This is a genomic window from Streptomyces sp. NPDC000410, assembly GCF_040300305.1.
Lineage (GTDB): Bacteria > Actinomycetota > Actinomycetes > Streptomycetales > Streptomycetaceae > Streptomyces.
Map to the genome: position 1 here is coordinate 1 of NZ_JBEPDM010000041.1, position 56,114 is coordinate 56,114.

General features: G+C 71.8%; 50 protein-coding genes and 1 pseudogene (1 of these 51 running past the window's edge). 22 read left to right on the forward strand and 29 right to left on the reverse strand.

Annotated features, from left to right (window positions below):
• Positions 1-91: 91 nt before the first annotated feature.
• Together ABT342_RS29365 and ABT342_RS29370 are read right to left on the reverse strand one after the other, a co-directional pair.
• Positions 92-916 (reverse strand): MBL fold metallo-hydrolase, encoded by an 825-nt coding sequence (locus ABT342_RS29365; protein WP_351580432.1) that lies wholly within the window; start codon positions 914-916, stop codon positions 92-94.
• Positions 913-1,362 carry an ester cyclase gene (locus ABT342_RS29370; protein WP_351580435.1) on the reverse strand — a complete coding sequence of 150 codons (450 nt, stop codon included), beginning with the start codon at positions 1,360-1,362 and terminating at the stop codon, positions 913-915. The genes ABT342_RS29365 and ABT342_RS29370 overlap by 4 nt, the downstream gene beginning before the upstream one ends.
• Before the next feature lie 162 nt (positions 1,363-1,524).
• Between ABT342_RS29370 and ABT342_RS29375 the strand changes: the two genes are divergently transcribed.
• The 3 genes and pseudogenes from ABT342_RS29375 to ABT342_RS29385 all read left to right on the forward strand — a co-directional run bounded on the left by ABT342_RS29375 (position 1,525) and on the right by ABT342_RS29385 (position 5,196).
• Entirely contained in the window at positions 1,525-1,983 is a 459-nt protein-coding gene (locus tag ABT342_RS29375) for a hypothetical protein (RefSeq protein ID WP_351580438.1), read from the forward strand.
• Positions 1,984-1,991: 8 nt separating this feature from the next.
• The gene (locus ABT342_RS29380; protein WP_351580441.1) at positions 1,992-3,263 is read left to right on the forward strand and encodes an endonuclease/exonuclease/phosphatase family protein; all 1,272 of its coding nucleotides are present in this window, start codon (positions 1,992-1,994) and stop codon (positions 3,261-3,263) included.
• 5 nt (positions 3,264-3,268) lie between these two features.
• Positions 3,269-5,196 (forward strand): annotated as a pseudogene (locus ABT342_RS29385) (FUSC family protein).
• 266 nt (positions 5,197-5,462) lie between these two features.
• Here ABT342_RS29385 and ABT342_RS29390 read toward each other — a convergent pair.
• Positions 5,463-5,846 carry an RNA-binding S4 domain-containing protein gene (locus tag ABT342_RS29390; RefSeq protein ID WP_502965635.1) on the reverse strand — a complete coding sequence of 128 codons (384 nt, stop codon included), beginning with the start codon at positions 5,844-5,846 and terminating at the stop codon, positions 5,463-5,465.
• Positions 5,847-5,915: 69 nt separating this feature from the next.
• On the opposite strand from ABT342_RS29390, the gene ABT342_RS29395 reads away from it, so the two are divergent.
• Both ABT342_RS29395 and ABT342_RS29400 read left to right on the forward strand, forming a co-directional pair.
• Positions 5,916-7,391, forward strand: a complete 1,476-nt coding sequence (locus ABT342_RS29395; RefSeq protein WP_351580447.1) for an APC family permease — start codon at positions 5,916-5,918, stop codon at positions 7,389-7,391.
• 65 nt (positions 7,392-7,456) lie between these two features.
• On the forward strand, positions 7,457-8,419 hold the full coding sequence (locus ABT342_RS29400; protein WP_351580450.1) for a hypothetical protein: 963 nt from the start codon (positions 7,457-7,459) through the stop codon (positions 8,417-8,419).
• On the opposite strand, the gene ABT342_RS29405 is transcribed toward ABT342_RS29400, so the two are convergent.
• The 3 genes from ABT342_RS29405 to ABT342_RS29415 form a co-directional block, all read right to left on the reverse strand.
• A complete protein-coding gene (locus ABT342_RS29405) occupies positions 8,412-10,058 on the reverse strand; it encodes an IS200/IS605 family accessory protein TnpB-related protein (RefSeq protein WP_351580452.1) in 1,647 nt (548 codons plus the stop codon). The two genes, ABT342_RS29400 and ABT342_RS29405, sit on opposite strands and share 8 nt — an antisense overlap.
• Positions 10,051-10,626: an IS607 family transposase gene (locus ABT342_RS29410; RefSeq protein WP_351580455.1), complete on the reverse strand. Its 576-nt coding sequence runs from the start codon at positions 10,624-10,626 to the stop codon at positions 10,051-10,053. The genes ABT342_RS29405 and ABT342_RS29410 overlap by 8 nt, the downstream gene beginning before the upstream one ends.
• A gap of 117 nt (positions 10,627-10,743) precedes the next feature.
• Entirely contained in the window at positions 10,744-12,810 is a 2,067-nt protein-coding gene (locus ABT342_RS29415) for a PhoX family protein (RefSeq protein ID WP_351580599.1), read from the reverse strand.
• A 282-nt stretch (positions 12,811-13,092) separates the two neighbouring features.
• Between ABT342_RS29415 and ABT342_RS29420 the strand changes: the two genes are divergently transcribed.
• Positions 13,093-14,913, forward strand: a complete 1,821-nt coding sequence (locus ABT342_RS29420) for a VWA domain-containing protein (RefSeq protein WP_351580458.1) — start codon at positions 13,093-13,095, stop codon at positions 14,911-14,913.
• Positions 14,914-14,997: 84 nt separating this feature from the next.
• Here ABT342_RS29420 and ABT342_RS29425 read toward each other — a convergent pair whose 3' ends face one another.
• Together ABT342_RS29425 and ABT342_RS29430 are read right to left on the reverse strand one after the other, a co-directional pair.
• Positions 14,998-16,086 (reverse strand): sensor histidine kinase, encoded by a 1,089-nt coding sequence (locus ABT342_RS29425; protein ID WP_351580461.1) that lies wholly within the window; start codon positions 16,084-16,086, stop codon positions 14,998-15,000.
• A complete protein-coding gene (locus ABT342_RS29430; protein ID WP_351580464.1) occupies positions 16,083-16,739 on the reverse strand; it encodes a response regulator transcription factor in 657 nt (218 codons plus the stop codon). Before ABT342_RS29430 ends, ABT342_RS29425 begins: the two co-directional genes overlap by 4 nt.
• Positions 16,740-16,793: 54 nt before the next feature.
• Between ABT342_RS29430 and metG the strand changes: the two genes are divergently transcribed.
• Entirely contained in the window at positions 16,794-18,428 is a 1,635-nt protein-coding gene (gene metG / locus ABT342_RS29435) for a methionine--tRNA ligase (RefSeq protein WP_351580467.1), read from the forward strand.
• Between the two features lie 450 nt (positions 18,429-18,878).
• Here the strand turns inward: metG and ABT342_RS29440 are convergent, their stop codons facing one another.
• Together ABT342_RS29440 and aspS are read right to left on the reverse strand one after the other, a co-directional pair.
• The gene (locus ABT342_RS29440) at positions 18,879-19,613 is read right to left on the reverse strand and encodes a hypothetical protein (protein ID WP_351580471.1); all 735 of its coding nucleotides are present in this window, start codon (positions 19,611-19,613) and stop codon (positions 18,879-18,881) included.
• A 155-nt stretch (positions 19,614-19,768) separates the two neighbouring features.
• Complete coding sequence (gene aspS / locus ABT342_RS29445; protein WP_351580474.1) at positions 19,769-21,556, reverse strand: aspartate--tRNA ligase; 1,788 nt, start codon at positions 21,554-21,556, stop codon at positions 19,769-19,771.
• Between the two features lie 192 nt (positions 21,557-21,748).
• On the opposite strand from aspS, the gene ABT342_RS29450 reads away from it, so the two are divergent.
• Positions 21,749-23,929 carry an ATP-binding SpoIIE family protein phosphatase gene (locus tag ABT342_RS29450; protein ID WP_351580477.1) on the forward strand — a complete coding sequence of 727 codons (2,181 nt, stop codon included), beginning with the start codon at positions 21,749-21,751 and terminating at the stop codon, positions 23,927-23,929.
• On the opposite strand, the gene ABT342_RS29455 is transcribed toward ABT342_RS29450, so the two are convergent.
• From ABT342_RS29455 to ABT342_RS29480, 6 genes are all read right to left on the reverse strand, one after another.
• Complete coding sequence (locus ABT342_RS29455; RefSeq protein ID WP_351580480.1) at positions 23,851-24,924, reverse strand: AI-2E family transporter; 1,074 nt, start codon at positions 24,922-24,924, stop codon at positions 23,851-23,853. The genes ABT342_RS29450 and ABT342_RS29455 overlap by 79 nt on opposite strands.
• Positions 24,925-25,103: 179 nt before the next feature.
• Complete coding sequence (locus ABT342_RS29460) at positions 25,104-26,063, reverse strand: pirin family protein (RefSeq protein WP_351580483.1); 960 nt, start codon at positions 26,061-26,063, stop codon at positions 25,104-25,106.
• A 105-nt stretch (positions 26,064-26,168) separates the two neighbouring features.
• A complete protein-coding gene (locus ABT342_RS29465) occupies positions 26,169-27,281 on the reverse strand; it encodes a terpene synthase family protein (protein ID WP_351580486.1) in 1,113 nt (370 codons plus the stop codon).
• Positions 27,278-28,675 (reverse strand): cytochrome P450, encoded by a 1,398-nt coding sequence (locus ABT342_RS29470; protein WP_351580490.1) that lies wholly within the window; start codon positions 28,673-28,675, stop codon positions 27,278-27,280. The genes ABT342_RS29465 and ABT342_RS29470 overlap by 4 nt, the downstream gene beginning before the upstream one ends.
• Positions 28,676-28,734: 59 nt before the next feature.
• Positions 28,735-29,877: a polyprenyl synthetase family protein gene (locus ABT342_RS29475; protein WP_351580493.1), complete on the reverse strand. Its 1,143-nt coding sequence runs from the start codon at positions 29,875-29,877 to the stop codon at positions 28,735-28,737.
• Positions 29,878-29,948: 71 nt separating this feature from the next.
• On the reverse strand, positions 29,949-30,530 hold the full coding sequence (locus ABT342_RS29480; protein WP_351580496.1) for an LURP-one-related family protein: 582 nt from the start codon (positions 30,528-30,530) through the stop codon (positions 29,949-29,951).
• A 112-nt stretch (positions 30,531-30,642) separates the two neighbouring features.
• On the opposite strand from ABT342_RS29480, the gene ABT342_RS29485 reads away from it, so the two are divergent.
• On the forward strand, positions 30,643-31,458 hold the full coding sequence (locus ABT342_RS29485) for an alpha/beta fold hydrolase (protein WP_351580499.1): 816 nt from the start codon (positions 30,643-30,645) through the stop codon (positions 31,456-31,458).
• Between the two features lie 24 nt (positions 31,459-31,482).
• Here the strand turns inward: ABT342_RS29485 and ABT342_RS29490 are convergent, their stop codons facing one another.
• The 5 genes from ABT342_RS29490 to ABT342_RS29510 all read right to left on the reverse strand — a co-directional run bounded on the left by ABT342_RS29490 (position 31,483) and on the right by ABT342_RS29510 (position 34,505).
• Positions 31,483-32,148, reverse strand: coding sequence for a hypothetical protein (locus ABT342_RS29490; protein ID WP_351580502.1), 666 nt, complete (start codon positions 32,146-32,148; stop codon positions 31,483-31,485).
• Positions 32,149-32,239: 91 nt separating this feature from the next.
• Positions 32,240-32,707 (reverse strand): SseB family protein, encoded by a 468-nt coding sequence (locus ABT342_RS29495; RefSeq protein ID WP_351580505.1) that lies wholly within the window; start codon positions 32,705-32,707, stop codon positions 32,240-32,242.
• 34 nt (positions 32,708-32,741) lie between these two features.
• Positions 32,742-33,398, reverse strand: a complete 657-nt coding sequence (locus ABT342_RS29500) for a hypothetical protein (protein WP_351580508.1) — start codon at positions 33,396-33,398, stop codon at positions 32,742-32,744.
• Positions 33,395-33,673 (reverse strand): DUF397 domain-containing protein, encoded by a 279-nt coding sequence (locus tag ABT342_RS29505; RefSeq protein ID WP_351580511.1) that lies wholly within the window; start codon positions 33,671-33,673, stop codon positions 33,395-33,397. The genes ABT342_RS29500 and ABT342_RS29505 overlap by 4 nt, the downstream gene beginning before the upstream one ends.
• Positions 33,648-34,505, reverse strand: coding sequence for a helix-turn-helix domain-containing protein (locus ABT342_RS29510; protein ID WP_351580514.1), 858 nt, complete (start codon positions 34,503-34,505; stop codon positions 33,648-33,650). Before ABT342_RS29510 ends, ABT342_RS29505 begins: the two co-directional genes overlap by 26 nt.
• Positions 34,506-34,617: 112 nt before the next feature.
• Here ABT342_RS29510 and ABT342_RS29515 point away from each other — a divergent pair, with 112 nt between their 5' ends.
• Positions 34,618-34,848: a hypothetical protein gene (locus tag ABT342_RS29515; protein ID WP_351580517.1), complete on the forward strand. Its 231-nt coding sequence runs from the start codon at positions 34,618-34,620 to the stop codon at positions 34,846-34,848.
• Here the strand turns inward: ABT342_RS29515 and ABT342_RS29520 are convergent.
• Complete coding sequence (locus ABT342_RS29520; protein WP_351580520.1) at positions 34,803-36,200, reverse strand: DUF2079 domain-containing protein; 1,398 nt, start codon at positions 36,198-36,200, stop codon at positions 34,803-34,805. The two genes, ABT342_RS29515 and ABT342_RS29520, sit on opposite strands and share 46 nt — an antisense overlap.
• A 94-nt stretch (positions 36,201-36,294) precedes the next feature.
• On the opposite strand from ABT342_RS29520, the gene ABT342_RS29525 reads away from it, so the two are divergent.
• The 5 genes from ABT342_RS29525 (at position 36,295) to ABT342_RS29545 (ending at position 42,554) form a co-directional block, all read left to right on the forward strand.
• Positions 36,295-36,984 (forward strand): response regulator transcription factor, encoded by a 690-nt coding sequence (locus ABT342_RS29525; protein ID WP_351580523.1) that lies wholly within the window; start codon positions 36,295-36,297, stop codon positions 36,982-36,984.
• The gene (locus ABT342_RS29530; protein ID WP_351580526.1) at positions 36,977-38,485 is read left to right on the forward strand and encodes a sensor histidine kinase; all 1,509 of its coding nucleotides are present in this window, start codon (positions 36,977-36,979) and stop codon (positions 38,483-38,485) included. Before ABT342_RS29525 ends, ABT342_RS29530 begins: the two co-directional genes overlap by 8 nt.
• A 158-nt stretch (positions 38,486-38,643) precedes the next feature.
• The gene (locus ABT342_RS29535) at positions 38,644-40,470 is read left to right on the forward strand and encodes an acyl-CoA dehydrogenase (RefSeq protein WP_351580529.1); all 1,827 of its coding nucleotides are present in this window, start codon (positions 38,644-38,646) and stop codon (positions 40,468-40,470) included.
• A 112-nt stretch (positions 40,471-40,582) separates the two neighbouring features.
• Entirely contained in the window at positions 40,583-41,212 is a 630-nt protein-coding gene (locus ABT342_RS29540) for a Uma2 family endonuclease (RefSeq protein ID WP_351580531.1), read from the forward strand.
• A 22-nt stretch (positions 41,213-41,234) separates the two neighbouring features.
• Positions 41,235-42,554 (forward strand): M18 family aminopeptidase, encoded by a 1,320-nt coding sequence (locus ABT342_RS29545; RefSeq protein WP_351580533.1) that lies wholly within the window; start codon positions 41,235-41,237, stop codon positions 42,552-42,554.
• A gap of 62 nt (positions 42,555-42,616) precedes the next feature.
• Here ABT342_RS29545 and ABT342_RS29550 read toward each other — a convergent pair whose 3' ends face one another.
• A complete protein-coding gene (locus tag ABT342_RS29550; protein ID WP_351580536.1) occupies positions 42,617-43,252 on the reverse strand; it encodes a hypothetical protein in 636 nt (211 codons plus the stop codon).
• A gap of 41 nt (positions 43,253-43,293) precedes the next feature.
• Positions 43,294-43,755 carry a hypothetical protein gene (locus tag ABT342_RS29555; RefSeq protein WP_351580539.1) on the reverse strand — a complete coding sequence of 154 codons (462 nt, stop codon included), beginning with the start codon at positions 43,753-43,755 and terminating at the stop codon, positions 43,294-43,296.
• 339 nt (positions 43,756-44,094) lie between these two features.
• Between ABT342_RS29555 and ABT342_RS29560 the strand changes: the two genes are divergently transcribed.
• Together ABT342_RS29560 and ABT342_RS29565 are read left to right on the forward strand one after the other, a co-directional pair.
• Positions 44,095-45,483 (forward strand): helix-turn-helix domain-containing protein, encoded by a 1,389-nt coding sequence (locus ABT342_RS29560; protein ID WP_351580542.1) that lies wholly within the window; start codon positions 44,095-44,097, stop codon positions 45,481-45,483.
• A gap of 74 nt (positions 45,484-45,557) precedes the next feature.
• Complete coding sequence (locus tag ABT342_RS29565; protein ID WP_351580545.1) at positions 45,558-45,908, forward strand: hypothetical protein; 351 nt, start codon at positions 45,558-45,560, stop codon at positions 45,906-45,908.
• 44 nt (positions 45,909-45,952) lie between these two features.
• Here ABT342_RS29565 and ABT342_RS29570 read toward each other — a convergent pair whose 3' ends face one another.
• On the reverse strand, positions 45,953-46,483 hold the full coding sequence (locus tag ABT342_RS29570; protein WP_351580548.1) for a hypothetical protein: 531 nt from the start codon (positions 46,481-46,483) through the stop codon (positions 45,953-45,955).
• A 396-nt stretch (positions 46,484-46,879) separates the two neighbouring features.
• Between ABT342_RS29570 and ABT342_RS29575 the strand changes: the two genes are divergently transcribed.
• A complete protein-coding gene (locus tag ABT342_RS29575) occupies positions 46,880-47,851 on the forward strand; it encodes a C40 family peptidase (protein ID WP_351580552.1) in 972 nt (323 codons plus the stop codon).
• 14 nt (positions 47,852-47,865) lie between these two features.
• Positions 47,866-48,738, forward strand: a complete 873-nt coding sequence (locus tag ABT342_RS29580; protein ID WP_351580555.1) for an XRE family transcriptional regulator — start codon at positions 47,866-47,868, stop codon at positions 48,736-48,738.
• A 13-nt stretch (positions 48,739-48,751) separates the two neighbouring features.
• On the opposite strand, the gene ABT342_RS29585 is transcribed toward ABT342_RS29580, so the two are convergent.
• Both ABT342_RS29585 and ABT342_RS29590 read right to left on the reverse strand, forming a co-directional pair.
• Positions 48,752-50,560, reverse strand: coding sequence for an NHL domain-containing thioredoxin family protein (locus tag ABT342_RS29585; protein WP_351580558.1), 1,809 nt, complete (start codon positions 50,558-50,560; stop codon positions 48,752-48,754).
• A gap of 95 nt (positions 50,561-50,655) precedes the next feature.
• Positions 50,656-51,192: a DUF4240 domain-containing protein gene (locus tag ABT342_RS29590; protein ID WP_351580561.1), complete on the reverse strand. Its 537-nt coding sequence runs from the start codon at positions 51,190-51,192 to the stop codon at positions 50,656-50,658.
• Between the two features lie 106 nt (positions 51,193-51,298).
• Here ABT342_RS29590 and ABT342_RS29595 point away from each other — a divergent pair, with 106 nt between their 5' ends.
• Positions 51,299-51,793, forward strand: coding sequence for an LURP-one-related/scramblase family protein (locus ABT342_RS29595; protein WP_351580564.1), 495 nt, complete (start codon positions 51,299-51,301; stop codon positions 51,791-51,793).
• 68 nt (positions 51,794-51,861) lie between these two features.
• On the opposite strand, the gene ABT342_RS29600 is transcribed toward ABT342_RS29595, so the two are convergent.
• Entirely contained in the window at positions 51,862-53,049 is a 1,188-nt protein-coding gene (locus tag ABT342_RS29600; protein ID WP_351580567.1) for a trans-sulfuration enzyme family protein, read from the reverse strand.
• Positions 53,050-53,181: 132 nt separating this feature from the next.
• On the opposite strand from ABT342_RS29600, the gene ABT342_RS29605 reads away from it, so the two are divergent.
• Entirely contained in the window at positions 53,182-54,639 is a 1,458-nt protein-coding gene (locus ABT342_RS29605; protein WP_351580570.1) for an aminotransferase-like domain-containing protein, read from the forward strand.
• Between the two features lie 147 nt (positions 54,640-54,786).
• Here ABT342_RS29605 and ABT342_RS29610 read toward each other — a convergent pair whose 3' ends face one another.
• Positions 54,787-55,581, reverse strand: coding sequence for a carbon-nitrogen family hydrolase (locus ABT342_RS29610; RefSeq protein ID WP_351580573.1), 795 nt, complete (start codon positions 55,579-55,581; stop codon positions 54,787-54,789).
• 134 nt (positions 55,582-55,715) lie between these two features.
• Here ABT342_RS29610 and ABT342_RS29615 point away from each other — a divergent pair, with 134 nt between their 5' ends.
• Positions 55,716-56,114: the start of a maleylpyruvate isomerase family mycothiol-dependent enzyme gene (locus ABT342_RS29615; RefSeq protein WP_351580576.1), read on the forward strand. 426 nt of this gene lie beyond the right edge of the window; the window shows 399 of its 825 coding nt (coding positions 1-399); the start codon lies at positions 55,716-55,718; the stop codon falls past the right edge of the window.

Genomic DNA, 56,114 nt, shown 5'->3' on the forward strand with positions numbered 1-56,114 from the left:
CAGCGCCCGGACACCGGCAACCGCAGGCAAACACCGCAATCTGAAACAGGGAGCGACTCATGTGGCGGCCCACGGACTCAAAACCAGGTCACTAGCCCCCCGCAGCCAGCAGCGCGAACTCCCGCGCGTCGTGGGCCGAGAAGACGCGGATCAGCTGGGGATGCGCCCGGCGCAGCTCGCGCAGCCGCTCCAGCTGGATCAGGCGCAGCTCGTGGTCGTCGGCGACCAGCCGCTGGTGGAGAGCGACCGCGCGGGGGCAGCGCGGCCGGCGCGGGTCCATCTCGCCGTGGAAGAAGTACGCGTCGCCCGCGTGCAGCAGCCAGCGGTCCGGCTCCTGGACGGCGACCGCGCTGTGGCCCCGGGTATGGCCGGGCAGCGGCACCAGGAGGATGCCGGGGTCGCGCAGCACCCGGGAGGCGGGCAGGCCCAGCCAGTCCGAGTCGGCGGTGTCGTGGACGGCCCAGTCCACGGCGTGCGCCCACTGAGCGGGCCGATAGCGGTTCGCTTCGAGCCGGGTGTCGCGGCGCATCGCCGCGCGGTACTCGTCCGCCATCACATGGACCCGTGCCTGCGCGAAGTCGGCGAGACCACCGGCATGGTCCAGGTCCAGATGGGTGAGAACGATGTCCCGGACGTCGCGCGGGTCGTATCCGAGCGCCCTGACCTGGTGGACCGCCGTACGCGCCAGGTCCAGCCGCGGCCGCATCGTACGGCGGAACACCCCGCCGAGGCGGCGCGGGTCGGAGACGTCCGCCACGCCCAGGCCGGTGTCGACGAGGACGAGTCCGTCGCCGGTCACCACCAGCAGGCAGTGCCCGACGAGCGGGGCGCCGCCGAGGGGGCGCATGGGCGCGCAGTCGAGGTGGTGGACGGTGGTGGCGGGGCGCCGCCCAGGGGTGCCGGGGGTCGTGCTCACAGGGGGAGACCCGGCATCAGGCCGAGCTGGGTGAGGACGGTCGCGGTGTCGAAGTACACGCGTTCGCAGACGAGTCGCTCTTCCTCTCGCCCCGCCTCTCGTTCCTCCTCGAAGAGGAACACCGCGAGCATCCGGCAGCGGAACGAGCGCCCGGTGGGCGGGAACCCGTACAGCTCACCGAGGTGGGTGCCGAGCAGGTCGAACTCGACGAAGACCGCGTCGTCGGCGTGGCGCAGCGAGACGAGCTCGTTGCGCTGGTCCGGGAAGGCCGTGCGGGTGGCCCGGTAGTACGCCGCGACCTCGGCCGGGCCGTCGTGGACCTGGCCGGTGGCCACGATCTCGTAGCGGGGGTGGCCGAAGGTCTTCAGCGTCGCGTCGAACTCGTGCCGGTTCTCGCTGTCCATGTGTTCCCGCACCAGGGCCTCACGTGCCGCGCGGTCCGTCATCTTCGTTGCCCTCCACACGAGTCGAGGCTTCTTACCCCGTACGTACGGCGCGGGTCGGCAACCGGTTCGACGTACATGAAGGGGAGTGGCGTATGGCGCCGCCGTAGCGCGCATGGGCGCTCTCCGGTCGCCGGGACCGGGGGTGGGGCGCAGGGTGGCCCCATGGGACTGATACGTGGCATACGCAAGGCCGCCGTGTTCGCGGTGGCGGTCATCGCCGTCGCGATCGCGGCGGGAGCGGGGGGCTGCTCGGAGGAGGGTGGCGAGACACCGGAGTCGGTGGTGTCCCGGGCCACGGAGAAGATCAGCGAAGCGGTCGAGTCGCAGATGGCCGAGGTGCGGGACGGCATCAACGCCAAGGGGGACGTACGGGCCGGCCCCACCGAGGTCGACAAGGACGGCCGCACGACCGCCATGATCACCGCGACGAACACCACCGAAAAAGCCGCGGACTACACGATTCAGGTCAACTTCCGGGACCCGGACGGCAACCTCCTCGACGCCGTCGTCCTGACCATCGACGCGGTCCCCTCGGGCGGGTCCCAGGCCGGCACGGCGCGCAGCAACCGTGACCTGTCCGGCACGACGACCGCCGAGATCGCACGGGCCCTGCGCCACTGAGCCGTACGGTGGCCGCCGAACTCTTCGACCGCGCCGGCCGTTCGAGAGTCATGCACCTTCCGCACAGCGGCGACCCCGAGGACCGGGGCACCACTCCCACGGCCCACGCCGGGCCCGCCGACAGCCCCGGGGCGCAGGTCCCGCCCCCGGTCGGATCCACGCCCGCCGGACCCGCCGACAGCCCCGAGGCGACGGCCGGGCCCGCCGACAGCCCTGGGGCGAGCGCCGGGCCGCCCCGGCGCTCCCCCTGGCGGCGGGCCGGCAGCCGGGGCGCCGGCGTCGCGCTCGCCGGAGCGGGGGTCGTCGTCGGGTGCAGGATCGTCGGTGTCGACGGGATCACGCCCGTGCCGCAGCTGCTCGCGTTCCTGCCGTGGATGCTGGTGCCCGCCGGGCTCGGGCTGCTGCTCGCCGCCCTCGCGCGGCACCGCGGGCTCGTGGCGTGCGCCCTGGTCGTCCTGACCGCGACCAGCTGGTACGTACAGCCGTACGACACCGACCCGCGCACGCCGCACGGCCCCGTCGTCGCCCGGCTGCGCGTCCTCACCGCCAACGTGGAGTTCGGGCAGGCGACCGGGGACCTCGTCGCCGCCGTCCGGCGCGAGAAGCCGGACCTGGTGTTCGTCCAGGAGTGCGCCCGCGCCTGCTCCGAGGCCCTCGCCGGCCGGATCCCGCGCGCCGACTACCCGTACCGCACCGTCGTCGAGGGCGAGTTCGCGAGCGGCTCGGCGATCCTCTCCGCCCACCCCCTCACGCCAGCGCCCGGCATCCGGGGCGTACTGGCCATGCCCGGCGCCGAGGCGCGGATCGGCGGCCGCACCGTCCAGCTGCAGCTGGCCCACCCCCTGCCGCCCATCCCGGGCGGCGTCGACGCCTGGCGCGAAGAGCTCGGCCTCGTCAGCGCCTACGCCACCGCGCACAAGGACCGCCCGGCCATCCTCGCGGGCGACTTCAACGCCACCCAGGACCACGCCGCCTTCCGCCGCCTCCTCGACGCCGGCGATCTGCACGACAGCGCCCGCCTCGCGGGGGCGTCGCGCACCCCGACCTGGCCCGCCACCGCCCCCAGGCCGCTCGGGGCACAGATCGACCACGTCCTCGTCAGCGAGGACTTCGGCGTCACGGGCGCCCGGTTCCTCGACCTCGCCGACACCGACCACCGCGCGCTGCTCGTCGCGCTCGAACTGCGCGACGCGGGCGACGCGCGCGACACGGGCGGCGCGCGCGACACCGGCGACGCGCGCGACACCGGCGACGCGCGCGACACGGGCGACGGGGGGTGACGGCGATGGCGCGACTGGCTCCGCCCCCGTGGCTGACGGCGGGCCTGCGGCCGCAGCCCGCGCCCATCCCCTGGGCGGCCGTCGCCCGCGCCGCCATCGCCCTGTCCGCCCCGCTCGCCGTCGGCTTCGCCATGGACGAGCCGGTGTACGGGGCGCTCGTATCGATGGGCGCGCTGTCCGGCGTCATCGGCGACACCGCCGACGCGTACCGGATGCGGCTCTTCAACATCGCCGTCCCGCAGCTCTTCGGCGCCCTCGGCGTCACGCTCGGCACGCTCGTGTACGGCGAGGGCTGGGCCGCGGTCGGCGTCCTCACCGCCGTCGCGCTCGTCTCCGGCATGATCTCGTCGATCGGCGCGGTCGCCTCCGTATCCGGACTGCTGCTCCTGCTCAACGCGGTGGTCGGCGCCGGGCTCCAGATGCCCGCCCCCTGGTGGAAGGCCCCGCTCCTGCTCGGCCTCGGCGGCCTGTTCGTGCTCGCCCTCGCCCTCCTCGGCTGGCCGCTGCGCGGCGGCGTGCCGGAACGGTCGGCGGTCGCGGCCACCTACCGCTCGGTCGCCGATCTGCTGGCAGCGGCGGGCGCGTGACGGCCGCCACCTACGACGAGCGCCGCCAGGCGGTCACCACGTCCCTCAACACCTCCTACGACCTGATCCTCGCCCGCCGCACCCGCGACCACGGCCGCAATCCGTCCCTCGTACGGCTGCTCGCCCAGCTCAACGCCGTCATCCCGATCGTCGAGGCCGCCCCCGCCGCGCATCTGCGGGGGCGTCCGCTCCCCGACGCGATCCCCGCGGCCGTACGCGGCCTCGCGGACGCCGTCGAGGCGGGCCGCACCGGCGCCCCCGACCTTGACCTCCCGGCCCCCCACACCCCCTCGGAACGGGCCGTCGACCAGGCCCTGCGCTACGCCGCCACCGTCGTCCACGACACCGACCCGGACCCGGACAACGTGGACGACCGCCTCGGCCGCCCCGCCGCCCTGCACATCCGGGCCCGCCGCACCGCCCGCAACGTGCTGCTCTCCGAGACCTCCTGGCGGTACGGGCTCCGCCTCGCGCTCTGCATCGGACTGGCCCAGTCGTTCGTCTCCCTGGTCACGGTGGAGCGCTCGTACTGGGTCGCCCTCACCGTCACCTTCGTCCTCAAGCCCGACTTCGGCTCGGTCTTCTCGCGGGCCGTGCTGCGGGCGCTGGGCACGGCGGCGGGTCTCGTCGTCGCGGCGGCCGTCCTCGCGGAGGTGCCGCGCGGCTGGTGGGACGTGCCCGTGATGATGCTGCTCGCCGCGCTGATCCCCGCCTTCTCCGTGAAGGGGTACGCCTTCCAGACCGCGGCGATCACCCCCGTGATCCTGCTGCTGTCCGACCTGATCAACCGCCAGGGCACCGCGCTGCTCGTACCGCGCCTCGTCGACAGCCTGATCGGCTGCGCGATCGCGCTCGTCGCGGGCTATCTGCTCTGGCCGGAGAGCTGGCACAGCCGCATCGGCGACCGCCTCGCGGACTCGGTCGCGGACGCGGCACAGTACGTGGAGCTTTCCTTCGACGGCGACCCGGGGGAACGGGCGCGGGCGCGGCGCCGGCTGTACCGCGAGCTGTCCGCCGTGCGCTCCGAATTCCAGCGCGCCCTGACCGAGCCGCCGCCGACCGGGACGCGGGCGGCGGCGTGGTGGCCGCTGGTCGTCGCGGTCGAGCGCATCGCCGACGTCACGACGGCGGCGCGGGTGCGGGTGACGCACGGGGCCGCGGCCCCGGCCCCCTCCGAGGTCACGGACGTCGTCCGGCACCTGCGTGAGCTGTCGGAGGGGATCCGCTCCAGCGAGGAGCTGTACGAGGTGCGGGCGGATCTGCGGGGTGAGGAGGGCAGCGTGCTGTCGGCGCTGCGCCAGGAGGTGACGGCGGCGAGAGCGATCGCGTCACCGCGGCGGGGGTGATGGCGGGGGCGCGGTGAGGGCGGGGCGCGGTGGGGGGCGAGTGGGCCGGGGGCGCGGCGCCTGCGGCGGGCTCCTTCCCCTACCCGCCCCTTCCCGAACCGGGGCTCCGCCCCAGCCCCCATTGCGGGGGCTCCGCCCCCGAACCCCCGCGCCTCAAACGCCGGCGGGGCTGGTTGTGGGGGTCTGGGGCTTGCCCCCAGTTTTCGGGAAGGGGCGGGGCGGGGAGAAAGGCCCCGCGCAGCGGCCCCCGCTCCGCGCCCCTCGCCCTACCGTCCCTGCAGCCGGTCCATGTCCCGACGCTCGCGCTTCGTCGGGCGGCCCGCGCCGCGGTCGCGTACGCCCATCGGCGCCACGAACTCGCGCGGCGGAGGCGGCGGGCTGTTGTCGACGTAGCACTCGGTCGCCACCGGCGCGCCCACGCGCTTGCGGATCAGGCGGGAGACCACCACCACCCGCTCCCGGCCGGCGTGGAACAGCCGTACCTCGTCGCCCGCCTTCACCGCGTGCGCGGGCTTGACGCGCTCGCCGTTCACGCGGACGTGACCGCCGCGGCAGGCCGCCGCCGCATCCGAGCGGGTCTTGGTCAGCCGCACGGACCAGATCCAGCTGTCGACCCGTACGGTGCCCGCGTTCCCTCCGTCATCCGCCATGGCACCGACTCTACGACGGCGGACTACGATGCGTCCTCCGCCATTTGCCCTGCCGCGCAAGGACATTCGATGAGCAGCAACTCCAGCAGAGGGCTCCAGCCCAATGTCCTCGGCACGTTCGACACCATCGTGATGGCGGTGGCGGGCAGCGCCCCCGCGTACTCGCTCGCCGCGACCACCCCCGTGCTGGCCGGCGCCGTGGGCCTCGCGAGCCCCGCCGCGCTGCTCTTCTGCGCGATACCGATGCTCGGGATCGTGCTGGCCTTCAGCCGCCTCGGCAGGATCGACGTCAACGCCGGGGCCAGCTACTCCTGGGTGGGCCGCACTCTGCACCCCTTCCTCGGGTTCCTCTCCGGCTGGGCTCTGGTGATCTCGGCGACGATCTTCATGGTGGCCGGTTCGCTCCCGGCCGGCGCGATGACCCTCGCCCTCTTCGACCCGGCCCTCGCCTCGAACACCGCGCTCGCCGCGGCCACCGGCGCCTGCTGGTTCCTGGCCATGCTGCTCGTCGTCCTCGGCGGCGCCCGGCTGACCGTACGGGCCCAGCTGCTGATGTCCGGCGTGGAGCTCGCCCTGCTGCTGCTCTTCGTGCTCGCCGCCCTCCTCCACACGGGCTCCGCGCACGCCTTCGACTGGTCCTGGCTGGGCTTCTCGCACTTCGACGGCGCCTCGGGATTCGCCTCCGGCACGCTGATCGCCGCGTTCTACTACTGGGGCTGGGACGTCACGAGCAACCTCAGCGAGGAGACGCGCGACAGCCGCAGGACGGCCGGACTCGCCGCCCTCGTCGGCATCGGCATCGTCTTCCTCCTCTTCGAGGCGTTCACGATCGCCGTCAACGTCATCCTCACCAGCGAGCAGATCGAGGCCGGCGGCGCGGGCGTCCTCAGCGTGCTGGGCGCCGTGATCTGGCCCGGCGTCGGCGGGAAGGTGCTGATCGTGGCGGTGATGCTGTCGACCGTCGCCACCCTGGAGACCACCCTCATCCAGGTCACTCGGTCGCTGTTCGCGATGGGCCGCGACCGTACGATGCCGGCCGCGCTCGGCAGGGTGCACCGCCGCTGGAACACGCCCTGGGTGGCGATCACCGTCGTCGGCGCGGTCGCCCTCGCGATGTTCGTCGCCTCGACCGCGCTCGGCACGGTCGGCGACATCCTCTTCCACGCGGTGAACGCGATCTCCCTCCAGATCGCCGTCTACTACGGCCTCGCGGGGATCGCGGCGGTCGTCGCGTACCGCCGCATGCTGCTGACGTCCGTACGCGACTTCCTCCTCGGCGGCGTCTGGCCGCTGCTCGGTTCGGCCTTCATGTTCTGGACCTTCTTCGCGTCGCTCGGCGAGATGAACGACGCGGCGATCGCCATCGGCGTCGGGGGGCTCGCCGCCGGGGTGGTGCCGATGCTCTGGTACTGGCGGCGGGGAAGCGCGTACTACCGGCCCGCGAGACTGGACGCGGCGCGGGCGATGGAGGCGGCGGCACAGTACGAGATCTCCGCGTCCGGCAGGCGCGCCGGCCACCGCGAGTCGCTGGCCACGGACTTCTGACGGTTCCGACGCTTCTGACGGTTCCGACGCTTCCCTCCAGCAAGTCCAGCAGAAAGCAGACAGCCATGGCCGCCGCCCGTCGCCGCTCCGAGCCCGTCTTCGACCCGGACTTCGGCGACCGCCCGCTCACCGAGGCCCGCCACGACATCGTGATCGGCCGCTGGCAGGGCGTACGGGATCTGCTGTACGCCACCGGCACCGACTGGCCGCGCCGCACGCACCGGATACGCCAGCTCTCCCACGCGGCGGCCGGCAGCTCGGCGGTCGAGGCCTGGCGGGCGGCCGAACCGGACAACCCGGACGCGGCGGTACTGCGGGCGGCGACCGAGGTGGTGCGGGTCTTCGACCAGGCCATCGCGGCTGGCCGGGGCGTCGCGCTGGACCGCGGCCGGCTCGACGGGGCGGTGACGGCCTGCCTGGGCGCGGCGCGGGCGGCGCCCGCCGACCCGATGCCGTGGGTGTCGCTGCTGACCGTGGCGCGGCTGTACGAGCGTGGCGTGGGGCGGCGCGAACTGCGCGGGTGGTGGTCGGAGTTGCGGCGGCGCGACCCCGACAACATCGAGGGTCATGTGCAGCTGATGCGCTACTGGTCGGCGCGGTGGCACGGCACGCACGGCGCGATGTACGACGTCGCGCGCGACGCGGCCGGTGCGGCGCGGCCCGGCTCCCCGCTGCCGGTGCTGGTGCAGATCGCGCGCGTGGAGGAGTTCCGGTGCGCGGCCGAGGGCGCCCGGGGCCGGGCGGTGGTCCGCGACTTCGGCCAGCACTGGAAGCACGAGCTGGCGGTGACGGAGGTCCGGCGCACCTGGGAGCGGTGGATCGGCGGGCGCGCGAACGGCCCGCTGCGGCCGGAGGAGATCCTCGAGCTCAACTATCTGGCCCACGCGGCCTGTTACGCGGGCGAGCGCGAGACCGCCCGCAGGCTGTTCACGATGCTGGGCACGCGGGCGGCCCGGGTGCCGTGGTCGTACACGGGTGATCCGGCGGAGCAGTACGTCCGCTTCCGCCGGTCGACGGGCGTCACGTAGGACACCGTTCCTCATCAGTGAGCAGGAGTGAGTCCTGTACCCATACCTGCTCACTGCGGACATCCCGAACGGTTTTGGATGTCCTGGTCACCCGCGTACTCGCCGCGTCCGGCGGCACGGATCGTGTCCGTGGTCCGGGAATGCGGGGGCGGGGTCCCTCACGCCCGGGGGCACGCCGGTCGGCCTGGACGGTCCGATGCCCGTGCACATCGCTCTGGTGTGCACGGGGCGGTGTCGTCCGTCGCCGGATCGGATGCCCCTGGGCGCGTCGCCCGATCGCGATGCTCGCGGCATCGTGACGGGTGGTCTTACGGGTGGGGGTGGGCATCGACTTCTGCCAGTGCTGGGCGCCCCACTTGCTGGTGTACGCCGGATCGACGGCGATGATCGAGATGCCGGTCTGGTCGGCCATCGAGGTCAGCCGGGCACGCAGGCGGCCGGTGGGCATGCCCGAGATCAGCTGCCTGAAGCGGCGCCTGCTCCCGTGCTTCTCTCTGGTCTTGTCCGCCGTGAAGTCGAGGTCCTCGACCGCGATGGCTGTGACACCGCAGGACTCGGCCCAGTTCAGCAGCCTCGACAGGGCGTGCCGCACCTGGGCGTCACGATGGTCTGCGCTGCCGGACAGCTCGTAGCCGAACCGGCGGGGCCGACCGATCGGGTTTCCATGGGCATCGAGGCGCCACGCGGCCAGGTGGTCGGCGTTGGTGTCCACACCGATCACGCCGTGGGCAAGGGCTGCTTCGATCGGGACGGTCTTGGTCGGCGGGATCTGCCAGGAGGCCGTCACATACCAGCGCCCACGCCTCGTGTCGTGGTGGATGCGGTAGGCGACCGCCCGGTTCGCTTCCACACGGTCGGCCCACTCCTGGCCCCGGTGCGCGAAGCGCACCTTCGCGGCGAGTACGTACCGGCCATGCGCAGCGTTGGCCAGACCGGCGAGCGGGGCCGGGAGCTTGATCGACACCTCGCCCTCGGGCGAGATACGGATCGTCTCGTTGCCGAACCTTTTCCCGGACTCGCCGTCGGCCTGAAGGAACCAGCGCCCGGCTTCCCAGCGTTCGCGCCATTCGGCCTCGGTGAGCTGCGCCTCGTCGAGGTGGTGGCGGGTGTTGAGTAGACGTTTACCGCCCCGCACCACATGGACGACCCCGTTCCCCCAGTCGGCGCGGACGGTGGCGAGCCGGTCTTCGAGGACACGAAGGCGGCGCGTCTTGTGAAACCATTCACGGGCGGAGCGGTAGCCGCCCGGAGCGCGCTTGCCGCCCTTCTCGCCGACCGGGAGCGACAGGCGGTGCCGGATCGCCTGGACGCCGACTTCGAGAGACTGCATATGCGCTGCCTGCCCGCGCCGGGCCAGCGCCCACTGGTCGTGCGCGGCCTTGGTGATACTTCCCGCCCACCGCGAGGACGACTGGGCCGTCAACTCCCGCTTCCGCGCCGCCCACGTGTCGGCGGAGTTCTGGGGCCCGTCAGCGCAGCGGGCCTTGAGGTCCTTCGACGCGAGCGATCCCAGGTGCGCACCCACCAGCCTGAACACCTTCTCGTCCTCGGGCGTCAGGTGCTTCAGGCGGTCACGGACCGCCACACCGGACGGGCCGAGAGCGATGAACGGCGCGGCGATCGGGCGGAGGTCAGCCATGTTCGGCGGCCTCCAGTGCCTTGCGGGCGCGGTTCTTCGCCGACCTGCGCCCGTACAGGCGGGCGCAGAACGAGGTCAGTACCTCCACCATGTCCCGCACCAGGTCGTCTTCGACCTCGCCGTCGTCCAGCACCAGCAGGCGACGGCCCGTCGCGGACAAGACGGCCTCGACAAGCTCGACGTTCATCCGGCCAAGCCGGTCCTTGTGCTCCACCACCACGGTGGTCACGTTCGGGTCGGCCAGCAGACGCCGGGCCTTGGGACGGCAGCCGTTCATCCCGGAAGCGATCTCCGCCTCGACACGAACGACCCGGTGGCCGGCCTCCACTGCCCACGCCGACAGCCGAGCGACCTGGCGTTCCAGATCGGTCTTCTGCTCGTGCGAGGACACGCGGGCATACAGGCCCAGACCTCCAATGGCCTCGGGCGTGGTGCTCGCGTCGATGTTCACCAGGATCGTGCGTGGCCCGACCCGCTGTGCCGGTACCGGCAACGTCCCCTCACGGAACCAGCGATACGCGGTCTGCGGATGCACGCCCTGCGTCTTCGCCCATTCCGTCAGATTCACGCTCTGACGACGACACTCACTTATACATAGTTACGCTCACTTACCCGACTTCGAGAACCAGCAGGTGGAGACCCCTACGGGTCCCGGCGGGAGTGGCCGGGACCCGTGTCACGGGAGTCAGACGCCGATGCCGCGGCCGTCCGCGCGGTAGACGGCGACGACCGACGGGCGCACGATCCTGCCCGGTCCGTCCGGCCACACCGAGGCGGGCTTCTCGACGGACGCGCCGTCGATCTCACCCGGGTGCTGCACGGCGACGATCACGCGCCGGTCCTGGATGATCGGGCCGCAGGTCTCCGCGCCCTTCGGGACGGTCAGGAACTGCTTCAGCTCACCGCGCCGCTCGCCCTGCGTGGCGACACCGAACAGGCCGTCGTGCGAGCCGAGCTGGGCGCCGTCGGTGGAGATCCACAGGTTGCCGTGCGGGTCGAAGGCCACGTTGTCCGGGCAGGAGATGGGGCTGACCTTGTCCTTCGGGTAGCCCGCGAAGTACGTGGCCGGGTCGTTCGGGTCGCCCGCGACCAGGAACAGCCGCCAGGCGAAGCCGTCGGACGCCGGGTCGTCCCAGTTCTCGGCGAGCTCCAGGATCTGGCCGTGCTTGTTGAGGTTGCGCGGGTTGGCCTCGTCGGCGCCCGGGTTGGTGCCCTTGCCACGGTTGGTGTTGTTCGTCAGGGCGACGTACACGCGGCCGGTGCGGGGGCTCGGCTCGACGTCCTCGGGGCGGTCCATCTTCGTGGCGCCGACCTTGTCACCGGCCAGGCGGGTGAAGACGTACACCTCCTCGGCGGTCATGCCGGGGACGTGCGACGTGTTGCCGGTGGCCAGCGGTATCCACACGCCGGTGCCGTCGAACTCGCCGTCGTTCGGATGCTTGCCGGTGCCGTCGATCTCCGCGGCCGGGGAGTCGCCGGTGAGCTTGGCGACGTACAGCGTGCCCTCGTCGAGGAGCGTGAGGTTGTGCTCGCGGGCGGCGCGGCTGTTGCCCTTCTTCATCCGCTTGCTCGACACGAACTTGTAGAAGTAGTCGAAGCGCTCGTCGTCGCCCATGTAGACGACCGGGCGGCCGTCGCGGGTCAGGCGCGGCTGTGCGGCCTCGTGCTTGAAGCGGCCCAGCGCGGTGCGCTTGCGCGGGGTGGAGTCGGGGTCGTACGGGTCGAGCTCGACGACGTAGCCGAAGCGGTGGGACTCGTTGGGCTCCTGGGCGGCGTCGAAGCGCTTGTCGAAACGCTCCCACTTGCGCTCGGTCGCGCCGCTGCCGAGGCCGTAGCGCTTGTCGGTCGCGCTGGTGCCGTTGGCGAAGTACTGGTTGAAGTTCTCCTCGCCGTGGAGCGTGGTGCCCCAGGGGGTGGTGCCGCCGGCGCAGTTGTTCAGCGTGCCGAGGACCTTGGTGCCGGTCGGGTCGGCGGACGTCTTGAGCAGGGCGCTGCCGGCGGCCGGGCCGGTGAGCCGGAACTCGCTCGTGGCGGTCAGCCGGCGGTTGAGCCAGTGGCGGGTGACGGGCGTGAGCTTGCCGCTCCTGCGCTCCTCCTGGACTCCCACGACGGACAGGCCGTGCGCGGCCCAGGCGATCTCGACCTGCTCGCGGGTGGGGTTGGCGGCGTCGTAGCCCTTGAACATGAGCTGCTCGTCCGTGTACTCGTGGTTGGCCACGAGGACCTGGCGGCCGTGCTCGTCCAGGGGCAGCAGCGAGAGGAAGTCGTTGTTGTACCCGAACTGCCCGGCCTGTGCCTTGGCGGTCTGGTTGTCCGGGTCGAAGGAGGGCGCGCCGCGGAGGATCGGCTCACCCCAGCGAATGACGACGTTCTGGGTGTATCCGTCGGGAACGGTCACCTGGTCGGCGGTGTTGGGGGCGACGGGGGTGAAGCGAAGGCCCCGGGCGGCGCGGCCGCTGCCGCCGTGGCTGCCGTGGCCGTTCGCGGGGGCGCCGAGGGCGGGCGCCGCCTCGGCGGACGGGGCGCCCTGGGCGAGGACGGCACTGCCCGCGGCGGCGACGACGGTCGCGGCGGCGGCGGTGCGCATCATGGAACGACGGGACAGCGCTCCGGCGATGACGTCGCCGGCGTACTCGTTGTCGCTGGTGTTCGGCACCTCGTGGAAGCAGGCGTCACCACAGCGGTAACGACAGGTGAGGGCGGACCGGCCGCCCGCGTGGTTCGAGCCGAGCAGCGGCAGCAGTTTGCGCACTTCTTCCCCCAATAACTTCGGCGCGCCCTGCGCCGACATCGTGTCGGAATGTGTCCGGCCGTGACGCTAGGGCTCCACGTGTGCAGGATGGGGGTGGTTCAGTGAACGCCCGATGAATATGGGCCGACCGAGGCGGTCTTGACATCGGAGGGGGTTGCCGCCCTCCGGAACGGGCGGCGGCTAACCTTACGTGTCCGCCGTGGCCAGGGATGCGGGCCTGCCGCCCCAGGCGTCCCCGGACCGGACATTGATCGCACCCATTTCACGCGAAAGGCCTCGCCCATGGGCATTCGGAGCTTGCTGCGCAAGGTGTTCGGACGCGAGCGTGCGGAGCGCAACGATTCCTCCACGGGGCCGGTCTCGACGGCCCCGACGACCTCCACGACTACGACCACCCCCACCGCAACCGCGACTGCAACCGCAACCGCGACCGCGCCCTCCGTCCCGCCCCAGGCCGAGGCCCCCACGACGCCGGTCTCCCCGGCCGCTTCCTCGGCTTCCTCGGCTTCCCCGGAGGACCGCGCGGCGGACCTCGTCTCGGCGGCCTTCGACAACCCCACCCCCCGCCCCACGATCCCCCCGGCCCGCAGCTCGGACGCGACGACCGCCACGGCTGCCCGCCCGGCGGCCGACGACGCCACCGACACGGCACCCGCGGAGGCCGCCGAGCCCACCAAGACCGAGGCGGACACCCCCGCCCCGGAGGCGGAGGCCGCCACCGAGACCAAGGCCGACGAACCCGCCCCGGCGGAAGAGCCCCAGGCCGAAGCCACCGCTCCCGCCGTGGAGACGGAAGAGGCCCCCAAGGCCGAGACCCCCGTCCCCGCCGTCGAGGCGGAAGAACCCCAGGCCGAGATCCCCGCCCCCGCCGTCGAGGCGGAAGAGCCCCAGGCCGAGATCCCCGCCCCCGCCGTCGAGGCAGACGAGGCCCCCAAGACCGAGGCGGACACCCCCACCCCCGTGGACGAGCCCGCCAAGCCTGAGGCCGAGATCCCCGCCCCGGCGGAAGAGCCCGCCGAGGCCCAGGCGGACACCCCCGCCCCGGAAGCGGAAACCGCCACCGGGACCAAGACCGACGAACCCGCCCCGGCGGAAGAACCCCAGGCCGAAGCCACCGCCCCCACCGTGGAGGCGGACGAGCCCGCCAACACCGGGGACGACGTCCCGGCCCCCGAGGCGGAAGCCGCCACGGAGACGAAGGCCGACGAGCCTGCCAAGGCTGAGGCGGACGCCCCCGCCCCGGCGGACGAGCCCGCGGCCGAGGCCGACGAGCCCGTGGCGCAGGACAACGCCAAGGCCGACGAGCCCTCCGTCCCCGTCCCCGCCCCCGCCCCGGCGGCGGACGACATCCAGCCGGAGCCCGTCGCGGCCGCCGGCGCCGAGCCCGCCGTCGCCGACGACACCACCACCCCCGAGCCCACCGGCAAGTCCGCGTACTCCCTCGCGCGGGTCAAGGCGCGGGCCGCCGGGCTCGTCGGGGCGTACAAGGCGGCCGGGGCCGGGCTGAAGGCCGCCGGCCAGGTCGGGGCGCGGGCCAAGGTGTACCTCGTGCTGGACCGGTCGGGGTCGATGCGGCCGTACTACAAGGACGGCAGCGCCCAGCAGCTCGGTGAGCAGGTGCTCGCCCTCGCCGCGCACCTCGACGAGGACGCGTCCGTCCATGTCGTGTTCTTCTCGACCGACATCGACGGCACCGGGGAGCTCACCCTCACCGATCACGAGGGCCGTGTCGACGAGCTGCACGCCGGCCTCGGGCACATGGGACGCACCAGCTACCACCGCGCCGTCGAGGAGGTCGTCGAGCACTACGAGAAGTCCGGCGCCGACGGACCCGCCCTGGTGATCTTCCAGACCGACGGCGCGCCCGACGCGAAGCAGCCCGCCAAGCAGGCCCTCGCGGACGCCGCCGCCAAGCCGATCTTCTGGCAGTTCGTGGCGTTCGGCGAGCACGAGGCCAAGGGCTTCGACTTCCTGCGCAAGCTGGAGGCCGACAACGCCGCGTTCTTCCACGCGGGCCCCGACCCTCGCGAGCTCACCGACGCGGAGCTGTACAAGGGGCTCCTCGGCGGCTTCCCGGAGTGGCTGAACAGCCGCGAGAGCTAGGGCCTGTCCGGCGGATCAGGCTGAACAGGCCCTAGGGCCTGTCTTTTGGGTCAGGCCGGCCCGGCAAGATCCGAAAGACAGGCCCTAGTCCGCGTACGGGACGGAGGGCAGGCTCACGCGCACCACGAACCCGCCCTCCGGCCCCGGCTCCGCCTCCACCCGCCCGCCGTGCGCCACGGCCACCGACCGCACGATGGAGAGCCCGAGCCCCGCGCCCGGACCCATCCGGTCCCGCCCTTCCCCCCGCCGGAACGGCTCGAAGAGACCGGGGACGTCCTCCCGGGCGACGACCGGCCCGGTGTTGGCGACCACCAGGTCACCCCCGGCCACCCGTACGTCCACCGTCCCGCCCGGCACGTTGTACGTCACCGCGTTCGCCACCAGGTTGCGGACCAGCTGGCCCAGCAGCACCCGGTCCCCCCGGACCACCGCACCCCCCGGGGCCACGGCGCAGCTCACCCCGTACCGCGCGCACTCCTCCTCGACGACCTCCGCAAGGTCGACGTCCTCCCGCGCCGCCAGCCCGCGTTCACCGCGCGCCAGCACCAGCAGCCCCTCGATCAGCCGCTCACTGCGCCGGTTGCTGTCCAGCAGCACCTGCTTCACCGGCGAGTCGTCCTCCAGCCCCACCTGGATCGCGGCACGCTGCGTCGCCAGCGGCGTGCGCAGCTCGTGCGAGGCGTTCGCGACGAAACGCCGCTGGCTGTCGAACGCCGTCTCCAGCCGCCCCAGCAGCGCGTCGATCGTGTCGCCGAGCTCCTTCAGTTCGTCGTCGGGACCGCGCACGGCGATCCGACGGTCCAGCGCGTGTTCCGACAGCCTCCGCGCCTGCGCCGTCATCTCGTGCACGGGACGGAGCACGCGCCCCGCCATCCACCACCCGACCACCACCGCGATCACCGCCGTGATCAGCAGGGCGAGGGAGGACCACATCAGCATCTGCTGCGACGCCGCCTGCGACACGTCCTCGGTCAGCCGGTGCACGGTGACCGGCTCGCGTTGCGCGATCGACGCCGCCTCCTCCCGGGTGCCCGCCCGGGACAGCAGGTTCACGATCGCGAGCAGGCACGCCCCGAGGGCCAGGAAGACGGCCCCGTACAGCAGGGCGATCCGCGTCCGGATCGTCGATCCGGGCCCGAGACGTCCGGGATGACGTCCGGGATACGGCGTCACAGCACGTACCCCACGCCCTGCACCGTGCGGATCAGCCCCGGCTCCCCCAGCTTCCCGCGCAGCTTGCTCATGCACACCCGCACCGCGCCCGTGAAGGGGTCCGCGTGCGCGTCCCACGCCCGCTCCAGCAGCTCCTCCGCCGACACCGTGGCCCCGTCCGCCTCCAGCAGGATCTGGAGCACCGAGAACTCCTTCGGGGACAGCTCCAGCTCCCGGCCGTCCCGATGGGCCGTGCGCCGCGCCGTGTCGAGCCGCAGTCCGTGCCGCTCCAGCCGCGGCGGCACCGGCGGCCGGGCGCTTCGGCGCCGCAGCGCGCGTACCCGCGACACCAGCTCGGGGAACTCGAACGGCTTGACCAGGTAGTCGTCGGCCCCGAGATCGAGCCCCGCCACCCGGTCCTCCACCGACGCCGCGGCCGTCAGCATCAGGATCCTGGTCCGCGATCCGGCCGCGATCAGCTGCCGCGCGACCTCGTCCCCGTGCACGCGCGGCAGATCGCGGTCGAGGACGACGACGTCGTACGCGTACAGCCCCAGATGCTCGACGGCGGCGTCCCCGCCGTACACGGTGTCGACGGCGAAACCGGCCCGTCGCAGCCCGGTGGCGACCAGCTCCGCCAGTGGCTCTTCGTCCTCGGCTACCAGTATCCGCATGCCGGAAATTTATCGGTGTGAGTCGATCTCCCAACGGCCGTTAGGATTTCGACCATGGCGGCCACTGGATCCGAGAAGCAGGGGGCGAAGGCGTACTACGTCTCGACCCCCATTTACTACGTCAACGACGCTCCTCACCTGGGCCACGCCTATACGACCGTCGCAGGCGACGTGCTCACGCGCTGGCACCGTCAGCGCGGCGAGAAGGTGTGGTACCTCACCGGCACGGACGAGCACGGTCAGAAGATCATGCGCACCGCGGAGGCGAACGGCGTCACCCCGCAGGAGTGGTGCGACAAGCTCGTGGAGGAGGCGTGGAAGCCCCTCTGGGAGCACCTTGAGATCGCGAACGACGACTTCATCCGGACGACGGAGAAGCGGCACACGGACCGCGTCCAGGAGTTCGTGCAGGACCTGTACGACAAGGGCGAGATCTACAAGGGCGGGTACGAGGGCCCGTACTGCGTGGGCTGCGAGGAGTACAAGCTCCCCGGCGACCTGATCGAGGACGAGCAGGGTGTGAAGCTCTGCCCGATCCACAAGAAGCCGGTGGAGATCCTCAAGGAGGAGAACTACTTCTTCAAGCTGAGCGAGTACGGCCCGAAGCTGCTGGAGTTCTACGCCACGAACCCCGGCTTCGTGCAGCCCGAGTCCGCGCGCAACGAGGTCGTGAACTTCGTCCGGCAGGGCCTGCAGGACCTGTCGATCTCGCGGTCCACGTTCGACTGGGGCATCCCGATCCCGTGGGACGAGAAGCACGTCATCTACGTGTGGGTCGACGCGCTCCTGAACTACGCCACGGCGGTCGGCTACAACGAGAACCCGGCGAAGTTCGCGGACACCTTCCCGGCCAACGTGCACCTGGTCGGCAAGGACATCCTCCGCTTCCACGCCATCATCTGGCCCGCCATGCTGATGGCGCAGGGTCTGCCGGTGCCGGGTCGCGTGGCCGCGAACGGCTGGCTGATGGTCGGCGGCGAGAAGATGTCGAAGTCGAACCTGACGGGCATCAAGCCGCAGGACCTGACCTCGCACTTCGGCGTGGACGCGTACCGCTGGTACTTCCTGCGCGCGATCGCGTTCGGCCAGGACGGCTCGTTCTCCTGGGAGGACTTCACCGCCCGCTACACGAGCGAGCTCGCCAACGACTACGGCAACCTCGCGTCGCGCCTCGCCGCGATGGTCGGCAAGTACTTCGGCGGTGCGCTGCCGGAGGCGACCGCGTCCGGCGACGCCGAGAAGGCCGTCCAGGAGGGCCTGGCGAGGGCCGTGGCCGAGGCGGACCGGAAGATCGGCGAGGAGATCGACTTCCAGGGCGGCATCCTGGCGATCTTCGACTTCGTGAAGCAGGTCAACGGCTACATCACGGAGCAGGAGCCGTGGAAGGTCGCCAAGACTGCATTCGACCATGCTGCTGACGCAGCGGGGTCCGAGGAGGGCAAGGCCCGCCTCGCGACGATCCTCTACACGGCGGCCGAGTCCCTCCGGGCGGTGGCCGTGCTCCTGAACCCGATCATGCCGGACACCTCCCAGAAGCTCTGGGACTCCCTGGGCGCGGAGCCCTCCCTGGGCGCCCTCGCGGACCAGCGGGTCCAGGACGCGGGCGACTGGGGCCGCCTCCCGGCGGGCTCGACGGTGACGAAGGGCGCGGTGCTCTTCCCGCGCCTGGAGGACCCGAAGAAGGACTGAGGCACACGGGCGCGGGGCGCCGACTCGGGGGCGCTGCCCCCGAACCCCCGCGCCTCGATCGCCGGCGGGCTGGATTGTGGGGCTGCGCCCCACTTCCAGCCCGTCCGGCGTTCGAGGACACGGCCGAAGGCCGTACCGGGGGTCTCGGGGCGAGGCCCCCGGACCCTTTCAGCCCCGCCGACGCTTGAGGCGCGGGGCCTGGGGCAGCGCCCCCCACGCGGCGGAGCCGCAAATCGACGCCGCGGGATGGGGGTACTCCCCCTGGCTTCGCCGGGGGACCCCCACCCAGGCGAAGCTCTGGGGAGGGCGGGGCGGGGACAAGCCCGCCGCAGGCGCCCCCATCGCGGCGGAGCCGCACATCGACCCAGCCGGACGGGGCCGGGCAGGGGGGCACGAGCCCGCCGCAGCCGACGCCCACGCCCCACGCCCACCCGGCGGAGCCCCTCGCGCTCAGCGCGCCAGCGTCGCCGCGTCCCCCATCACCACCACCGGCTCCTTCCCCGGATCCAGCCACAGCAGCAGCTCCCGCATCCGGTCCAGCGTCAGCGACACGCACGCCTGCGTGGGGCCCCGGTGGTCGACGTGGATCCAGACACCGCCGCCCCGGGACCTGCCCATGGGCCGGGTCCGATCGAGCGGGGACGTGCCGGACTCGCGGTTGTAGTTGATGGCGACGACGTAGTCGAAGGAGCCCTCGAGGGGCTCGCCCAGGAAGCCGTTTCCCTCCGCGTTGAACTCGTCCGACTCGTGGTACGGCAGCTTCGTGCCCGGGTCCTCCAGCCGGCCGCCCGCGTCGGTCAGGCCGAAGACCCCCACCGGGGAACGGCGGTCCCCCGCCCAGTGGTCGTCGGTCCAGCCCTTCAGCGCGTTGTGGGCGGGCCAGGGCGCGGAGACGGACTTCCAGCCCTTCACCGGATCGCGTTCGTACAGCACGACGGCGGACTGGCTGGAGTCCTCGGACTCACCGGTCACGACGACGGCCTGGGCCGTCTCCTCGGGGATCTGCTCGCGCATCTCGGGGCCGAGGCCGGGGATCGCGGCGGGAGCGGCGCGGGGCGTCGACGCGGGCGCGCCCGGCCGGGCGGAGGCTCCGGGCTGCTTCGGGGACTCGCAGCCCAGGGCCACGAGCAGCAGTCCGGCGGCCAGCAGCGGCGCCGCTGTTCTGGTCTGTACGGTGCTGGGCATTTCACCGTACTTCCCGTTCCCGCCGCCCACCGACGGCCCGAAGGGCGCGAACGACTCGTTAGGGCGCACGAAGCGGTCCAGAAAGCCGAAGGGGCCCGGAACCGTGTCGGTCCCGGGCCCCTCACCGAAGCCCCGCGTCCAGGGCTCCTCCGGCCTTACTTGGTCGGCTTGTACGGCGTCGGCTTCGCCGGGCCCTTGTACAGGCTGATGTGCAGCTCCTTGAGCCGCGCGTCCTCGACCTCGGCGGGCGCGCCCATCAGCAGGTCCTGCGCGTTCTGGTTCAGCGGGAAGGCGATCGTCTCGCGGATGTTCGGCTCGTCGGCCAGCAGCATCACGATGCGGTCCACGCCCGGGGCGATGCCACCGTGCGGCGGGGCGCCGAACTGGAACGCGCGGAGCATGCCGGCGAACTCGCGCTCGACGGTCTCCCGGTCGTAGCCCGCGATCTCGAACGCCTTGAACATGATGTCCGGCTCGTGGTTCCGGATCGCGCCCGAGGACAGCTCGACGCCGTTGCAGACGATGTCGTACTGCCAGCCGAGGATGTCCAGCGGGTCCTGCGTCTCCAGCGCCTCAAGGCCGCCCTGCGGCATCGAGAACGGGTTGTGCGAGAAGTCGATCTTGCCGGTCTCCTCGTCCTTCTCGAACATCGGGAAGTCGACGATCCAGCAGAACCGGAAGACGTTCTCCTCGAAGTTCCCGGAGCGGCGCGCGGCCTCGACCCGCACCGCACCCATGATCTTGGAGACCTCGTCGAAGTCACCGGCGCCGAAGAACACCGCGTGCCCGGCCGCGAGGCCGAGGCGCTCGGTGAGGACCTTCACGTTCTCCTCGGTGAGGAACTTGGCGATCGGGCCGGTCAGCGAGCCGTCCTCGCCGACGCGCACCCAGGCCAGGCCCTTCGCGCCCTGCTCGACCGCGTACTCGCCGAGGCCGTCGAAGAACTTCCGCGACTGGTCCTGGACACCCGGCACCGGCAGCGCGCGCACGTGCTTGCCCGCGAACGCCTTGAACTCCGAGCCCTCGAAGACGTCGGTGATGTCCACCAGCTCCAGCTGGGCGCGCAGGTCCGGCTTGTCGGAGCCGTACTTGACCATCGCCTCGCGGAACGGGATCCGCGGGAACGGGGAGGTCACGTGCCGGCCGCCGCCGAACTCCTCGAACAGCTCGGTCATGAGCTTCTCGATCGGCTGAAAGACGTCCTCCTGCTCGACGAAGCTCATCTCGACGTCGAGCTGGTAGAACTCGCCGGGCGAGCGGTCGGCGCGGGCGTCCTCGTCGCGGAAGCAGGGCGCGATCTGGAAGTAGCGGTCGAAGCCCGCGATCATCAGCAGCTGCTTGAACTGCTGCGGGGCCTGCGGCAGCGCGTAGAACTTGCCGGGGTTCAGCCGGGACGGAACCAGGAAGTCACGGGCGCCCTCGGGAGAGGTCGCGGTGAGGATCGGGGTGGCCATCTCGTTGAAGCCGAGGGCCACCATCTTGTGGCGGATCGCGGCGATGACGGCGGAGCGCAGCATGATGTTGCGGTGCATGCGCTCGCGGCGCAGGTCGAGGAAGCGGTACTCCAGGCGCCGCTCCTCGTTGACGCCGTCGTCCGTGTTGATCGTGAACGGCACCTGGGCGGCGGCGCCGAGCACCTCGACCGAGGTGACCTCGATCTCGATCTCGCCGGTCGGCAGGTCGGGGTTCACGTTCTCGGCGCCACGGGCGGAGACCTTGCCGTCGACGCGGACGACGGACTCCTTGGTGAGGTGGCTGAGCGCCTCGTTGGCGGGGGTGCCGGGGCGGGCGACGAGCTGGACCAGGCCGTAGTGGTCGCGCAGATCGATGAAGAGGATGCCGCCCAGGTCTCGGCGATTGTGCAGCCAGCCGCTCAGCCGGACGTCGGTACCGACGTCAGAGGCGCGGAGCTCGCCGCAGGTGTGGGACCTGTACCGATGCATCGTCGTTCATCCAGTCTTCGTCGCGGTGGGGATGTGGCGACCCACGCAGGATGTGGGCAGACCCACCCAGGTTACCGTCCGGGCAGGGCATCCCCTTTCTGGATTACGGCTCGGCTCCGATCTCTGTCACGGCTCGGCTCCAGCCGGCGGTCCGGCACGTCACCGCGCGCCGCGCGTGAATACAGTAGGAAAATGCGCACCGAGGACGTCCTGGCCGCGATAGCGACCGGCCTGTGGCGCTGGGACAACGCAACCGGGATGGTCACCCTCGACGCGGAGGCGGCCCGGCTGCTCGGCCTGCCCGCGCAGGCGGGCACCTTCTCCGAGGCCGCCGTGCGCGCCCGCTTCCACCCGGTCGACTGGAACGAGATCAAGGCCATCGTCGGTCTCGCCGTCGCGGAGGGCACCCTCGCCGAGGCCCGGCTGCGGATCATGGACGAGGAGGGCCGGGTGCTGCGTACCGTACGCAGCCGTTCCAAGCCCGAGGCCACCGGCGGCGACTACCAGCTCTTCGGCACCATCCAGGAGGTCGCCGAGCCCGTCCCCGGCGCGACCGCCGCGCACGCCTCCATCACCGGCGACTGGCGCCGCTCGCGCGAGGCGTTCCTGCTGGACGCGGGCCGGGCGCTGGCGGAGGCCCGGTCCACGGCGGAGGTGCTGCGGGTCGCCGCGTCCCTGTCCATGCCGGGCTTCTCGCCGGACGGGCTCGCGGTCTTCGGGGTCGAGGGCGACCGGCTGCGGGTGCTCGGGCATCACGGGTACGACCGGACGGACGAGGGCCCGTTCGCCGACATGCCGCTGGACACCGAGTACCCGGCCGCCGAGGTGATCCGTACCGGCCGGGCGCTGTACGTCCCCTCGCCCGAGGAGTACCGCCTGCGCTACCCCCTCCTCTGGCCGGTCATCGAGCGCTTCGGCCGCCACTCCTGGGCGTTCCTGCCGCTGATCGTCGCGGGCCGCACGATGGGCACCTGGATGGCGGCCTTCAGCCACCCCGTCGCCTTCAGCCCCGACGAGCGGTCCGTGCTCACCACCGTCGCCCGGATGCTGGCGCAGGCCCTCGCCCGCGCCGGGGTCGCCGAGAACGAGCGGGAGCTCTCGCTCGGGCTGCAGCGCTCGATGATGCCGACGCTGGGGCCCGGCATACCCGGGATGTCGGTGGCCGCGCGGTACGTGCCGACCGGCGGCGGCCTCCAGGTGGGCGGCGACTGGTACGACCTGATACCGCTCCCGAACGGCAGGATCGCGCTGGTCATCGGGGACGTACAGGGCCATGACGTACGGGCGGCCGGGCTGATGGGCCAGCTGCGGATCGCCCTGCGCGCCTACGCCTCCGAAGGGCACCGCCCCGACGCCGTGCTCGCGCGCGCCTCCCGGTTCCTGGTCGGGCTGCACGAGTACGCCGAGACCGAGGCGTACGACGACGGGGACGTGGTCGAGCGGGCCGGGCCGTACAACGGACCGCGCTTCGCGACCTGTCTGTACCTGGAGTGCGACCCGGCGACCGGCACCCTCGACATCGCCCGCGCCGGCCATCCCGACCCGGCGATCCGGATGGCCGACGGCACGGTCATCCTGAGGCCCACCGACGGCGGGCTGCCGCTGGGGATCGACCCGGACAGCGACTATCCGACGACCCGGATCATGCTGGAGCCGGGCGAGACGATCATGATGTGCACGGACGGGCTGCTGGAGACCGGCGGGCACGATCTGGAGAGCGGCTGGGCCCGGATCCGCACCGTGCTGGAGGAGCACCGCGCCGAGGGCGACTCGCTGGAGCTGGAGAAGCTCGCGGACGCCCTCGTCCAGGCCGTCCACGGCCCCACCTCGCACTACACGACCGGACCGCTCGCCGACCGGCGCGAGGACGACATCGCGGTCCTGCTGCTGTCCCGGCACGGCAGGCCGCCGCGCCGCGCCCCGCGCCGTACGGTCCTGGCCGTGGCCCAGGCCGAGCCGGAGCGGATCGCGACCGCCCGCCACCAGGTGCGCGAGCTGCTGCACGACTGGGCCGACGAGGAGCAGGTCGACTCGGCGGTGCTGATGGTCTCCGAGATGGTCACCAACGTGCTCGTGCACACCGACGGCGACGCGCTGCTGGTGGCCGAGGCGGCGGGCGAGCACGGCAGCAGACGACTGCGGGTCGAGGTCTCCGACGCGAGCGACGAGCTGCCGCACAAGCGGCGGCCCGGCGAGTGGGCGTCGTCGGGGCGCGGTCTGCTGCTGATGGAGATGCTCGCGGACGTGTGGGGCGTGGATCCGCGGGGCACGGGCAAGTCGATCTGGTTCGAGCTCTACGAGCCGGGCCCGCCGGAGGGCGCGCCCGCCGAGATCCCGCCGGGGCCGTCCGTGGGCTCCCCTTCGGCCTCGTAACGCTTCCTCAGCTCACCGATCACCCCGAACGCGGCGGCGGTCAGCGGTACGGCGAGCAGCATCCCGAGGATCCCGGCGATGCTCGCCCCCGCGGTGATCGTCAGCATCACGACCGCCGGATGCATCTGGACCGTACGGCTCTGGATCATGGGCTGGAGCACGTGCCCCTCCAGCACCTGCACCGCCAGCACCACCCCGAGCGCCCAGAGCGCGATCACGAACCCCCGGTCGGCGAGCGCGACCAGCACGGCGACCGAGCCGGAAATGAACGCCCCGAGATAGGGGATGTACGCGAACACGAAGACGAGCGCCCCGAGTCCGATCGCGCCGGGTACGCGCAGGATCAGCAGCCCGATGGTGATGCAGACGGCGTCAATCAGCGCGATGAACGTGGTGCCGCGCATGAATCCCTCGACGGCCTCGAACGCCCGCCGCCCCATGGCCTCCGCCATGTCGCCGGTGGAGCGGGGCACGAGGGAGCGCAGGGTGCCGACCGCCCGGTGGGAGTCCCGCAGGAAGAAGAAGATCAGCAGCAGGGCCAGCACCGCGATCGCGATCACCTCGGCGACCACGCTGAGCCCGGAGATGACCCCGGACGCGGCGGTCCCGCCGAACTTGCTGAGCAGCTTGCGCGCGTTGGCAGCCACGTCGTCCAGTGAGGTGCCGGCGGCCCCGAAGTGCTTGGTGAGGTCCTGTGCGACCTGTCTGAGCGAGGCCACGATCTGGTCGCCCGACTCGATGAGCGCGGCGGCCACGATGTAGACCGCCCCGCCGACGACGGCTACGGCTGCGAGGCAGGTCAGCCCGGCGGCCACCGACCGCTGCACCTTCATCCGGATGAGCCGCCGGTACAGCGGCCCGAGCAGCGCGGTGCCGAGCAGCGCGAGCAGCACGGGCGTGACGGCGGTCTTGAGGGCGGCGATCAGCCACACCCCGACGGCGGCGACCCCGATGACGAGCAGCGCGACGAGGCACCAGGCGGCGAGGCGTCGCACGGGCCGGGGGAGAAGTGGCTGGGGATGAAGCGGCTGGGGCGGCTGCACCTGCCCAGGTGATCACGCCCCGGACGGACTGTCCCACCCGTCCGGGCCGGACGGGTGACGTCGCGTCAGGTGGGTGCGGGGGCGGGGTGATGCCGGGCGGTGGCGCGCCACCGCCCGGCACCCTGGGCGAACTACATCCCGTGCACGGCCGGGATCGTCCCGAGCCGTCCCTTCTGGAAGTCCTCGAAGGCCTGCTGGAGCTCCTCGCGGGTGTTCATCACGAACGGCCCGTAGTGCGCCATCGGCTCCCGGATGGGCCGGCCGCCCAGCAGCACGATCTCCAGGTCGCCGGTGTGCGAGCCGTTCTGGGTGTCGTCGGCCCATACGGTGAGCGCGCCGCCGTCGCCGTACACCGCGGTCTGCCCCATGTGGATGGGCCGCCGCTCGCTGCCGACCGCGCCGCGACCGGCGAGGACGTACGCGAGGCCGTTGAAGTCCTCGCGCCAGGGCAGGGTGATCTGCGCGCCGGGGCGCAGGGTCGCGTGAATCATCGTGATGGGGGTGTGGGTGATGCCCGGCCCCTCGTGGCCGTCGAGCTCGCCCGCGATGACGCGCAGCAGCGCGCCGCCGTCGGGGGAGGTCAGCAGCTGGACCTGGCCGCCGCGGATGTCCTGGTAGCGGGGGTCCATCATCTTGTCCGCGGCCGGGAGGTTCACCCACAGCTGGAGCCCGTGGAACAGTCCGCCGGACATGACGAGGTCCTCCGGCGGCGCCTCGATGTGCAGCAGTCCGGACCCGGCGGTCATCCACTGCGTGTCACCGTTCTGAATGGTCCCGCCGCCGCCGTTGCTGTCCTGGTGGACGAAGGTCCCGTCGATCAGGTACGTGACCGTCTCGAAGCCGCGGTGGGGGTGCCAGGGGGTCCCTTTGGGCTCGCCCGGCGCGTAGTCCACCTCGCCCATCTGGTCCATCATGATGAACGGGTCGAGGTACTTGTAGTTGATCCCGGCGAAGGCGCGCCGCACCGGGAATCCCTCCCCCTCGAAGCCGCTCGGAGCGTTGATCACGGCGAGCACGGGGCGCTGCACGGCATCGGCCGGCGCGGCGACACGCGGCAGGGTGAGCACGTTCTCGACAGTCACTGCGGGCATCACGGACCTCCTCGGTGTGGCTCCAGGTTAGTTGAAACCTGAACTTCCTGCCACCCGGAACGACGAACGCCCGGGAGGAATTCCCCGGGCGTCAGGTGCACCGCACTACTTCTGTGGACCGTCGAGGAACACGCTCCGGCCGGGCTGGAGCACCAGCCAGCCGCTGGTCCGCGGCGCGACGTAGCGGTTCCCCCGCGCCGTCGCGAAGCCGCGGCCGTGGTAGCGCGACGCCACGAGGGCGTAGTCGCGCGAGCCCGCGAGACCTCGTTCCACCTGCGTCAGATACGCCCGCATCCGCTCGTGCGCGGCGCCGTCGTACTCCTTGAGGATCTCGCGGCAGAGCTGCGCGTAGCGGCGCTCGGACTCCTCGACGAGGCCGCAGAGCCGGTCGACCGACTCCTGCAGCGTCAGCCCGTCCGCCACGACGCCCGTGTGGACGAGCGAGTGCTGGAAGTCGCCGCCGTCGCAGTACTCCTTGCGGAAGGAGTAGAGGTCGTTGACGTACAGCAGCTGGTCGTTGGCGGCCCGCCAGACGCGGTCGAACAGCTCCGGGTCCGCCTCGATGTCGTCCGTCATGTCCAGGCCCACCGAGTGCTCGCCGAGCAGGTGCACGATCCCGGCGGCCATGGACTCGTCCCGCACGTGCTGGTACTCCTCGGCCGTGAAGGCGCGGCCCTCGGCCCGGGAGGCGACCTCGGTCGCGGTCCCGCGCATGTACTCGTCGGTGGCGGCGATCCACCGGGCGCGCAGCCCCGGTGTCATCCGGGCCGTCATGTCCCGCCACGTGGTGGCAAGGAAACGCCCCAGGAACGTGGCCGGGCGGGCGTCGGGGTCGGCCACCGCCTCGGCGAATTCCCGGATGAGCTCCCCTATCCGGCCGCCGCTCAGGAAGTCCGTGTAGATGCAGTCGTCGATGAGGAAGTACGCGAGCGACATCCGCGCCACATCGGTCATGCGCGCGGTGTCGGCCGTCGCCGGGTAGCACAGGCACGCCCACAGGGGAGCGTCCCGGGCGCACACCTCCAGGACCTCCCGGTTCCGTCCCGTACCGGCGAGCAGTTCGGCCGCCCACGCGTTGCTCCTGGCCTCCCACTCCATGGTGTCCGGATGCCAGTACGTCGACAGGGACAGGTCGAGCTCGCGCTGGAAGTAGCCGCTCCCGAGAGGGAACGGGCGGGCAGGGGCGGGGGGCCCGTGGTGTTCGCCGACGGTGGTCATCCACTCATCTCCTCGTGGGAAGGGAACTCGTCGGCCGACCGGTGCGCCGTACGCCGGGTCAGGGTCATGGGCAGCGGCCCGGTGGCCGGTATGCCGCCGCTGATCGCGGGCCGTGTCACATGACCGGGCGGCAGCTCGAAGCGCCGGCGCGAGCACGCCGTGGCCAGCAGAACCACCGCCGACATTCCGAACAGTCCTTCCCCGATACAGCGGTGTGCCCCGGCGCCGAACGGCTGGTACGCGCCACGGGCCACGGCTCGGCGGCCGGGATCCCAGCGCGAGGGGTCGAATCGCTCCGGGTCGGGGAAGTGGCGCGGGTCGCGGTGGATCGCGTACGGGCTGAAGAACACGGTGCTGCCCGCGGGTATCCGCACGCCCGCGACATCGAGGTCGGTGGTGGCGTTGCGCGTCACCATCCACACCGAGTACAGGCGCAGCGCTTCGTCGACGACCTGTCGCGCGTACGTCAGCCTCGGGAGGTCCGCCGCGGTGAGCGGGCGGCCGGCGAGGACGTCGTCCAGCTCCGCCTCGACCCGGGTGCGTACGTCCGGATGGCGTGCGACGAGCTCCAGGAGCCAGGCGATGGCCATGCGGGACGTCTCGACCCCGGCGATGAGCAGGCCGATCGCCTCGTCGTGGGCCTGCCGCCCGGAGAGGGCGGGGCCGCCGCCGGGTGCCGGCAGGGCGAGGATGTGGGCGAGCAGGCTCTCGGAGCCCGGAGAGGCCTCGGCGGCGGCCTTCACGGCGCGGGAGACGACGCTGTGCACGGCGTGGCTCCCCCGCTCGTAGCGCCGGTTCCACGGGGTCGGCAGCCGCGCCGCCCACGGCGGGAGCACGGCGCGGACGACCGCGTTGAGGGTGAAGGTCTGCAGGGAGCTCCGCAGCACTTCGGGCACGTCGGCGGGCGTGCCGGGACCGAAGAGCAGTCGGCAGGTGGTGTCCAGCACGTAGCTCTCCACCTCCCGGTCCATGCGGACGGTGGCACCGTCGCGCCAGGCCGCGCAGCGCCGCTCGGCCTCGCGGCACACGCTCTCGGCGTACGTCCGGATCCGGTCGCGGTGGAAGACCGGCTGGAGGGCGCGGCGACGCCAGAGGTGGTCCGGGCCCTCGGTGGTGATGAGGCTCTCGTTCAGGACGTTCCTGAACTGGGTGAACAGGAAGGACCGCTCGATCGCGGTCACCCCTCTGACGAGCAGCGAGTGGACGAGCTCCCCGTCGTTGATGAGGTACGCGGTCCTGGTGCCGATCTTGAGGCCGACGACCGGACCGTACCCGCGCGCCTCGGTCGTGAAGTCCCAGCGGTGGCGGATCAGGGCCAGGGTGTGCCCGACGAGGGGAAGGCGCCCGACAGGCAGGAGCGGTGGCGGAGGGGCGGAGGTGGTGGGGGGCGTCATGACAGCGCGAAACCTCCAGCAATGGCAGGGACATGTCACACAGGGGCTCGTGTCCGGCGTCAGGCGGTACGGGCGGTCGCCGCGTACGCGATCTCGCGCAGGGCCGTGGCCGCCCCGGCCGGCAGCGCCGCGCCGTCCAGCACGGCGAGCGCCCGCCGCAACCGGTCGTCGATCATCGCTTCGACCCGGGCGGGGGCGCCGGTCTCCCGCAGCACCCGCCGGATGCGCGCGGCGCCCAGGTCGTCCAGGTCGGGCCGCCCGGTCAGCGCGCGCAGAACGCGCGCCTGGCCGGCGTCCGCGTGCCGCAGGGCGAGCGCGAGGAGCACGGTGTGCTTGCCGTCGCGGAAGTCGTCGAGCACCGGCTTCCCCGTCGTCGCGGGGTCCCCGAAGGCACCGAGCAGGTCGTCGCGCAGCTGGAACGCCTCGCCGACGGGCCGTGCGTACGCGGTCAGCGCGGACCGCAGGGCTTCCGCGCCGGGAGTGTCGGGCGTGTCGGCGGCGGCCGTGGCGAGCGCGGCGCCGAGGAGCAGCGGGTGCTCCACGGTGTAGGTGGTGGTCTTGAAGTGGGCGATGTCGAGGGCGAGCTGCATGTCGTCCGTGGGCCGGCCGGCCGCGATCAGGTCCAGGTACTGGCCGTGCATGACGTCCGCCCGCATGGTGTCCATGACCCGCAGCACGGCGTCGAGCCGCGCCCCCGAGAGGCCCGCCGTGTGCAGCAGCTCGTCCGACCAGACCAGGGCGAGGTCACCGATGAGCACCGCCGCCGACTCACCCAGCCGGTCGGCGCCGCGACGCCCCCCGTACTGGGCGGCCACCCGGCGGTGCACGGTGGGACGGCCGCGCCGGGTCGGGCTGCGGTCCATGACGTCGTCGTGGATGAGGGCGAAGGCGTGGAACATCTCCAGCGCGGCGGCCACCCGTACGAGCGCCGGTAAGAGGTCCTCCGCGGCGCCCCCTCCGGCGGCGTGGCAGCCGGTCACGCACAGCGTCGCGCGGATGCGCTTGCCGCCCGCGAGCACGAAGTCCCGCAGGATCCCGACGCTCTCCCGCTGCTCGGGACGTGCCGCCGCGGCGCGGGCCTTGCCCTCCAGGAACTCGGCGAGAGCCGCGTCGACGCGCCGCCGTGCGGTGATCAGGTCGAGCGGGACCGTGCCGATCCCGTGCGTGCCCTGCGTGCCCTGCGTGCTCACTGCCTGCGTCAAGACGCCTGCCCTCCCGTCCGTAACGGAACGTGCGCCGGTCACTGAGGGCACGCCCCGGGGACGGCGGAGGTTCAGCGCGACTGGAGGGCGTCCATCGCGACAGCCATGGAGAGCGCGAGCCGCCGGTCCAGGCCCGGATCCTGGATCCGCACCGCGTACCGGTCCCGCAGCCCCCACTTGCGCTCCATCGACATGACCGGCTCCCCGCCGTCCCGGGCGAAGTCGAAGTGGTACACGAACGGCACCGGCACCGGTATCGGCAGCACCGCGTCCGCCAGCTCCACCGCCCGGCGCGCCAGCGCGATGCCCAGGCTGCGCTCCCTCCCCCGGACCGACGGCCCGTCGCCCTGGGCCAGGTGCCAGGTGGACCGGAGCAGCGATGCCTTGCCGTCCTTGCGGAAGTTCCCGATGGGCGCGCCGTCCGGCCCGGTCACGTCGTACGTGGCGCCGAAGTCGATGATCTGGCGCGCCTGGAAACCGACGAGGACCTCGGCGCGGTCCTCACCGGTCCAGAGGGTGACCTGCTCCTTCAGCTTCATCCGCTTCTGCTCGGCGAAGGCCACGACGTCGCCGCCGGAGAGGTCGGTGATCACGTAACGGTTCACGAGCGGGGTGATCTTCTGCGCCAGGAGGAACTCGGTCATCTGCTGCATGCGCGGAGCGTAGGCGGCGATGACCAGCTGTTTCGTCCGCCGGAAGTCGCGCACCACGACGACTTTCGGAGACGAACTGGCCGGGCCCGCGTCCCTGCGGAACCATCGGATCATGCAGAGCACACGCGTGGGCGGGGTCGAGCTGTCGTACGAGCTGCTGGGCGCGGGCGATCCGCTCGTCCTGGTGCACGGCGGACTGGCCGACCACTATTCCTGGCAGGCGGTCGCCCCGGCGCTCGCGGAGTCCTTCCGGGTGCTGGTGTACGACCGGCGCGGGCACAGCCGCAGCGAGCGGGTGCCCGGTCCGTGCCCCCGGCGGGCCCACGAGGACGACCTCGCGGCCCTGCTGGAAACGCTCGGCATGGCGCCCGCCCACGCCGCGGGCAACTCCTACGGCGGCTCGACGATCCTCGGCCTCGCCGCGCGCCGCCCGGAGCTCTTCCGCGGCGTCGTCGCGCACGAGCCCCCGCTGATGGGGACGGTCGGGGACGAGGACGGCGAGCTGGGCGAGCTGGTGGGCCACGCGCGGGAGGGCATCGCGGCAGCGGTGGAGCTGATGCGGGCGGGCCGCGTCGAGGAGGGCACGCGGCACTTCCTGGAGGACGTCGCCCTCGGCCCCGGCGCCTGGGCCGGCATCCCGGACCGGGTCCGCGAGGCGATGCTCGCGAACGCGCCCACGTTCGTGGCCGAGCAGCTCGACCGCCGGTGGGCCGACCTCGACACGGCCGCGCTGGCGGCGGCGTACGACGGCCCGCTGATGCTCACGTACGGCACGAGGAGCCCGGCGTGGCTGCCGGCGCTCGCGCGCAGGCTGGCGGGGTCGTTGCCGGGCGCGCGGCTGAAGGCGTACGAGGGCGCGGGCCACATCCCGCAGGTGACGCACCCGGCCGAGTACGTCACCCGGCTGACCGCCTTCGCGTCGTCGTAGGCCCTGCCTTTGGGAGCGGGTCTGTCAGGCGAGCACGTTGACGGCTCGGGCGATCACGAGACCGAGGATGAGCAGCGAGACGAGGGACTGGACGGCCATGGCGATCTTGGCCCACGGGGCCAGCGGCATGACATCGGTGGGGCTGAAGGCCGTGGAGTTGGTGAGCCCGAGGTAGAGGTAGTCGATGAAGCGGGGGCGCCAGTCCGCGGCGTTCAGTTCGGGGCTGAGCTGCTGGGGGAAGGCGAGCTCGGGGGTGGCGGGCATGTGGTTGGCCCGGACGGCCGCTCCGCCGCTGTCGAGCTCGAAATACAGAAGGGAGAAGGCGAGGACGGTGGAGGCCCAGACGCATCCGCCGGCCAGCAGCAGACCGGTGGGGGAGTTCGTTTCGGGCCCGCCTTGGACGAGGTCGTCGACCAGTTGGACGGTCGACCAGATGGCGCTGATCACCAGCACCCCGACCAGGGCGATCGACACTCCGCGCAGAGCGTCCGAGCGGCGGCTGATCCGGCCCGGGTCGCCCGCGATCAGCGCCGCCAGGAGCAGTCCTTCGACGACAGGGACCAGCCAGCGAGGTCCCAGGCGCAGGTCGTCGGGCAGCAGCAGGGTCAGCACCATCGCGGCGACGACGGCTGCGGCCATCGGCCAGCGGGCCTCGCCGTACGCCTCCTGACGCGGCTCCCCGTCCGGCATCGCCTCACCCCAGTCCCCTCGGGCCGCCCGGTTCGTCCCAGAACGTACCGTGAAGCCGGGCGGGGAGACCTGGTGCCAGGTGCGCGTGTTCTTAGCCGTACATCCGGCGCATCGCGAAGTCGACCATCTGCTCCACGGCCTTCGCGTCGAACACCATCCTGTGGTCGCCCTCCATGTCGAGGACGAAGCCGTAGCCGGTCGGCAGGAGGTCGATCACCTCCGCCCCCGTGATCACGAAGTACTTCGACTCCTTGCCCGCGTAGCGCCGCAGCTCCTTGAGCGACGTGAACATCGGGATCACCGGCTGCTGCGTGTTGTGCAGCGCCAGGAACCCGGGGTTGTCCCCGCGCGGGCAGTACACCTTCGACGTCGCGAAGATCTGCTGGAAGTCCTCCGCCGACAGCGACCCGGTCGTGAACGCCCGCACCGCGTCGGCGAGCGACGGCGGTGACGGCTCGGGATACAGCGGCTGCTCGCCATACCCGGCGCCGGGCATCGGCTGCTGCGGCGGGGCACCGTAGTGCTGCTGAGCTCCGGGGTTCTGGTCGTAGCCGTACATGCCCCCGAGGGTAGTGGCTACGCACCACCACCCGTCACAGGAATTGGGCCAGCGTCGAATCGAGGCCCTTGCGGCGGCGGATATGCCCGCGCCGGCCCGCCAGCAGCGCCATCAGTGTCCAGGCCACCGTGCCGCCGATCAGACCCTCCATACGGCCCCCGGCGTCCACGCTGTCCGCCTGATCCATCGGGATCTCGCCCTCCGGGTCGCGGATGATGTCGAGCTTGTCGCCCACCTCCGGAGCCCAGGCGTCGCCGTCGTAACCGAGCTTCTCCTCCACCTCGCTGCCGTCCGCGCGCCGCAGGGTGAACTTGTGGTTGTCGGTCGACTCCGCCTCCGCGGTGTCCGCCACGATCACCACGCTCTCGCGGATCCCGCGCTGCTCAAGGGTGGACTCGGGCGCGTACTGGACGGCCCCGACCAGGACGAACAGAGCGGGACCGAAGGCCAGGAAGGCCAGCCAGACGGCGCGGTGGAGCAGGCCCAGGAACATGACGAAGGCGAAGCACAGCACGACCCCGACCATGATGGGGATCACTTCCATCCCCAGGCTCAGGTACGCGACCCCGGTGGTCCCCGCCGCGACCCCCCACCCGAGGGCGACGAGCGCGACGGTGCGCCACACGGACTGCCTGGGGTCGACGGCGTACCCGCCCATCTGGCTGAGCGGGCGTATCTTCGTGCGGCTCACGCCTTGAGCGCCTCTACGAAGGGGGCCCAGGCGGCCGCGGTGAGGATGAGGGCGGGGCCGTGGGGGGCCTTGGAGTCCCGGACGGGGACGAGGCCGGGGAGGTTGTCGGCTACTTCGACGCACTCACCGCCTGCGCCGCTGTAGCTGCTCTTACGCCAGAGCGCGGCGCCGGGGAAGCCCTCAGCCACCTCGACGCACTCACCACCGGAGGCGCTGTAACTGCTCTTCCGCCAGAGCGCGGTGGACAGGTCAATCGGGCTGCTGCTGCGCTGCATTCCTGTACTCCCGTGCCGCTTCCTCGATCAGGGCCAGGGACGCCTCCGGCGGCAGAGCGGCGGCCCTCAGCAGATCGTAAGACCTGCGGTACCGCTTCACGATGGCCGGATAGTCGACGAGTTGACTGCTGTGGATGCCCTCGGTGTAGACGAGCGGAGGCGCATCCGAGAAGGTCACGACCTTGATCAGCCCCATCATGAGCGGGTGTCCGCCGACGCCTTCCGGAAGGACCTGCAGAACGCTCTGAGAGTCGCGGATGACCCGCGCGATGTGGTCGAGTTGCTCGGCCATCGGCGCTGGCGGCAGGAGCGGCTTTCGGATGACGGATTCGCTCACCACCCCCCAATAGCTGGGCCGGTCCTCCCTCTTCCACAGTTCGGCGCGCTTCATGCGCCCGGCGACATACGTGTCCATGGCCTCGGGCCGCAACCACGGCGTCGTAACGCGGTGCGCCTCCACCGCGTACGCCCTGGTCTGAAGCAGCCCAGGGATGAGCCACGGCGCCCAGTCCTCGATCGTCTCCGCGTGCTCCTCCATCTCCGGTACGTCCGCGAAGAACTCAGCGTGTCCGTGTTGCTTGGCCTTACGGACGTCTTCGCAACGCCGCGTGAAAAAGCCGTCCGTCCCGAGCCGTTCGTCGACGTGCTTGGCCAGATCGGGCGGCATCCGGCGCTCACCCCGCTCGATCTGGCTCAGGAAAGGCACGCCCCGGAAGCTGCCCTCCGCGAGCTGTTCCAGCGTCAGGCCGGCGGCCTCCCGCTTGTAACGCAACTCCGCGCCGTAGAAAGAGGGGACGCTCACCGACGCGTCGGGATCCTTGCGAGCAGGCACGACTCACCACCGCCATTTCTCGGTCACCGTGCGCAACCGGAATCCCTTCTCACGGTACGCCGCACCGCGCCACAGTGTGACGAGTTCGTCACACTCAGCCAAGGAGGCCCTCATGAGCCACGACCACGACCCCGACGCCGAAACCCGCGCCTCCATCGAGGAGTTGCGCACCGCCCTCGCCGCCAACGGCATCACGCTCCCCTCCCTCGGGAGGGACTTCGGCAGCCCGCCGCTCGTCATCCTCGGCAACTGCAACGTGGCCACGGCCCGCGCGCTGACCTCTGTCCTGAACGCCGCTCATCCCGACCGGCGTTGCAGCACCAGCACTCCGTCGTCGGCGTAGACCCGACGCCACCCACCCTCCTCCGCCGCCGCCCGGAGGACGGAGTCGAACGCTCCGGGAGGGAACCCCTCGTGCGCATCGGCCGCGATCCAGTTCACGTCCGGGCGCCGCGACAGAACGCCCTCGGAGACCAGATGGACGGTCGCGCGACCGGTGAGATGGGGCGCGAGATTGTTGCTCGCCGCGACGCGGGCGCCGTCCGGGATCAAGGAGACCGCCGTACGCGCCGCGGCCTGGCGTGGGCTGTCCCGCCAGAAGTCGGGCGTCGCCAAGCTGCTCAGCGGTTGGGTGGGCATGAGCAGGACGGCGACGACCAGGGGTACGGACACCGGCGGCCACGTGACGCCGCGCCGGAGCACATCGATCAGCGCGAGGAAGGCGATCGGCATGAGAACGGCCGAGTAGTGCAACTCGGTGTTCCAGTAGGCCGGGTTGGGCGACGTGAGGCGCCAGGCCAGGGTGGGGACCATCAGCAGGACGAGTGGGCTTCGCGTCGCCAGACCGGCGGTGATCACGAGGAGGGCCATGAGCGTGAGCGCCTTGATCGGCAGGCCCTCGAACGGTCCGTACGCGTACTGCTGGGTCAGATACCCGTACCGCCCGTCCGGCGCCAACGCCGGGATCACCACACCCACGATCAGCACGGTGGCGGCGGAAGCCGACAGGAAGAGCGTCAGGCCGACCCTGCGCTGCCTGCGCATCAGCAGCAGACCCAACAGGGCTGCTGTGGCCCCCAGGTCCTCCTTGACCAGCAGCAGCCCGGCGGCCCACCAAGCTGCCGCCGTCCATCGGCCGTCGAGATAGGCGGCGCAGGCGAGTGCCAGCAACGGGACGGCGAAGGCGACCTCGTGGAAGTCGAACCCGATGAGCTGCTGCAGCCCCCAGGAGCAGCCGTACGCCAGGCCGAGCGACACGGCCGCCCCGGGCTGAGGCAGGTGGCGTCGAGCGGCGCGAGAGACGACGTAGGTCGACCACGCGACCAGTCCGGCCTGCGCGACCAGCAGCGTCTCCACGTGCGGGACGAGGAGGTAGAGGGGCGCGAGCAGGATCAGGATGGGGTGGAAGTGGTCACCGAGCAGCGGATACGCCTCGCCGCTGAAGCCCGGCGGAGCGGACGCCGTACGTATCTCCGATGCGGGCGGTCTCAGCTCTGCGTATGCGCGGACCGCCTGTTCGAAGATGCCCAGGTCGTATCCGGTCGTCTCGAAGCGGTGGTGCTGGCGAAGCGCGAACGCCGTATACAGAACGAAGACGGCCACCGCCACGAGCGAGGGGACGGTCCGGGAACCACGGGCCCCTTGAGCGGGCGTGACGGTCAAGGCCGGGCGGGGGCGTGTGAGCAGCGGCAACATGCCCGGGACCATGAACCACGACCACTGAGGATCCGCTGAAGGAGCCTGAGGATTTCCTCAGCCTCGGCTCCAACTCCCCGTTCATACTCGGGGCGTGCGGTTGCTGGTGATAGAGGACGAGGAACGCCTCGCCGCGTCCTTGCGGCGCGGGCTTTCGGCGATCGGCTACGCCGTCGACGTGGCTCACGACGGCGTCACGGGTCTGCACCTGGCCCGCGAGCACCCCTACAGCGCCGTTCTGCTGGACATCATGCTGCCGGGCCTCAACGGCTACCAGGTGTGCTCACGGCTCCGGGCCGAGAAGATCGAAGTCCCGGTGCTGATGCTGACGGCGAAGACAGGTGAGTACGACGAGGCCGAGGGGCTCGACACCGGGGCGGACGACTACCTGGCCAAGCCCTTCTCCTACGTGGTCCTGGAGGCCCGGCTGCGCGCCCTGCTGCGCCGGGGCGGATCCCGGTCCCCCACGATCCTGGAATGCGGCGACCTCTGGCTCGATCCCGCGCGCCGCGCCTGTGGGCGAGGGGAGTCCGCGATCTCGCTGACGCCGAAGGAGTTCGGCGTGCTGCAGACTCTGCTGCATCGCATGGACGAGGTGGTGACCAAACAGGACCTGCTCGACGAGGTCTGGTCCGCGGACTTCTCCGGCGACCCGAACATCGTCCAGGTGTACATCAGCGCGGTGCGCCGGAAGATCGACGCTCCTTTCGGCAGGGAGACGATCGAGACGGTACGAGGCGGCGGATACATGATCTCGGGGCAGCACGGGACCGCTGGTGACTGACAGGGGCCGGCGTCAGCTGTTCCGTCCCGTAGGGAGCGCCGCCGTCGCCACATCGCTCGTCGTGGTGGCGGCGGTCTGCTGGCTCAAGCACAAGGACCGGCTCGCCGGTCCTTTGCCGCCGTTCGGACCGGCACTGTTCCAGACCGACAGGATCGGTCCCCAGGTGGACCTGCTGGCCTGGCCCGGATTCCTGCTGGGGGCGACAGTCGTCGCGGTGGTGTGCTGGTGCGCCGCCCACGGTCAGTCGGCGGTGGTCCGCATGCGCACGGCACTCGCCGCCGGGGCGACGGCCGGATCGCTGTTCTTCACGTACGCCAGGTGGCTGGCGGAGTACAACGCCACCATCCCGTTCGAGACGGCGGACAAGGCGGTCCACTGGGGCTCGATCTTCGTCGCCCCCGCGGCAGGGCTGCTGACCGGCCTGGCCGCCTGGACCGCGCTGGGGCGCGGAGCAGCCCGGGTGCCGTTCCGTGGACGTCTCGTGCTGGCGGCTGCCACGGCCTCGGCGATCCTGCTCCTGCTGGCTGTGTACCTGCTGCGCCGGGTGCAGGACAACTGGGGCAACATCGACAACGTCTCCTGGATCGCCCTGACGACCGGGGTGCCTGCGGTCGGCTTGCTGACCGGGCTCGTCATCCACTTCACGACGGTGCGCTCGCTCCGCCCGGTCGAGGCGATCCGCCGCGAGATGGAGGACATCACCAGCAGGTCCCTCGACCGCCGCGTTCCCGTGCCGGATTCCGACGACGTGATCGCCCACCTGGCCCGCACCACCAACGACACACTCGACCGCCTGGAACAGGCCTCGGCGAGGCAACAGCAATTCGTCGCGGACGCCGCTCATGAACTGCGCAGCCCGCTGGCCGGGCTGCGTGCCCAGCTCGAATCCGCACTCCGGCATCCGGAGGGCCTGCGGTGGCCGTCGGTGGTCGCGGACGCCGTGGCCGATGTCGTCAGGCTCCAGGACCTCGCGGACGATCTGCTGCTGCTGGCCCGGATGGACGGGACCAGGCACCGGGACCGTGCGGTGGAGGAAGTCGACCTGGCCGCCGTCGCGGAGGATCTGGTGCGGGAGCACCAGCATCTCCCGGTCGCCGGGAAGCTGGAGCTGACGTGCGATGCGGACGGGCCCGCCCCGGTTCCGGGTGACCCGTGGCAGCTGGAACGGCTTCTGCGCAACCTCCTCGGCAATGCCTGCCGACACGCCGCCCGCCGCGTCACGGTGCGCACGCGGGTCGACGCCGGCGCCGGCAGCCGTGCCGTCGTGCTGGAGGTCATCGACGACGGACCGGGCATCCCGCACGCCGATCGCGAGCGCGTCTTCGAGCGCTTCACGCGCCTGGACGCGGCGCGGGCCCGCGCGTCCGGCGGTGCGGGCCTCGGCCTGCCCATCGCCCGGGAGATCGCCGCCCGTCACGGCGGAACACTGCGGGTGACGGAGAGCTCGCGGGGCGCTCGTCTGGAGGGCAGGTTCCCGATCGGAGTCGGCGAAAGCGGTTGACGGCGCCGCGCCCGTACCACTGGCATAAGAGACGCGTCACAGATGCCCCGATTGGGTTGCGTCTTATTACCGGCGGGTAGCATCATCGTAGCTACCGGTCGGTAGAAGTACCGGTGTACGAGGAACCCTGCCTCCCGATCCCTTACGGAGCCGTCGCCATGGGGCACTACAAGTCGAATCTCCGCGACATCGAGTTCAACCTCTTCGAGGTCCTCGGGCGCGACAAGCTGTACGGCACCGGTCCGTTCGCGGAGATGGACGTCGAGACCGCCAAGAGCATCCTCGACGAGATCGCCCGCCTCGCGGAGAACGACCTCGCCGAGTCCTTCGAGGACGCCGACCGCAACCCGCCGGTGTTCGACCCCGCGACCAACACCGCACCCGTCCCGGCGTCCTTCAAGAAGAGCTACAAGGCCTTCATGGACTCCGAGTACTGGCGTCTCGGCCTGCCCGAGGAGATCGGCGGGACGACCTCCCCCCGCTCCCTGATCTGGGCGTACGCGGAGCTGCTGCTCGGCTCGAACCCGGCGATCTGGATGTACTCCTCGGGCCCGGCCTTCGCCGGGGTCCTCTTCGACGAGGGCAACGACGTCCAGAAGAAGATCGCCGAGATCGCCGTCGAGAAGCGCTGGGGCTCCACCATGGTCCTCACCGAGCCGGACGCCGGCTCGGACGTGGGCGCCGGCCGCACCAAGGCGATCCAGCAGGCCGACGGCTCCTGGCACATCGAGGGCGTGAAGCGCTTCATCACGTCCGGTGAGCACGACATGGAGGAGAACATCCTCCACTACGTCCTCGCCCGCCCCGAGGGCCACGGCCCCGGCACCAAGGGCCTGTCCCTCTTCCTCGTGCCGAAGTTCCACTTCGACTTCGAGACCGGCGAGCTGGGCGAGCGCAACGGCGTCTACGCGACGAACGTCGAGCACAAGATGGGCCTCAAGGCGTCCAACACGTGCGAGATGACCTTCGGCGACCAGCACCCGGCCGTCGGCTGGCTGATCGGCGACAAGCACGAGGGCATCCGGCAGATGTTCCGGATCATCGAGTTCGCCCGCATGATGGTCGGCACGAAGGCGATCTCCACCCTCTCCACGGGTTACCTGAACGCGCTGGAGTACGCCAAGGAGCGCGTCCAGGGCACCGACCTGGCGAACTTCATGGACAAGGCCGCCCCGAAGGTCACCATCACGCACCACCCCGACGTGCGCCGCTCGCTGATGACGCAGAAGGCGTACGCCGAGGGCATGCGCACCCTCGTCCTCTACACCGCCGCCATCCAGGACGAGATCGCCGTCAAGGAGGCCGCGGGCGAGGACGCGAAGGCGCTGCACGGCCTGAACGACCTGCTGCTGCCGATCGTGAAGGGCTACGGCTCCGAGAAGGCGTACGAGCAGCTGGCGCAGTCGCTGCAGACGTTCGGCGGCTCCGGGTACCTCCAGGAGTACCCGATCGAGCAGTACATCCGCGACGCCAAGATCGACACCCTGTACGAGGGCACGACCGCGATCCAGGGCCAGGACTTCTTCTTCCGGAAGATCGTCCGCGACCAGGGCACCGCGCTGAACGCCCTCGCCGAGGAGATCAAGAAGTTCCTCGCGGTCGGCCCCGGCGGCGACGAGCTCTCCGGCTCCCGTGACGCGCTCGCCAAGGCCGCCGTCGACCTGGAGGCGATCGTCGGCCGCATGCTGACCGACCTCACCGCCACCGGCGAGGACGTCAAGAACATCTACAAGGTCGGCCTCAACACCACCCGCCTGCTGCTGGCCTCCGGCGATGTCGTCGTCGGCTACCTGCTGCTGCGCGGCGCCGCCGTGGCCGCCGAGAAGCTCCCGACGGCCTCCGCGAAGGACCAGTCGTTCTACCGGGGCAAGATCGCGGCCGCGAAGTTCTTCGCCGCCAACGTCCTGCCGGGCGTCTCGGTCCAGCGCGCGATAGCCGAGGGCGTGGACAACGAGCTGATGGAGCTGGACGAGGCGGCGTTCTAGTCGCTCGTCGGGGCAGGACCTGTGTCAAACCGGTGCCGTCATCCAACTCGTTTGGGTGGCGGCACCGGCATATGCGCTGGGTAGTCTGATTTCACGGCCCAGAATCCCGTCCATGGGAGGAACCATGACCGCCGAGGCACTGCCCGACTCGCAGCAGCACCGGAAGCAGCACGGCTCCAAGTGGCCGGTCCCGCCTTCGGGCGGCTACACCGTCGACGACTTCTTCGCGCTCGACGACCTCCCGCCGCACGCAGAGCTGATCGACGGGAGCCTGGTTTTCGTGAGTCCGCAGCGCGACTTCCACACGCTGGCCATGTACCTGCTGGAGAAGGGCCTGCGGAAGACAGTGCCCGAGGATCTTCGGGTACGTCGGGAGATGGCCGTGGTGCTGGGCAAGCGCAACGCGCCTGAGCCCGACCTGATCGTGGTCAAGGCGGACGCCGTGAAGGACCGGCGCCAGACCCGGTTCGACGCCGAGGACGTCGTCCTCGCCGTCGAGGTCGTCTCCCCCGACTCCGAGGACCGGGACCGCGACACCAAGCCGCACAAGTACGCGGGCGCGGGCATCCCCCACTTCTGGCGGGTCGAGATGGTGGGCGAGGACGACCATCTGATGGTCTGGACGTACGACTACGACCCGGTGACCAAGGCGTACGTCTCGACCGGAAACCACCACGACCGGCTGAAGCTCCCGGTCCCCTTCGGTATCGACATCGACCTCACCGAGATCGACCGGTTGTAGACAGCCCTCTTAGGGTGGCCCCATGAGCAGCAGCGACGACGCACGCGCCACCGACACCACCCCGTTCGACCGCGCGCACACCGACGACCTCATGTCCTTCCTCGCGGCCTCCCCGTCGCCCTACCACGCCGTGGCGACCGCCGCCGAGCGCCTGGAGAAGGCCGGCTTCCGGCAGGTCGAGGAGACCGACGCCTGGGACGGGACCAGCGGCGGGAAGTACGTGCTGCGGGGCGGGGCGATCATCGCCTGGTACGTCCCCGAGGGCGCGGCGCCGCACACCCCGTTCCGGATCATCGGCGCGCACACCGACTCGCCGAACCTGCGGGTCAAGCCGCAGCCCGACATGGGCGGGCACGGCTGGCGGCAGATCGCCGTCGAGCTCTACGGCGGCCCCCTGCTGAACTCCTGGCTCGACCGTGACCTCGGGCTCGCCGGCCGGCTCTCCCTGCGCGACGGCACGACCCGCCTGGTCAACGTCGACCGGCCGCTGCTGCGCGTACCGCAGCTGGCCATCCACCTGGACCGCTCGATCCACGAGAAGGGCCTCCAGCTCGACAAGCAGAAGCACATGCAGCCCATCTGGGGCCTGAGCGACCGCGTCGGCGAGGGCGACCTGATCTCCTTCCTGGAGGAGGAGGCCGGGCTCACGGCCGGGTCCGTCACCGGCTGGGACCTGATGACCCACGCCCTGGAGGCGCCCGCGTACCTGGGCCGCGACCGCGAGCTCCTCGCCGGGCCGCGGATGGACAACCTGCTGTCCGTGCACTCCGGTACGGCCGCGCTCGCCGCGGTGTCGGGGCGTGGCGACCTGACGTACATCCCGGTGCTCGCCGCCTTCGACCACGAGGAGAACGGCTCCCAGGCCGACACCGGCGCGGACGGGCCGCTGCTCGGATCGGTGCTGGAGCGCTCGGTGTTCGCGCGCGGCGGCACGTACGAGGACAAGGCCCGCGCCTTCGCCGGGACGATCTGCCTGTCGTCCGACACGGGCCACGCCGTGCACCCCAACTACGCGGAACGGCACGACCCGACGCACCACCCGCGCGCGAACGGCGGCCCGATCCTCAAGGTCAACGTGAACCAGCGGTACGCGACGGACGGCAGCGGCCGGGCCGTCTTCGCGGCGGCGTGCGAGCGGGCCGGGGTGCCGTGGCAGTCGTTCGTCTCCAACAACGCCATGCCGTGCGGCACGACGATCGGCCCGATCACCGCCGCCCGGCACGGGATCCGGACCGTCGACATCGGCGTCGCGATCCTGTCGATGCACAGCGCGCGCGAACTGTGCGGGGCGCAGGACCCGTATCTGCTGGCGAACGCGCTGGTGGCGTTCCTGGAGGGCTGAGCATCCGTCCTGGGACGGGGAGCCCGCTGCCCCCGGCCGCTCGGGCCGGGGGCAGCAGCCGGTCAGTGGGCGAGGCGGCCCTTGGTCAGCTTGTGGTCGAGTGTCCAGAACCGGGTGGCGGTACCCGACCCCTTCTTCGCCCAGTCCGGCTTCGCGTACGACTGGCAGACGAGGGCGTCCCCGTGCCAGTTGTAGAAGCCGCGCTCCCCGTAGACGTCGTACCGGTACTGCTTGTAGACCTCTCCGACCCGCAGCGTGTAGTGCGCCTTCTTGGTCAGCTTGGCCTTGAACCCCTGGGTCCGGCTCCAGCTCTCAGTGACATCGAAGCCGAGGGCCGCGCTGAACGTTCCATTGGTCGCGCCGAACGTGGCGGAGAGCTTGGTCGAGTACTCGTACTTCGTGTCGACCGTCAGCGTGTTGTTCGGACCCCAGCCGGAGGACCGGTAATTGGGCGTGTTCGGCCACAGCTTGATGGTCTTCACGAACTTCGCGTTCCGGACCTGGTTGTTGGCGAGGGTCCAGCAGGATCCGCCCTTGACCTTCTTCTGCTGCGACGCCACGGTGGCGATCGAGTCGGACGAGGGCCGCTCGTCCTCGAAGACGTCACTGGTGCCGAGGGTGATTCCGCCGGCCGTCAGGCCGAGCGCGGCGGCGGCGACGACCACGGAACGGACGTTCCGCGTACGTGTGCTGTGCATGCTGATGCTCCTTTGGCTGCTGAGGGGTGCGTGGATCAGGGTCAGCGGGCGTAGATGGACTTCGCCTTGATGCGCAAGTCGTCGCCCCATGTCGTGCAGAGCGTGGTGCCGCCGGGCTTGTACTGCTTCGTTCCGTTGGCCTGGATCCGCCAGCCGGGGTAGGCGATGAAGCCGCCGCCCTTCTTGTAGAGGGCGCCGTTACCGCCGATCTGGTAGCCCGGCAGGTAGTAGGCGGTGCCCCCCTTGGTCACGAGGTACGGGCACCCGTCCCTTTTCTGGAACGTGCCGTAGAACTTCGACTGCTTCTGTGACTGCGGCTGCGACTGCGACTGCAGCTGTGGTTGCGACTGCGGCTGCGCTGCCGCCGCGTTGGCGATCGTTTCGGTGGGCCTGTCTGTCTTGAAGGCGTCTGTGGCGCCGGCGGCGATGCCGCCGGCCAGCAGTCCGGTGACGGCAGTGGCGATCACCAGGGGCCGGGACACACGGGCTCGTGCGAGCTGCATATTGCTGCTCCTGCGTTGTTGAAGGGAGGGGTGCCGTTCCGTTCGGCACCTCATGTCGCCTGCCTGCGGCCGTCGACACCGGTGAGCGGCAAGGCGGGCCCGGCAGCCGCGTGGTGCGCCTTCGACGGAGGCGTCGACCGGCGGTGCGGGGCGATGGCAGAAGCGTTGCCTGCCGACCGGGGCGCGGGCAACGGATTGCGGCGGCTCGGACAGTCCGGGAGTGTCCGGCCTGGTCAGGGGCGGTGTCCGGGCCGTCTGCGGGGAGCAACGGAATCGCCTCTCGCTCAACTCCCGTTCGCACTAGTCTCTTTGGGACATGTGCATGACGGGGGAGGGGACATGGAGACGGGGCCCGATCCACAGGCCGCGCGTACGCCGGGCGAGTTCGTCGCCGCGATGCGGCAGTTACGCGGCTGGGCCGGACTGAGCTACCGGCAGCTGGAGCGCCGGGCGGAGAACGCTGGGGACGCGCTGCCGCGTGCCACGATCTCCGGTGCGCTGGCCCGGGAGGACCTGCCCCGGGAAGAGCTCCTGATCGCCTTCGTCCGCGCGTGCGGTGCGGACGAGGCCACGATCGCGGCATGGCGGAGCGCCCGCCGCCGGCTCGCGGTGACGGCGGCGGGCGAGGTGGCCAAGGAGCCGGATGGATCCGGCGCGTCCGGGGCATCCGACGGGCCTGGCGGGCCGGAGGGGCCTGGCGCGTCCGGGGCATCCGGCGCGTCCGGCGGGCCAGAGGCGTCCGACGGGTCCGGCGTGGTCGCGCAGCCCGGGGGCGGAGACACCGCCGCGGCGGAGGGCGACGGGCCCGGAGCCTCGGAGCGCTCCGGGGACGGACACGCCGCTACGGCCGAAGGCGATGCGCCGGACAACGGCCTGGGTGACGAGCCGGACGGCAAGCCCGTCGTTCCCGCTGTCGTCCTCGTCGACTCCGACGAGCCCGACGAGCCCCAGGACCCGCCCCGCGTCCCCCGTCGACGCGCGCGCTACGCGACGACGGCCCTCGCCGGAGCGCTCGCCGCCGCGGGTGTCGTGCTGTTCGCCCTGTGGCCCAGCCCCCAGGCCCCGGCCAACGCCCAGCCAGAGGACAGGCCCCGTACCACCGTCACACCCCCCGTTGCCCCGCCCGCGCCGTCCCCCTCCCGATCCGCCTCGCCGTCCAAGGACCCGTCCACGCGCCCGCCCACGCGCCCCTCTTCGGCGCCGTCATCGCCGGACGGGAAACCCGGGGACGGACCCACCCGCACCACGCCGCCCGAGGCGCCCGGACCCGGCCCCGGCCCGGGGCTCCCCGAGCCCGGCCCGGTCAAGATCCATCCGGCGGACGCTTCCGGACGCTGCCTGACCGAGGGCCGGGAACGCAACGGCCGTACGAACCGTGAGATCGCCGTACAGCGCTCGTGCGCGAGCGCCCCGCTGCCCCGTGTCTCGCTCGAATCCGCCGGGACCGGGATCTACCGCATCACGTGGTACCACCCCCAGAACGGCACGGGCTGCCTCGGCGTCGACGACGGCCTGACCGGCTCCGGGGCGCTGCTCTCGCCCGGCGACTGCACCGGCGCCGACAGCCAGCTCTTCCGGCTGGAGCCGTCCGGCGGCGGCCACCGGATGCGGCCCGTGCACAGCGGCCTGTGCGTCGGGTTCCTGCGGCCGGTCGCCGACGGCGCGGAAGCCGTCCAGGCGAGCTGCACGGGCGGCAGCGACCAGGCGTTCCACTTCAGCGCGGGATGAGCGCAGGACGACCGCCGGCCAAGGGCGCGCGACGCTAACATCCGTGAAACACCGTGCCTGCCACGGTGTTTCCCATGGTTCTGCTGGGACAGCAAACGGCCCTCGTACGTCATCGGGGCCCGTCACGAAGGACACTGATCGTCGGCCTCGCCACCCTCACGGCGCTGGGCATCGCGCTCGCCGCGCTGGTGGTGTGGCAGCACAACGACCGCCCTCCGTGGGCCGACGACATCGCGTACGAAGCCGGATACGTCCACGGCAACCGCGTCCGCCAGACCGATGTGCCGGGCAAGCGGACGCAGGACCTGCTGACCGGGGGCTGCGTCCGGCTGGAGTCCGAGGGCCTGGGCGGACAAAAAGCCACCCACAACCCGGGGCTGTGGGTGGCTGGTTGCCTCGACGGCGCGGCCGGACGCCCTCGGTAGGAGGTGTTCGGACACCCCCTACCGGGAATCCCGCCGGCTACGGCTTACGGTCGCCAGGTGTAGACCTTCCCCCGGAAGCAGGCGGTGATGTGATTGACCTTGGGCTCCTTGACGTTGCACCGCTCCTTGCTGGTGTTCCAGCCGCTCGTGGCGGGGACGTAGAGACCGGGCACCTGAGCGAACGTCTGGTAGAGCCCGGCACTTGCCACCCACCCCTTCTCGACCTTGCAGTGGTGGTTGTAGCGCCAGACGGACTCACCGCCCATCGAGCGGAAGCGGACCTTGAGGGCGTCGTTCTCGGTGGTCACCCAGGTAGACGTCTTCTGCCACATGAAGGTCTTGCTGGGCTTGTACGCCTTCCACGCGGTGAGGCAACCACCGCGCGGCGGGTCCTGCTTCTTCGCGTTCTTCTGCGCCTTCTTCTGCGAGGCGACACCCACCACGGTGTCGGAGGAAGAGTGCTTCTCGTCGAACAGGTCACTGGTACCGAGGGTGAGCCCCCCGGCGGTCAGACCGAGGGCGGTGGCGGCGATCACCAGGCTGCGGCGGGGCCGTCCCACTCGTGCGTTGGACATACGGATGCTCCTGCGTTGTCGGAGGAATGGGCGCCGTTCCGTACGGCACCTCATGTCGCCTGCCTGCGGCCGTCGACACCGGTGAAGCGGCAAGGCGGGCCCGGCAGCCGCGTGGTGCGCCTTCGACGGAGGCGTCGACCGGCGGTGCGGGGCGATGGCAGAAGCGTTGCCCGCCGACCGGGGCGCGGGCAACGGATTGCGGCGGCTCGGACAGTCCGGAACCGTCTGACCAGGTCAGGGCCGGTGTCCGCACGGTCTTCCGGTAGCCGCCGGCCCACTTCGCAAGAGGGCGGACGGACCCGGACTGTCCGAGACGCCTGGAGCTCTGGCGAGACACCCCCGCCTCGAAACAGCCTCCTTACGGGCCGAAATCCCGGCCCCCCAAAGGAGGTTGTGATGGCACAGCAGACATTGCCCCGACCCAGCCGGCCCAAGATGCAGGCGCAGCGCCAAGCACCGACGCCGACCGGCATCCCGACCGGTACGCAGCCCCGTACGCCTACGTCGCGCCGCACACCGCCGACCCGCCACGCGGCCAAGAGCCGTACCTGGGGCGAGGACTGGCGCTGGCCGGTGGCGGCCCTGGTGATGGCGTTCGTGATCTCGCTGCTGGCCGGGGTGCTCCTCGCCGTGCACGGTTCGTCGGACTCGGCGTCGGGCGGCCGAGGGGCGCCGCTCACGCTGTCCCCGTCGGCGCCCGCCGCGCCCGCGAAGCCGACGAAGCCCGTCGCACCGGCCAAGCCCGCCAAGCCTCCGGTCAAGCCCGCCAAGCCCGCGGCCGTCAAGAAGGTCACCCTGCACCGCGGTGACACCCTCTTCGCCCTCGCCGGCGAGCACGGCACGACCGTCAAGGCCCTCCAGCGGCTCAACGGCCTCGGTACGTCGACCCTGATCTACGCGGGCGACACCTTCCGGGTCCCCGCCGAGCCGGGCCCGGGGTCCGTACGCGCGCCGCAGGCCGCACCGGCGAAGGCGACCCCGGCGAAGACCACGCCGAAGCGGACCGCGTCGCCGAAGTCCGCGCCCGAGGCCGTCATCGCCTACGCCCGCGCGCAGCTCGGCAAGCCCTACGTCTGGGGCGGCACGGGACCACGCGGCTACGACTGCTCGGGCCTCGTGATGCGGGCCTGGGAGGCGGCCGGGGTGAAGCTGCCGCGCACCACCTGGGACCAGGTGCGCTCCGGGACGCCCACCACCCGGGCCAAGCTCGTCCCCGGCGATCTGGTCGTCACGGCGGGCGGCGGGCACATCCAGCTCTACATCGGCAACGGCAAGGTCATCCACGCGCCCAGGACCGGCATGGACATCACCGTCGCGCCGCTCACCAAGCCGTCCGGTGTCGTCGCCTACCGCCACATCAGCGTATGAACCGCATGAACCGCATGAGCGAGCCTCCCGATCCGCACGACGCCCGTACACCGGCGGAATTCGCCGCCGCGCTACGACAGTTGCGCAAGTGGGCGGACCGGGGCCGCCGCTCGCTCGCCCGCCGGACGATCCCGGACAGGCTCCCGCCCGGCACCCGCGCCCTCCCCCCGGAGGAGTCCCTGATCGACTTCGTCCGCGCGTGCGGCGCGGATCCCGCCACCACCGAGGCCTGGCGGACCGTCCGGGAGCGTCTCGCCAGGACCGCGTACCCGGACCAGGACGAGGGCCAGGACGCGGACCAGGACCAGGACCGGGACGACCGTGACCGCTTCCGCTACGCGCCGATGGCGACCACCAGCGCCCTGGCCGCCGCAGGCGTCCTGGCACTCGCCCTGTGGCCCGGGACGCCCCTCTCGGCCACCACGCCGCCGGCGCCGAAGCCGTCACCGCCGCGGACCGTCGTGGTCGGCATCCACCCGGCGGACGCGCCGGACCGCTGCCTGACCGCCGGCCAGGAGCTCGGCACCGCGCGCGAGGTCGCCGTACAGCGCTCGTGCGCGAGCGCCCCGCTGCCCGAGGTCCGGCTCGAACCCGACGGCGCCGCCGATGTCTACCGCATCGAATGGCACGGCCCCGACGACGGCCCGCGCTGCCTCGGCGTCGACCGCTCCCGCACCGGCCCCGGGGCGCTGCTCTCACCCGGCGACTGCACCGGCGCCGACAGTGGACTGTTCCAGCTGGAACCGTCCGGCGGCGGCCACCGGTTGCGCCCGCTCCACAGCGGCCTGTGCGTCGGCTTCCTGCCGCCGTACGACGAGGGCGCCGAAGCCGTCCAGACGAGCTGCACCGGAGGCAGCGATCAGGTCTTCCACGTCAGCCCCCGGTGACCGGCTCCGGCTCCTACGCGTCCATGCCCGCCAGCACCAGCGGCAGCCGCGCCACTCCCTCGGCCGTCACCCGCACCGGAACTCCCCAGTCCTGCTGGTGCACATGGCACGCCGGATATTCGTTGTCGGGGTCGTCGTCGCACGACGCCGCCATCGCCGAGACGTGCAGCACGCCCTCCGTCACCGCCGGATTCAGCTCCAGCTCCCGGAACAGATCCGTCCCCGCGCCCTCACCGCCCGTCAGCAGCTCCGGCGGCGTCGAGGAGACGAGCAGCCGGGTCGAGGGCCCATAACGGGTGTCGAGCTTCTGCCCGGCCGGCGCCTGGAAGACCACGTCCAGCCGCAGCGTCCCCGGGGCGACGTCGGTCGCGGCGCGCTGCGTGCGGTGGGCGACCGCCTCGACGCGTACGGCCTCCTCGGGCAGCCGCAGCCTGGTCAGCCGGTGCCGGGCCGACTCGACGACGACGATGTCCTCGCCGGCCAGGACGGCGGCGGACGGCTCGCGCAGATCGGTGGCCAGGGTGGTGACCTCGCCGGTCGCCGGGTCGTAGCGGCGCAGCGCGTGGTTGTACGTGTCCGAGACGGCGACCGAGCCGTCCGGCAGAACGGTCACCCCCAGCGGGTGCTGGAGCAGCGCCTGTCCGGCGTCCCCGTCCCGGTGTCCGAAGTCGAAGAGCCCCGTCCCGACGGCGGTGTGCACGACGCCGTCGGTGTCGATCCAGCGCAGCGCGGAGGTCTCCGAGTCGGCGATCCACAGCCGGTCCCCCGCGGCGGCGAGCCCGGACGGCTGTGCGAACCACGCTTCTGCGGCCGGCCCGTCGACCAGGCCCTCGTTCGTCGTACCGGCGGCCACCTGGACGGTCCCGGCCTCGGGGTCGTACGTCCACAGCTGGTGCACACCGGCCATGGCGATCCACACCTTGCCCTGCCACCAGGCCACGTCCCACGGCGAGGACAGATCCACCTCACGGGCGGGCCCGGACGTGGGCGAGCCCTGCCACCACTGCCGCCCGGTCCCGGCGACGATCTCGATCGCGCCGCTTGCCGGGTCGTACGTCCGCAGCGCGTGGTTCACGGTGTCCGCGACGACGACCTTCCCGTCCGGCAGCAGCGCGAGCCCCTGCGGCTCCCGGAACTCCCCGTCCCCGATCCGCCGGACGACGCTCTCGCCGTCCGCCTCCAGCTCGACCAGCTGGTGCCGGGTCGAGTCGGACACCAGGAAGTTCCCGGACGGCAACAGCACGGCCTTGCCGGGGAAGCGCAGATCGGTCGCGACGGGCTCCGGTGCCACGTACGGCCCGTCCCCGCGCCGCAGCGTCCCCTTCGCCTCGTGCTCCGCCTCCAGCTCCTCCACCAGCCGCTCGATGGCGTGCGCGTGCCCCTCACCGGCGTGCTGGGCGACGACGTACCCCTCGGGGTCGATGACGACGAGCGTGGGCCAGGCCCGTACGGCGTACTGCTTCCAGGTCTCGAGCTCGGGGTCGTCGAGGACGGGGTGATGCACCTCGTACCGCTCGACGGCGTCGACGACGGCCTGGTGCTCGGCCTCGTGGACGAACTTCGGCGAGTGCACGCCGATGATCACGAGGGTGTCCCGGTGCTTCTCCTCCAGCTCGCGCAACTCGTCCAGGACGTGCAGGCAATTCACACAGCAAAATGTCCAGAAATCAACAACAACGCACTTGCCTCGCAGGTCGGCGAGGCTGAGCTCTTTGCCGCCGGTGTTGAGCCAGCCACCCTTGCCGATCAGCTCGGGGGCACGGACACGGGCACGGCGGCGGGGCGCGGGCGCGGGGGTGGGCGCCTGGGCGGCATCGTTCATGCTTCAAGCTTGCCATCCGGGTATGAACGCCTGATCACGGCCGCACGACGCGGGTCGGCTCCCCGGGCGGAACGAGCCACTCCCTCTCTCCGCCCTCAGTCCAGGTAGATCGCCGCCAGGCCCGGCAGCCGCCGCGCTGCCTCCTCGTCGTCCTGGAAGGCTTCGTCCCAGTCCGGGTCGAGGTCCGGATACCGAATGGTGAACGCGTCGGCGGGCAGCTCCTCACCGGTCGCCGCCAAGTGGGCGTCCCAGGCGATGCCCAGGGCGGCTTCGCATTCGAGGTCCATGCCCGCGGCTTCGGCGGCGCGCAGGGCCGGGTGGTCCGCGAGAGTGTCCGGGTCGGAGACGGCGCGCTCGAAGACGTCGCGGCCCTGGACTATGAGCCAGCCGCGGAAGTAATCGAAGCCGTCGTCGGAGCAGCCGCCGTTGATCATGTAGGCGGCGGCCCAGAGCGGGCTCCGGTACGAGGCGGCCATCAGGTCCCAGAAGATCTGCTGGGCCGCGACGATCTCCCCGCGCGGGTGCCGCGCCAGCAGGGCTGCGGCGTGCGCGGCCACCGCCTCGCCGTCCGTCGCGTCCGCGACCTGGTGGCGGGCCTCGTCGATCACGTGCCAGAACGTCTCCGTGTCCATGGGGCAGAGCCTGGCAGGTGCCTCTGACAGCGCAGTGGGAGGCGATGGCGGTCTGTGGACAACGGACGCGCATGGAATCGCCCGGGTACGGGGAACCCATCGGCGCATGAAATACCTCGTACGCGACAAGATCCTCGCCATCGGCGACGACTTCTGGATCGAGGACGAGCGCGGCCGGCGCGCCTTCCTCGTCGACGGCAAGGCGCTTCGGCTGCGGGACACCCTGGAGCTCAAAGACCCCGCCGGGCGGGTGCTGATCACGTTGCGGCAGATGATGTTCGGCCTGCGTGACGCGATGACCGTCGAGCGCGACGGGCGGCCGCTCGCCGTCGTGCGGCGCAAGCGGCTGTCGCTGCTGCGCAACCACTTCCGGGTGGGGCTCGCCGACGGAGCGACCGAGCTGGATGTCAGCGGGAAGATCCTGGACCGGGAGTTCGCGGTCGAGTACGACGGGGAGCTGCTGGCCGACATCTCGCGCAGGTGGCTCACGGTCAGAGACACCTACACGGTGGATGTCGTGCGGGAGGACGCGGACGCGGCGCTGCTGATCGCCGTGGCCGCGTGCGTGATCCGGATGGCCGAGCGGGAACGGGAGGGCTGAGCGGGCGCGGGAGGACCGAGAGCCGTCGGTCGGACGGCCTCGGCCATGGACAGGGCCTGGGCCGTCGGTCAGACCGCCTTGGACAGGGCCCGTTCGATGTCGGACCAGAGGTCCTCGATGTGCTCGATGCCGACGGCGAGCCGGACCGTGCCCTGGCCGATGCCCGCGGCGGCGAGGGCGTCGTCCGACAGCTGGCGGTGCGAGGTGCTCGCCGGGTGCATGACCAGCGTCTTGACGTCGCCGAGGGACGCGCTGAGCGAGGCCAGGCGGACCGCTTCGATGAACACGCGGCCCGCCTCGCGGCCGCCCGCCAGGTCGAAGGAGACGACACCGCCGCCCGCGCCCCCGGCCAGCAGGCGCCGGGCGGTCGCGTGGTCCGGGTGGCCGGGGAGGCCGGGGTAGCGGACGGCGGCGACGGCGGGGTGGGTGGCGAGGCGCTCGGCCAGGGCGAGCGCGTTGGCGCACTGGCGTTCCATGCGCAGGGGCAGGGTCTGCATGCCGCGCAGGGTCAGCCAGGCGGCGAACGGGTCGGCGCTGGCGCCCTGTTCGACGGAGTGCTCCCACACCCGCCGGTGCACCTCGGCGGACCCGAAGACGGCGACGCCGCCGAGGACGTCGGCGTGGCCCGCGATGAACTTGGTGGCCGAGTGGACGACGACGTCGGCGCCGTGCTCCAAGGGGCGGCACAGCAGCGGCGAGGCGAACGTGTTGTCGACGACGCTGAGCACGTCGGGGCGGTCCGCGACCTCGGCGATGAGCGCGGGCAGATCGGCGACCGCGGTGGTCGGGTTGGCGATCGTCTCCAGGTAGAGCAGGCGCGTGGTGGGCCGCAGTGCCGCGCGCACCTCGGCGGGGTCGTCGCCGGAGACATGGGTGACCTCGACGCCCCAGCGCTCGGCGAGATCGGTCAGGACGGCATACGTACCGCCGTAGAGACAGCGCTGGGCGATGACGTGGTCGCCGGAGCGCAACAGCCCGAGGAGTACGGCGTTGATGGCGCCCATCCCGGAGGCGAAGGCCGCACCCGCCGCGCCGCCCTCGAGACGGGTGACGGCCTCTTCGAGGGCCCGCACGGTCGGGTTGCCGACGCGGCTGTAGAGGAAGGGGCCGTCGGATGCGTGAAAGGCGTCGGCCATCACGTCGGCGTTGTCGAAGCCGAAGACGTGCCCCTGGTAGATCGGGACGCCGAGCGGCCTGCTCCCGGTCGGCTCGGGCACGGGCGGGTGGGCGGAAAGGGTCTCGGGGTGGAGGCTCATGACGTTCAGTCTGGTGAGAACCCGGTTGCCGCTACAGGGCCAATCACGAGAGATTGGTCCGCCCATGCGGCCAATTGACGAGGGTGGGTGCGGTGCCATGGGCGGGGTGAGGGTCATGGACGGCGCGAGGCGATGGATCGCGTGAGGGCCATGGACGACGATCTGGTGGCCCGGCTCGGCCGTTGGTCCGCCGGGCGCGGCCCGCTCTACCTGCTGCTCGCCACGCGCATCAGACGGCTGATCGACGAAGGGGTGCTGCCACCCGGAAGCCTGCTGCCGCCCGACCGACGGCTGGCTGCCGCGCTCGCGGTCGGCCGGACCACGGTCGTCGCCGCGTACGACGCGCTGCGCGCGGAGGGCCGGGTGGTACGGCGGCAGGGCAGCGGCACCAGGGTGGCTCCCGCGGCCCTGGCCCCCGAGCCGCGCGTCAAGGAGACCTCCAATCCGCTGTTCCTGCACCTGCTGGAGGCGCCGGACGACGTGATCCTGCTGAGCTGCGCCGCGCCGACCAGCGCGCCCCCGGAGGTCGCGCGGGCGTACGCGACGATGACGCTGCCGGTCGGGGACCTGGGCTACCACCCGGCGGGGCTGGCCCCGCTGCGCTCGGCTCTCGCGGCGCGTTACGCCGAGCGGGGCGTCCCGACGGCGGCGGAGCAGATCCTCGTGACCACGGGTGCGCAGCAGGCTCTGTCGCTGCTGACCCGGCTGCTGGTGGCGCCCGGCGACGGCGTGCTGGTGGAGGCGCCGACGTACCCCGGTGCGCTGGACCTGTTCCGGGAGGCGTCGGCGGTGCTGCACCCGGTGACGGCGGGGCGGGACGGGGTCGACGCGGCGCTGCGGGTGATGAGCCGCCACCGGCCGGTCCTGTCGTACGTCATCGCCGCGTACCAGAACCCGACCGGGGCCGTACTGCCGTCGCTGGCGGGGCGGCGGCTCGTCGAGACGGCCGGGGAGCTGGGGCTTCCGCTCGTCGATGACGAGGTCCTCGCCGATCTGGCGTTCTCGGGGCAGGCGCCTCGGCCGCTCGCGGCGTACGGGGACGTGATCGGGGTGGGGTCGCTCAGCAAGGTGGTGTGGGCGGGGCTGCGCATCGGCTGGGTCCGGGGTCCGGCGCCGCTGATCGCGCGCCTCGCGCGGCTGAAGGCGATTCACGACCTCGGCAGCGACGTGCCCTCGCAGCTGGCGGCGGTGCGGCTGCTGGCCGGCTTCGAGACGATCCGCGCGAGGCGGGTCGCGGAGCTGAGCGCGGGGCACGACCAGCTGCGCGCCGAGCTGGCGCGGTGGCTGCCGTCCTGGACGTGTGTACCGGCGACGGGCGGCCAGACCCTGTGGGTACGGCTCCCGTACGGCGACGGCGTCTCGTTCGCCCAACTCGCGCTGCGGCACGGGGTGGCGGTGCTGCCCGGCGCGACGGTGGATCCGCTCGGGGCCAGTGGCCCGTTCCTGCGGCTGCACTTCCTGGCGGACGCGGCGGTGCTGTCGGAGGCGGTGCGGCGGCTCGCGGGGGCATGGGAGGAGTACGGGGACGGCGGCGCGGGTGTCTCCACCTCGCTCGGCGCGGCCGCGTCGCTGAACGCGATCGTCGTGTAGGGCGCCGCATCCCACGCGGGAGGCGGTACGCGGTATGCGCGGGCGTACCCCTGTGTACGCGTCCGCACCCTGCGGCGCGCGGCCCGCACCCCACGCGCGCCACACCTGACGCGGGCGGCGGGAACCCCTACGCGCGCGGCATACCCCTTACGCGCCTGGCGCCCCCAGCCCCAGCACGCGGTCCTTCAGGGCCGGGAACTGCTCACGGGTCTCGGCGACCTTCGGCATGTCGAGGTCGACGGTCAGGACCTCCTCCGCCGCGCCCGCCTCCGCGAGGATCTCGCCCCAGGGGTCGACGACGATGCTGTGCCCGGCCTGTTCGACGCCCCCGTTCGTGCCGGAGCTGCCGACGGCGAGGACGTACGACTGGTTCTCCACGGCGCGGGCCTGGGCCAGGAGCGTCCAGTGGGCGCGGCGGCGCTCGGGCCAGCCGGCCGGGATGACGAGGACGTCCGCGCCGGCGTCGACGAGGCCCCGGAAGAGCTCGGGGAAGCGGAGGTCGTAGCAGGTGGCGAGGCCGAGGGTGGCTTCGGGGAGCGGGACGGTGACGAGCTCGGTGCCCGCCGCCATCATCACCGCCTCGCCCCTGTCGAAGCCGAAGCGGTGGATCTTGCGGTAGACGCGGACGAGCTCTCCGGCGGGCGAGAAGACGAGCGAGGTGTTGTAGAGGGACCCGTCGGGGGCCCGTTCGACGAGGGAGCCCGCGTGCAGCCAGACACCCGTGTCGGCGGCGGCCTTGGCCATCGCCTCGTGCGTCGGGCCCTCCAGCGGTTCCGCTTCCGTCTCGAAGGACTCGTACGCGAAGGCTCCGACCGTCCAGAGTTCGGGCAGGACGACAAGGTCCGCGCCGCGCTGTTCCCGTACGAGGGAAGCGGCTCGCTGCCTTCGGGATTCGACCGATTCGCCCGGGTCTACTGCGATCTGGATGAGTGAGGCGCGCACACTACCACCGTCCTGGCATTCGAGCCGTCAACACGGGCCTACGATCGTCACACGAAAGCACTGCCGGGGTGCCCGGGGGCAGCGTAACTTAACCCCCACAGCACCCAGCCCGCGCACAACCGCCGAGGGGTTCCGTGACCGTCCATCCCAGTCTCCAGACCTACGCCGACGCCTGGACCCACTCCATCGAAGCCATATCCGAGCTGGTGCAGCCGCTCGTCGAAGGGGAATGGAACCGCGCGACGCCGTGCCCCGCGTGGTCGGTGCGCGACATCGTGTCGCATGTCATCGGCATGGAGTGCGAGATGCTCGGCGATCCCCGGCCGATCCACACCCTGCCGCGCGATCTCTACCACGTGCGCAGTGAGTTCGCGCGCTACATGGAGATGCAGGTCGATGTGCGCCGGCACCACACGGCGCCCGAGATGACCTCCGAGCTGGAGTACACGATCATCCGGCGCAACCGGCAGATCCGGAACGAGAACCGCGCGCCCGACACCATGGTCCGCGCCCCGCTCGGTGCCGAGCAGACG

Coding starts and splice junctions, on each gene's coding strand:
- ABT342_RS29370 (WP_351580435.1), bottom strand. CDS start 1,362: ATGACGGACCGCGCGGCACGTGAGGCCCTGGTGCGGGAACACATGGAC.
- ABT342_RS29375 (WP_351580438.1), top strand. CDS start 1,525: ATGGGACTGATACGTGGCATACGCAAGGCCGCCGTGTTCGCGGTGGCG.
- ABT342_RS29390 (WP_502965635.1), bottom strand. CDS start 5,846: ATGGCGGATGACGGAGGGAACGCGGGCACCGTACGGGTCGACAGCTGG.
- ABT342_RS29395 (WP_351580447.1), top strand. CDS start 5,916: ATGAGCAGCAACTCCAGCAGAGGGCTCCAGCCCAATGTCCTCGGCACG.
- ABT342_RS29400 (WP_351580450.1), top strand. CDS start 7,457: ATGGCCGCCGCCCGTCGCCGCTCCGAGCCCGTCTTCGACCCGGACTTC.
- ABT342_RS29405 (WP_351580452.1), bottom strand. CDS start 10,058: ATGGCTGACCTCCGCCCGATCGCCGCGCCGTTCATCGCTCTCGGCCCG.
- ABT342_RS29420 (WP_351580458.1), top strand. CDS start 13,093: ATGGGCATTCGGAGCTTGCTGCGCAAGGTGTTCGGACGCGAGCGTGCG.
- ABT342_RS29430 (WP_351580464.1), bottom strand. CDS start 16,739: ATGCGGATACTGGTAGCCGAGGACGAAGAGCCACTGGCGGAGCTGGTC.
- metG (WP_351580467.1), top strand. CDS start 16,794: ATGGCGGCCACTGGATCCGAGAAGCAGGGGGCGAAGGCGTACTACGTC.
- ABT342_RS29440 (WP_351580471.1), bottom strand. CDS start 19,613: ATGCCCAGCACCGTACAGACCAGAACAGCGGCGCCGCTGCTGGCCGCC.
- aspS (WP_351580474.1), bottom strand. CDS start 21,556: ATGCATCGGTACAGGTCCCACACCTGCGGCGAGCTCCGCGCCTCTGAC.
- ABT342_RS29450 (WP_351580477.1), top strand. CDS start 21,749: ATGCGCACCGAGGACGTCCTGGCCGCGATAGCGACCGGCCTGTGGCGC.
- ABT342_RS29460 (WP_351580483.1), bottom strand. CDS start 26,063: ATGCCCGCAGTGACTGTCGAGAACGTGCTCACCCTGCCGCGTGTCGCC.
- ABT342_RS29465 (WP_351580486.1), bottom strand. CDS start 27,281: ATGACCACCGTCGGCGAACACCACGGGCCCCCCGCCCCTGCCCGCCCG.
- ABT342_RS29470 (WP_351580490.1), bottom strand. CDS start 28,675: ATGACGCCCCCCACCACCTCCGCCCCTCCGCCACCGCTCCTGCCTGTC.
- ABT342_RS29480 (WP_351580496.1), bottom strand. CDS start 30,530: ATGCAGCAGATGACCGAGTTCCTCCTGGCGCAGAAGATCACCCCGCTC.
- ABT342_RS29485 (WP_351580499.1), top strand. CDS start 30,643: ATGCAGAGCACACGCGTGGGCGGGGTCGAGCTGTCGTACGAGCTGCTG.
- ABT342_RS29490 (WP_351580502.1), bottom strand. CDS start 32,148: ATGCCGGACGGGGAGCCGCGTCAGGAGGCGTACGGCGAGGCCCGCTGG.
- ABT342_RS29495 (WP_351580505.1), bottom strand. CDS start 32,707: ATGTACGGCTACGACCAGAACCCCGGAGCTCAGCAGCACTACGGTGCC.
- ABT342_RS29505 (WP_351580511.1), bottom strand. CDS start 33,673: ATGCAGCGCAGCAGCAGCCCGATTGACCTGTCCACCGCGCTCTGGCGG.
- ABT342_RS29515 (WP_351580517.1), top strand. CDS start 34,618: ATGAGCCACGACCACGACCCCGACGCCGAAACCCGCGCCTCCATCGAG.
- ABT342_RS29520 (WP_351580520.1), bottom strand. CDS start 36,200: ATGTTGCCGCTGCTCACACGCCCCCGCCCGGCCTTGACCGTCACGCCC.
- ABT342_RS29535 (WP_351580529.1), top strand. CDS start 38,644: ATGGGGCACTACAAGTCGAATCTCCGCGACATCGAGTTCAACCTCTTC.
- ABT342_RS29540 (WP_351580531.1), top strand. CDS start 40,583: ATGGGAGGAACCATGACCGCCGAGGCACTGCCCGACTCGCAGCAGCAC.
- ABT342_RS29545 (WP_351580533.1), top strand. CDS start 41,235: ATGAGCAGCAGCGACGACGCACGCGCCACCGACACCACCCCGTTCGAC.
- ABT342_RS29550 (WP_351580536.1), bottom strand. CDS start 43,252: ATGCACAGCACACGTACGCGGAACGTCCGTTCCGTGGTCGTCGCCGCC.
- ABT342_RS29555 (WP_351580539.1), bottom strand. CDS start 43,755: ATGCAGCTCGCACGAGCCCGTGTGTCCCGGCCCCTGGTGATCGCCACT.
- ABT342_RS29560 (WP_351580542.1), top strand. CDS start 44,095: ATGGAGACGGGGCCCGATCCACAGGCCGCGCGTACGCCGGGCGAGTTC.
- ABT342_RS29565 (WP_351580545.1), top strand. CDS start 45,558: ATGGTTCTGCTGGGACAGCAAACGGCCCTCGTACGTCATCGGGGCCCG.
- ABT342_RS29570 (WP_351580548.1), bottom strand. CDS start 46,483: ATGTCCAACGCACGAGTGGGACGGCCCCGCCGCAGCCTGGTGATCGCC.
- ABT342_RS29575 (WP_351580552.1), top strand. CDS start 46,880: ATGGCACAGCAGACATTGCCCCGACCCAGCCGGCCCAAGATGCAGGCG.
- ABT342_RS29580 (WP_351580555.1), top strand. CDS start 47,866: ATGAGCGAGCCTCCCGATCCGCACGACGCCCGTACACCGGCGGAATTC.
- ABT342_RS29585 (WP_351580558.1), bottom strand. CDS start 50,560: ATGAACGATGCCGCCCAGGCGCCCACCCCCGCGCCCGCGCCCCGCCGC.
- ABT342_RS29590 (WP_351580561.1), bottom strand. CDS start 51,192: ATGGACACGGAGACGTTCTGGCACGTGATCGACGAGGCCCGCCACCAG.
- ABT342_RS29595 (WP_351580564.1), top strand. CDS start 51,299: ATGAAATACCTCGTACGCGACAAGATCCTCGCCATCGGCGACGACTTC.
- ABT342_RS29600 (WP_351580567.1), bottom strand. CDS start 53,049: ATGAGCCTCCACCCCGAGACCCTTTCCGCCCACCCGCCCGTGCCCGAG.
- ABT342_RS29605 (WP_351580570.1), top strand. CDS start 53,182: ATGGATCGCGTGAGGGCCATGGACGACGATCTGGTGGCCCGGCTCGGC.